58 protein-coding genes and 4 pseudogenes are annotated in these 49,975 nt (G+C 37.2%); 40 read left to right on the top strand and 22 right to left on the bottom strand.

Going from position 1 to position 49,975, the window contains the following annotated elements; translation table 11 throughout:
* A partial coding sequence (locus G468_RS22835) for an ATP-binding protein (protein WP_026821584.1) occupies positions 1-235 on the top strand: 235 nt, incomplete at its 5' end.
* On the opposite strand, the gene G468_RS19860 is transcribed toward G468_RS22835, so the two are convergent.
* The 3 genes from G468_RS19860 to G468_RS0105850 form a co-directional block, all read right to left on the bottom strand.
* Complete coding sequence (locus G468_RS19860) at positions 135-980, bottom strand: hypothetical protein (protein WP_026822334.1); 846 nt, start codon at positions 978-980, stop codon at positions 135-137. The genes G468_RS22835 and G468_RS19860 overlap by 101 nt on opposite strands.
* Positions 980-1,585: a 4Fe-4S dicluster domain-containing protein gene (locus G468_RS0105855; protein ID WP_026822333.1), complete on the bottom strand. Its 606-nt coding sequence runs from the start codon at positions 1,583-1,585 to the stop codon at positions 980-982. Before G468_RS0105855 ends, G468_RS19860 begins: the two co-directional genes overlap by 1 nt.
* 116 nt (positions 1,586-1,701) lie before the next feature.
* Positions 1,702-2,004, bottom strand: a complete 303-nt coding sequence (locus G468_RS0105850; RefSeq protein ID WP_026822332.1) for a hypothetical protein — start codon at positions 2,002-2,004, stop codon at positions 1,702-1,704.
* Between the two features lie 328 nt (positions 2,005-2,332).
* Here G468_RS0105850 and hypA point away from each other — a divergent pair, with 328 nt between their 5' ends.
* The 7 genes and pseudogenes from hypA (at position 2,333) to G468_RS0105810 (ending at position 8,903) form a co-directional block, all read left to right on the top strand.
* Positions 2,333-2,677, top strand: a complete 345-nt coding sequence (gene hypA, locus G468_RS0105845) for a hydrogenase maturation nickel metallochaperone HypA (RefSeq protein WP_026822331.1) — start codon at positions 2,333-2,335, stop codon at positions 2,675-2,677.
* A 9-nt stretch (positions 2,678-2,686) separates the two neighbouring features.
* A pseudogene (gene hypB / locus G468_RS19855) lies at positions 2,687-3,548 on the top strand (hydrogenase nickel incorporation protein HypB).
* On the top strand, positions 3,539-3,817 hold the full coding sequence (locus G468_RS0105835; protein WP_026822330.1) for a HypC/HybG/HupF family hydrogenase formation chaperone: 279 nt from the start codon (positions 3,539-3,541) through the stop codon (positions 3,815-3,817). Before hypB ends, G468_RS0105835 begins: the two are co-directional and overlap by 10 nt.
* On the top strand, positions 3,817-4,938 hold the full coding sequence (gene hypD, locus G468_RS0105830; RefSeq protein ID WP_026822329.1) for a hydrogenase formation protein HypD: 1,122 nt from the start codon (positions 3,817-3,819) through the stop codon (positions 4,936-4,938). Before G468_RS0105835 ends, hypD begins: the two co-directional genes overlap by 1 nt.
* Complete coding sequence (gene hypE, locus G468_RS0105825; protein ID WP_026822328.1) at positions 4,935-5,945, top strand: hydrogenase expression/formation protein HypE; 1,011 nt, start codon at positions 4,935-4,937, stop codon at positions 5,943-5,945. Before hypD ends, hypE begins: the two co-directional genes overlap by 4 nt.
* A 44-nt stretch (positions 5,946-5,989) precedes the next feature.
* A complete protein-coding gene (gene flhA, locus G468_RS0105820; RefSeq protein WP_026822327.1) occupies positions 5,990-8,077 on the top strand; it encodes a formate hydrogenlyase transcriptional activator FlhA in 2,088 nt (695 codons plus the stop codon).
* A gap of 610 nt (positions 8,078-8,687) precedes the next feature.
* A complete protein-coding gene (locus G468_RS0105810) occupies positions 8,688-8,903 on the top strand; it encodes a hypothetical protein (protein WP_026822325.1) in 216 nt (71 codons plus the stop codon).
* Between the two features lie 291 nt (positions 8,904-9,194).
* Here the strand turns inward: G468_RS0105810 and G468_RS19850 are convergent, their stop codons facing one another.
* The 3 genes from G468_RS19850 to G468_RS0105795 form a co-directional block, all read right to left on the bottom strand.
* The gene (locus tag G468_RS19850) at positions 9,195-10,379 is read right to left on the bottom strand and encodes an AMP-binding protein (RefSeq protein WP_051296966.1); all 1,185 of its coding nucleotides are present in this window, start codon (positions 10,377-10,379) and stop codon (positions 9,195-9,197) included.
* A gap of 767 nt (positions 10,380-11,146) precedes the next feature.
* Entirely contained in the window at positions 11,147-12,166 is a 1,020-nt protein-coding gene (galE, locus tag G468_RS0105800; protein WP_026822324.1) for a UDP-glucose 4-epimerase GalE, read from the bottom strand.
* Between the two features lie 274 nt (positions 12,167-12,440).
* On the bottom strand, positions 12,441-13,367 hold the full coding sequence (locus G468_RS0105795; RefSeq protein WP_026822323.1) for a cation diffusion facilitator family transporter: 927 nt from the start codon (positions 13,365-13,367) through the stop codon (positions 12,441-12,443).
* A 416-nt stretch (positions 13,368-13,783) separates the two neighbouring features.
* On the opposite strand from G468_RS0105795, the gene G468_RS0105790 reads away from it, so the two are divergent.
* Positions 13,784-14,230, top strand: a complete 447-nt coding sequence (locus G468_RS0105790; protein ID WP_026822322.1) for a universal stress protein — start codon at positions 13,784-13,786, stop codon at positions 14,228-14,230.
* 61 nt (positions 14,231-14,291) lie between these two features.
* Here the strand turns inward: G468_RS0105790 and eco are convergent, their stop codons facing one another.
* Positions 14,292-14,771, bottom strand: coding sequence for a serine protease inhibitor ecotin (gene eco / locus G468_RS0105785; RefSeq protein WP_026822321.1), 480 nt, complete (start codon positions 14,769-14,771; stop codon positions 14,292-14,294).
* Between the two features lie 280 nt (positions 14,772-15,051).
* On the opposite strand from eco, the gene G468_RS0105780 reads away from it, so the two are divergent.
* Positions 15,052-15,273: a DUF465 domain-containing protein gene (locus G468_RS0105780; RefSeq protein ID WP_026822320.1), complete on the top strand. Its 222-nt coding sequence runs from the start codon at positions 15,052-15,054 to the stop codon at positions 15,271-15,273.
* A 56-nt stretch (positions 15,274-15,329) separates the two neighbouring features.
* Here G468_RS0105780 and G468_RS0105775 read toward each other — a convergent pair whose 3' ends face one another.
* Complete coding sequence (locus G468_RS0105775) at positions 15,330-15,893, bottom strand: GNAT family N-acetyltransferase (protein ID WP_034249383.1); 564 nt, start codon at positions 15,891-15,893, stop codon at positions 15,330-15,332.
* A gap of 73 nt (positions 15,894-15,966) precedes the next feature.
* A complete protein-coding gene (locus G468_RS19845) occupies positions 15,967-16,419 on the bottom strand; it encodes a bactofilin family protein (protein WP_034249382.1) in 453 nt (150 codons plus the stop codon).
* Between the two features lie 597 nt (positions 16,420-17,016).
* On the opposite strand from G468_RS19845, the gene G468_RS0105765 reads away from it, so the two are divergent.
* Both G468_RS0105765 and G468_RS19840 read left to right on the top strand, forming a co-directional pair.
* A complete protein-coding gene (locus G468_RS0105765) occupies positions 17,017-17,598 on the top strand; it encodes a 4Fe-4S binding protein (protein WP_026822317.1) in 582 nt (193 codons plus the stop codon).
* Positions 17,599-17,663: 65 nt separating this feature from the next.
* On the top strand, positions 17,664-18,143 hold the full coding sequence (locus tag G468_RS19840) for an acetyltransferase (protein ID WP_051296965.1): 480 nt from the start codon (positions 17,664-17,666) through the stop codon (positions 18,141-18,143).
* Here the strand turns inward: G468_RS19840 and G468_RS22310 are convergent.
* The 11 genes from G468_RS22310 to sctX all read right to left on the bottom strand — a co-directional run bounded on the left by G468_RS22310 (position 18,100) and on the right by sctX (position 26,223).
* Positions 18,100-18,495 carry a YscW family type III secretion system pilotin gene (locus tag G468_RS22310; RefSeq protein ID WP_051296964.1) on the bottom strand — a complete coding sequence of 132 codons (396 nt, stop codon included), beginning with the start codon at positions 18,493-18,495 and terminating at the stop codon, positions 18,100-18,102. The two genes, G468_RS19840 and G468_RS22310, sit on opposite strands and share 44 nt — an antisense overlap.
* The gene (locus G468_RS0105750) at positions 18,492-18,719 is read right to left on the bottom strand and encodes a hypothetical protein (protein ID WP_026822316.1); all 228 of its coding nucleotides are present in this window, start codon (positions 18,717-18,719) and stop codon (positions 18,492-18,494) included. Before G468_RS0105750 ends, G468_RS22310 begins: the two co-directional genes overlap by 4 nt.
* Before the next feature lie 5 nt (positions 18,720-18,724).
* Complete coding sequence (locus G468_RS0105745; protein WP_026822315.1) at positions 18,725-19,168, bottom strand: type III secretion system chaperone; 444 nt, start codon at positions 19,166-19,168, stop codon at positions 18,725-18,727.
* 129 nt (positions 19,169-19,297) lie between these two features.
* On the bottom strand, positions 19,298-20,101 hold the full coding sequence (sctB, locus tag G468_RS0105740; protein ID WP_246067442.1) for a type III secretion system translocon subunit SctB: 804 nt from the start codon (positions 20,099-20,101) through the stop codon (positions 19,298-19,300).
* Between the two features lie 157 nt (positions 20,102-20,258).
* The gene (gene sctE / locus G468_RS19830; protein WP_051296963.1) at positions 20,259-21,407 is read right to left on the bottom strand and encodes a type III secretion system translocon subunit SseC family protein; all 1,149 of its coding nucleotides are present in this window, start codon (positions 21,405-21,407) and stop codon (positions 20,259-20,261) included.
* Entirely contained in the window at positions 21,388-21,894 is a 507-nt protein-coding gene (locus G468_RS0105725; protein ID WP_071846853.1) for a SycD/LcrH family type III secretion system chaperone, read from the bottom strand. The genes sctE and G468_RS0105725 overlap by 20 nt, the downstream gene beginning before the upstream one ends.
* Positions 21,895-21,903: 9 nt before the next feature.
* On the bottom strand, positions 21,904-22,863 hold the full coding sequence (locus tag G468_RS22305; protein ID WP_051296962.1) for a virulence-associated V antigen: 960 nt from the start codon (positions 22,861-22,863) through the stop codon (positions 21,904-21,906).
* Positions 22,864-22,977: 114 nt separating this feature from the next.
* The gene (locus tag G468_RS0105715) at positions 22,978-23,412 is read right to left on the bottom strand and encodes an LcrR family type III secretion system chaperone (RefSeq protein WP_026822312.1); all 435 of its coding nucleotides are present in this window, start codon (positions 23,410-23,412) and stop codon (positions 22,978-22,980) included.
* Positions 23,409-25,520 carry a type III secretion system export apparatus subunit SctV gene (sctV, locus tag G468_RS0105710; RefSeq protein WP_026822311.1) on the bottom strand — a complete coding sequence of 704 codons (2,112 nt, stop codon included), beginning with the start codon at positions 25,518-25,520 and terminating at the stop codon, positions 23,409-23,411. Before sctV ends, G468_RS0105715 begins: the two co-directional genes overlap by 4 nt.
* Positions 25,520-25,846, bottom strand: a complete 327-nt coding sequence (gene sctY / locus G468_RS0105705; protein ID WP_034249380.1) for a type III secretion apparatus assembly chaperone SctY — start codon at positions 25,844-25,846, stop codon at positions 25,520-25,522. Before sctY ends, sctV begins: the two co-directional genes overlap by 1 nt.
* Positions 25,847-25,848: 2 nt before the next feature.
* Positions 25,849-26,223 (bottom strand): type III secretion apparatus assembly protein SctX, encoded by a 375-nt coding sequence (gene sctX, locus G468_RS0105700; protein WP_026822309.1) that lies wholly within the window; start codon positions 26,221-26,223, stop codon positions 25,849-25,851.
* Positions 26,224-26,389: 166 nt separating this feature from the next.
* On the opposite strand from sctX, the gene sctN reads away from it, so the two are divergent.
* The 22 genes and pseudogenes from sctN to G468_RS0105590 all read left to right on the top strand — a co-directional run bounded on the left by sctN (position 26,390) and on the right by G468_RS0105590 (position 43,106).
* A complete protein-coding gene (gene sctN, locus G468_RS0105695; RefSeq protein ID WP_026822308.1) occupies positions 26,390-27,718 on the top strand; it encodes a type III secretion system ATPase SctN in 1,329 nt (442 codons plus the stop codon).
* Entirely contained in the window at positions 27,715-28,182 is a 468-nt protein-coding gene (gene sctO / locus G468_RS22300) for a type III secretion system stalk subunit SctO (protein ID WP_051296961.1), read from the top strand. Before sctN ends, sctO begins: the two co-directional genes overlap by 4 nt.
* A 1-nt stretch (position 28,183) precedes the next feature.
* Entirely contained in the window at positions 28,184-28,738 is a 555-nt protein-coding gene (locus G468_RS0105685; protein WP_026822307.1) for a hypothetical protein, read from the top strand.
* 53 nt (positions 28,739-28,791) lie between these two features.
* A complete protein-coding gene (locus G468_RS0105680) occupies positions 28,792-29,385 on the top strand; it encodes a hypothetical protein (protein ID WP_026822306.1) in 594 nt (197 codons plus the stop codon).
* Positions 29,385-30,377, top strand: a complete 993-nt coding sequence (locus G468_RS0105675; protein ID WP_026822305.1) for a FliM/FliN family flagellar motor switch protein — start codon at positions 29,385-29,387, stop codon at positions 30,375-30,377. Before G468_RS0105680 ends, G468_RS0105675 begins: the two co-directional genes overlap by 1 nt.
* Complete coding sequence (gene sctR, locus G468_RS0105670) at positions 30,374-31,027, top strand: type III secretion system export apparatus subunit SctR (protein WP_026822304.1); 654 nt, start codon at positions 30,374-30,376, stop codon at positions 31,025-31,027. Before G468_RS0105675 ends, sctR begins: the two co-directional genes overlap by 4 nt.
* A gap of 7 nt (positions 31,028-31,034) precedes the next feature.
* Positions 31,035-31,298, top strand: a complete 264-nt coding sequence (sctS, locus tag G468_RS0105665) for a type III secretion system export apparatus subunit SctS (RefSeq protein WP_026822303.1) — start codon at positions 31,035-31,037, stop codon at positions 31,296-31,298.
* Positions 31,298-32,080, top strand: a complete 783-nt coding sequence (sctT, locus tag G468_RS19815; protein ID WP_051296960.1) for a type III secretion system export apparatus subunit SctT — start codon at positions 31,298-31,300, stop codon at positions 32,078-32,080. The genes sctS and sctT overlap by 1 nt, the downstream gene beginning before the upstream one ends.
* 3 nt (positions 32,081-32,083) lie before the next feature.
* A complete protein-coding gene (sctU, locus tag G468_RS0105655; protein ID WP_026822302.1) occupies positions 32,084-33,133 on the top strand; it encodes a type III secretion system export apparatus subunit SctU in 1,050 nt (349 codons plus the stop codon).
* 690 nt (positions 33,134-33,823) lie between these two features.
* Positions 33,824-34,658: pseudogene (locus G468_RS25205) on the top strand (helix-turn-helix transcriptional regulator).
* Between the two features lie 101 nt (positions 34,659-34,759).
* A complete protein-coding gene (locus G468_RS0105645; RefSeq protein ID WP_026822301.1) occupies positions 34,760-35,590 on the top strand; it encodes a T3SS regulon anti-activator ExsD domain-containing protein in 831 nt (276 codons plus the stop codon).
* Positions 35,591-35,617: 27 nt separating this feature from the next.
* The gene (sctC, locus tag G468_RS0105640; protein ID WP_034249377.1) at positions 35,618-37,414 is read left to right on the top strand and encodes a type III secretion system outer membrane ring subunit SctC; all 1,797 of its coding nucleotides are present in this window, start codon (positions 35,618-35,620) and stop codon (positions 37,412-37,414) included.
* Positions 37,411-38,676, top strand: coding sequence for a type III secretion system inner membrane ring subunit SctD (sctD, locus tag G468_RS0105635; protein ID WP_026822299.1), 1,266 nt, complete (start codon positions 37,411-37,413; stop codon positions 38,674-38,676). The genes sctC and sctD overlap by 4 nt, the downstream gene beginning before the upstream one ends.
* 3 nt (positions 38,677-38,679) lie before the next feature.
* Positions 38,680-38,877 (top strand): EscE/YscE/SsaE family type III secretion system needle protein co-chaperone, encoded by a 198-nt coding sequence (locus G468_RS0105630; RefSeq protein WP_026822298.1) that lies wholly within the window; start codon positions 38,680-38,682, stop codon positions 38,875-38,877.
* A gap of 1 nt (position 38,878) precedes the next feature.
* The gene (gene sctF, locus G468_RS0105625; RefSeq protein ID WP_034249376.1) at positions 38,879-39,130 is read left to right on the top strand and encodes a type III secretion system needle filament subunit SctF; all 252 of its coding nucleotides are present in this window, start codon (positions 38,879-38,881) and stop codon (positions 39,128-39,130) included.
* An 8-nt stretch (positions 39,131-39,138) separates the two neighbouring features.
* Complete coding sequence (locus G468_RS0105620; protein WP_211229657.1) at positions 39,139-39,495, top strand: YscG family type III secretion protein; 357 nt, start codon at positions 39,139-39,141, stop codon at positions 39,493-39,495.
* Positions 39,496-39,672: 177 nt separating this feature from the next.
* Complete coding sequence (gene sctI, locus G468_RS0105610) at positions 39,673-40,008, top strand: type III secretion system inner rod subunit SctI (protein ID WP_026822295.1); 336 nt, start codon at positions 39,673-39,675, stop codon at positions 40,006-40,008.
* A gap of 4 nt (positions 40,009-40,012) precedes the next feature.
* On the top strand, positions 40,013-40,387 hold the full coding sequence (locus tag G468_RS25070; RefSeq protein WP_276324660.1) for a hypothetical protein: 375 nt from the start codon (positions 40,013-40,015) through the stop codon (positions 40,385-40,387).
* Positions 40,388-40,403: 16 nt separating this feature from the next.
* Positions 40,404-40,736 (top strand): hypothetical protein, encoded by a 333-nt coding sequence (locus G468_RS25065; protein WP_276324659.1) that lies wholly within the window; start codon positions 40,404-40,406, stop codon positions 40,734-40,736.
* Between the two features lie 6 nt (positions 40,737-40,742).
* Positions 40,743-41,360, top strand: coding sequence for a SctK family type III secretion system sorting platform protein (locus G468_RS22295; protein ID WP_026822294.1), 618 nt, complete (start codon positions 40,743-40,745; stop codon positions 41,358-41,360).
* Positions 41,339-41,944 (top strand): HrpE/YscL family type III secretion apparatus protein, encoded by a 606-nt coding sequence (locus G468_RS0105595; protein ID WP_026822293.1) that lies wholly within the window; start codon positions 41,339-41,341, stop codon positions 41,942-41,944. The genes G468_RS22295 and G468_RS0105595 overlap by 22 nt, the downstream gene beginning before the upstream one ends.
* A gap of 409 nt (positions 41,945-42,353) precedes the next feature.
* On the top strand, positions 42,354-43,106 hold the full coding sequence (locus tag G468_RS0105590) for a DUF481 domain-containing protein (RefSeq protein WP_026822292.1): 753 nt from the start codon (positions 42,354-42,356) through the stop codon (positions 43,104-43,106).
* 96 nt (positions 43,107-43,202) lie between these two features.
* On the opposite strand, the gene G468_RS0105585 is transcribed toward G468_RS0105590, so the two are convergent.
* On the bottom strand, positions 43,203-43,943 hold the full coding sequence (locus tag G468_RS0105585; protein WP_026822291.1) for an SDR family oxidoreductase: 741 nt from the start codon (positions 43,941-43,943) through the stop codon (positions 43,203-43,205).
* A 1,060-nt stretch (positions 43,944-45,003) separates the two neighbouring features.
* On the opposite strand from G468_RS0105585, the gene agaR reads away from it, so the two are divergent.
* From agaR to G468_RS23695, 6 genes and pseudogenes are all read left to right on the top strand, one after another.
* Positions 45,004-45,777 (top strand): transcriptional repressor AgaR, encoded by a 774-nt coding sequence (agaR, locus tag G468_RS0105575; RefSeq protein ID WP_026822290.1) that lies wholly within the window; start codon positions 45,004-45,006, stop codon positions 45,775-45,777.
* Between the two features lie 55 nt (positions 45,778-45,832).
* Positions 45,833-47,134 carry a D-tagatose-bisphosphate aldolase, class II, non-catalytic subunit gene (locus G468_RS0105570; RefSeq protein ID WP_026822289.1) on the top strand — a complete coding sequence of 434 codons (1,302 nt, stop codon included), beginning with the start codon at positions 45,833-45,835 and terminating at the stop codon, positions 47,132-47,134.
* Positions 47,131-48,287, top strand: a pseudogene (locus tag G468_RS19795) (SIS domain-containing protein). Before G468_RS0105570 ends, G468_RS19795 begins: the two are co-directional and overlap by 4 nt.
* Positions 48,288-48,299: 12 nt before the next feature.
* On the top strand, positions 48,300-48,782 hold the full coding sequence (gene agaV, locus G468_RS0105550; RefSeq protein ID WP_026822285.1) for a PTS N-acetylgalactosamine transporter subunit IIB: 483 nt from the start codon (positions 48,300-48,302) through the stop codon (positions 48,780-48,782).
* Positions 48,782-49,582 carry a PTS N-acetylgalactosamine transporter subunit IIC gene (gene agaW, locus G468_RS0105545; RefSeq protein ID WP_406934084.1) on the top strand — a complete coding sequence of 267 codons (801 nt, stop codon included), beginning with the start codon at positions 48,782-48,784 and terminating at the stop codon, positions 49,580-49,582. Before agaV ends, agaW begins: the two co-directional genes overlap by 1 nt.
* Positions 49,572-49,682, top strand: a pseudogene (locus tag G468_RS23695) (PTS N-acetylgalactosamine transporter subunit IID); the annotation flags it as partial. The gene agaW and the pseudogene G468_RS23695, both read left to right, overlap by 11 nt.
* Positions 49,683-49,710: 28 nt before the next feature.
* Here G468_RS23695 and G468_RS22830 read toward each other — a convergent pair.
* The coding region (locus G468_RS22830) for an integrase core domain-containing protein (protein ID WP_155846975.1) at positions 49,711-49,975 on the bottom strand (265 nt) is incomplete at its 5' end.

Genomic DNA, 49,975 nt, shown 5'->3' with positions numbered 1-49,975 from the left:
TGGGCGAGAAGAAGCAAACCTGTTTTTCAATGTGATTGCCAAGCGTTATGAGCATGGCAGTGTCATATTGACGAGTAACCTATCATTTGGGCAATGGCCAAGTGCTTTTGCTGATGACGCAACATTAACTGCCGCTATGCTTGATCGTTTACTTCATCATTCGCATGTACTGCAATTAAGCGGTGAAAGCTACCGATTGAAAGATAAGCGGCGCTCAGGAGCAATAACTGAGTAAAACAGTGGATCAATTTTGATTGATCGGATTTAGATAAAAAGTGGATCAGTTTTCGGTGATCGTTGACAGCATTAGCATGAGCTGGCACCACCCAGCCATGCAGAGGAATAATACCGGCTAATAAGCCAAACCCAATTAGCCCCAATATCCAAGTTACACTACTCATTGGTAGCGTTACCATTAACAGACGCAGCTCAGCAATATTTAAGGTGCCATAAGTTCGCCAGATCATGACGCACATCATAACCAATAGCAGCGTACCCAACCGTCCTAACACAAACCACACTTTACTCGCCTGCTGGCAACCGGTCAGAAATAGCGCACATAGCATCATAATTTCTGCCATCATCACCAACATAGCAAGATGCCCAGCCACCACCGCCAATGTTGCCGCTGCCAATAACAGATTTATTAACCACCCATTAGGCTGCGTTGCATGATGTCGATGCCAACTGATATTAAACAAGCTGACAAAAATTCCTGGCAAACCAAAAACCACTAACCATAATCCATTAAGTGCCGTGATATGCAGTGACCAGTTACCGACAGCTAACATAAAATCGCTGGCATTGGCGATGCCCAACAGCACTTGTCCGCCGGCCAATAGCATAGCAAGATTAGCTAAAACACCACCAAGCCCTGCGATTAACCCACTTAACGACTTGTTGAACATCAGTAATGCGGCTAACAACCCGCTGATGACAAAGGTAAAAATTGCTGCGTTAATTAACATCTCGACACTCATTACAACTCTCCATTTTGACCGTTAATTAACGACAAATCGCCTAACGCCATTTGGATAGTCCGCTCACGCTTACGTTTATTGGCGTTGGCAATATCATGGTTATCAATCAGACGTAGCGCTTTGGTCGGGCAGGTGCGTACACACGCTGGCCCTCGTTGATCGAAATAGCACAGATCACATTTAACAGCGATGGCGCGAACACCAGCTATCCAGTCTAAAAAGGGACTAACACGTGCCGGTTCCGGTGGTGCCGGCGGGGCCATCGGCGTATTACTATCAGCAGGAATACCCTGTGGGCGACTGCCACAAAATTCGATAGTACCAAACGGGCATGCGAGACCACACAATTTACAACTGACACACAAACTTTCGTTTAATTGAATAGCATTATTGATACGGTTAATGGCATTAACCGGACAAACCTGCGCACAAGGCGCATCTTCACATTGGTGACAAAGTTGAGGGGCTGATTGTTTTTCATTTCGCATCACTTTCAGACGCGCTTGCATTTGTAGCCCTTGTAAGCGGTGATTTTCCGAGCAAGAAGCTTCACAAGTACGACAGCCAATGCAAAGCGTAGAGTCAGCAATAACAAAACGATTCACCGGTGATCCTGTGGTGATAGTCATTTTTGATCCTTTAGTGATAGTCATTTTTGACTAAACCATGTCGAAATAGTCACTTCCGACATTATCCAATAACCTAGTTAGCTAGCTGTAAATTAACTCAACATGATCATTTGCCGTAACCTAGTTTGCCAGGCCTTGCCAGTTTCAATGGTATGCTGCAAAGTATGACGAATGGCAGTTAATGGCGAGATGATAAGAATCAAAATGCCAGTAAATAAACGGTAAATTAATCCATCCCAAAAACCACAAAAGCTAAGGCGCTGAGGCTCTACTTTTGCAAGCGCGATAAATTGGCGCATAATATAACCGTCATAGTTGTGATAGCGCGCCACCAGACGAGCAAGAAGGTGTTTAGCCATAACATCGGTTTTCTGGCTTAATGATGAAAAGATCATAGTGATTGACTCAATTTATAAAAAATAACCTCACTAAGCAGATCTCATGCCAAAATATAATTATTTTATTTTCATATAATTAAATAATAAAACAGCCAAAAAGCTGGCCCATTTAAGTTGTTATTTAGATATCAGAGACATGAAATGCCAGCGGCTGCTAATGGCCCTTTAGCTGTTCATTTTGTTTTGAGCAATAAACTAAGCATAGCGGCTACACAATCGTTGGATAGCACTTTTGAATCCCCATTTATGTCAATAAAAAGCCTATGATTGCTAAGCAATGGCATCCATATTGCATTAATCAATATAAACAGATGCTGGAGGCTTTATGCACGAAATCACCCTCTGCCAGCAGGCATTGGAACTTATTGAGCAACAAGTAGCACAAAGCAATGCAAAACGCGTCACCCAGGTGTGGTTTAAAATTGGCGCATTTGCCTGCGTAGAAAGCAGTGCGCTGCAATTTTGCTTTGAGTTAGTCTGCCGGGATACGGTCGCTGAAGGTTGCGAACTTCATTTAGAACAACAGCAGGCAGAATGCTGGTGCCGTCAATGTCAGCAATTTATAAAACTCTTAACCCATCGTGTAAGGCTCTGTCCAAAATGTAATAGCCATAATCTCCATATTGTTGCGGATGATGGGCTACAAATTATGCGGTTAGAAATAGAATAGGAGTAAACCATGTGCACCATCTGCGGTTGCGAACAAGGCAACCAATATATTGAAGGCGATGAACGCAATCCACATTCTGCTTTTCGCAGCGCCCCATTCTCTCTCGTGCCTCGTCAATCATTACAAATAAAAGCCATTCATAAAACTAGCCTCAGTGCTAGTGAGCCAAAGGCCACTAACCTGGATTATGGCCAAGGTGAAGCCGGTGCCCATGCGCCCGGTTTAAGTCAGCGCAAAATGTTGGAAATTGAAATCGATGTACTGGACAAAAACAACCGATTAGCGCAGCGTAATCATCGCCAACAAACAGCTAGCGCTAAATCTGGTTTCCAGTCCAGGATCAGGTAAAACAACGCTGTTGACAGAAACACTTACGCGGTTACAAAACGATATTCCTTGCGCAGTTATTGAAGGCGATCAACAAACCACTAACGACGCCGAAAGGATCCGCGCCACAGGAACCCCAGCTATTCAGGTAAATACCGGTAAAGGGTGTCATCTTGATGCACAGATGATCTTTGATGCCATGCAACGACTTCCCCTTGCCGCAGGCGGGATCATGTTTATCGAAAATGTTGGCAATTTGGTCTGTCCTGCCGGGTTTGATTTAGGCGAACAACACAAAATTGCCGTTTTATCGGTAACAGAAGGTGAAGACAAACCACTCAAATATCCACATATGTTTGCGGCCGCCTCGCTAATGTTGCTTAATAAGGTCGATTTACTGCCCTATGTTAATTTTGACCTAAAAAAATGTTTAGCTTACGCCCATCAAGTGAATCCGCAGATTGAAATTTTGCTGGTATCGGCCACTACGGGTAAAGGTATGGACAACTGGTTAGCCTGGTTGGAGAATCAGCGATGTGTATAGGTATTCCCGGAAAAATTAGTCAACTAACTGACACTATGTTAGCCAAAGTAGTGATCGGTGGGGTGAGCCGTGATGTGGATTTAACGCTTGTTGGTAAGCATGACGAAAGGGGTAATAGCCGCCTAGGCCAATGGGTGCTAATCCACGTTGGCTTTGCCATGAGCGTAATCGATGAACAGGAAGCGTTAGATACACTGGCTGCATTACAAAATATGCACGCCGTAGAGCCTGATGTGGGTGCTTTACTATATGGTGAGGAGAAGGGCTAATGCGTTTTATTGATGAATATCGTGATCAACAAAAAGTGATGTCGCTTATTGAAATCATTAACCAGCGCGCTAAGCATCTACCCTACAGTGAACAACGACCTTTTCGCATTATGGAAGTCTGCGGTGGGCACACCCATGCTATTTTTAAATTTGGTCTCGATCAACTATTACCGAAAAATGTTGAGTTTATCCATGGCCCAGGCTGTCCTGTTTGTGTACTGCCAATGGCCCGTATTGATAGCTGCCTGGAAATTGCTAACCAACCACAAGTCATATTCTGCACTTTTGGTGATGCCATGCGCGTACCGGGCAAAAATGGCTCATTGCTAACAGCCAGAGCTGGCGGAGCTGACGTACGGATTATCTACTCACCAATGGATGCACTAAAACTTGCCCAACAAAATCCGACCAAAAAAGTGGTTCTATTTGGTCTTGGATTTGAAACAACCATGCCAACCACCGCGCTCACCTTAATACAAGCAAAAGCAGCTAACATTGATAACTTTTATTTCTTTTGTCAGCACATAACCTTGATCCCGGTACTAAAAAATTTATTACAACAGCCTGATAATAGTATTGATGCATTTTTAGCGCCTGGACACGTCAGTATGATTATTGGTATTTACGCTTACAACTTTATCGCCACACAATATCAACGCCCGCTTGTTGTCGCCGGTTTTGAACCAGTTGATTTGCTGCAAGGGGTATTAATGTTAATTGAACAAAAAATAGCGGCTAATAGTCGGGTAGAAAATCAGTATCGCCGTGTGGTACCTGACGCCGGCAATAGTAAAGCGCAGACAGTAATGCAACAAGTATTCTCTATTAAAGGCACCAGCGAGTGGCGTGGCCTTGGTATGATAGAGCACTCTGGTGTTTACCTTAATAAAAAATATCAGCAATTTGATGCTGAGCAGCATTTTCACTTACGTCCACCAACCGGTTATGATGATCCGCAGACTTATTGTGGCCAAGTACTAACCGGGCGTTGTAAACCTGTTCAATGTCCACGCTTTGGTCGACAATGTAACCCCCAAAATGCATTAGGGGCGTTGATGGTTTCGTCCGAAGGTGCTTGCAGTGCTTGGTACCAGTATCGTTCTCAGGAGTATGAAGTATGAAAACTGTCACTCTCGCCCATGGTAGTGGTGGGCAAGCTATGCAGCAACTCATCAATCAGCTTTTTATTCAAGCCTTTGATAACCCGTTACTTAATGAGCAGGAAGATCAGGCGCGGATCCCATTGCATTTATTAACTCAGCAAGGGGATAGACTGGCTTTTTCCACTGACAGTTATGTTATTGATCCGTTATTTTTTCCTGGTGGAGACATTGGTAAACTGGCAGTTTGTGGCACTAGCAATGATGTGGCGGTGAGTGGTGCTTTTCCTCGTTGGCTTTCTTGTAGTTTTATCCTGGAAGAAGGATTAACCATCGCCACATTGGAACGCATTGTCGATAGTATGGCGGCAACGGCCAAGGCAGCAGGATTAAGCATCGTAACCGGTGATACCAAAGTAGTTCCTCGTGGGGCGGCCGATAAGGTATTTATTAATACGGCCGGCATCGGTATGATCCCCTGCCATTTGAACTGGGGTATGCGTCAGATCCAAGCTGGCGATCGGTTACTGATAACGGGTTCGCTAGGCGATCATGGTGCAACTATTCTCAACCTACGAGAGCAACTTGGGATGGAAGGCGATTTACAAAGCGATTGCGCCATGCTAACCCCGCTAATCAAAACATTGCATAATGAACCTGGGATCAAAGCAATGCGAGATGCGACTCGCGGCGGCGTAAATGCCGTGGTTCACGAATTTGCTGCCAGTTGCGGCTACGGGATTGAACTCAATGAAAGCACGCTACCGATAAAACCTGCTGTGCGCGGTATTTGTGAGCTATTAGGTCTGGATCCTCTCAATTTTGCTAATGAAGGAAAGCTGGTCATCGCAGTCGAACGCAATGCGGCAGAACGTATTTTGACGCACATACAACAACATCCTTTGGGCTTAGACGCGGCAATTATTGGCGAAGTCGTTAGCCAAAAAGGCGTGAAGCTAACCGGACTTTATGGTATCAAACGTACACTTGATCTACCCTACAGTGAACCATTACCCAGAATTTGCTAACCAATCACGCCACTCATTGGCCATTAACTTTCGGAATATGAGGTATGTCGTATACACCGACGAGTATAAGCAACGAACAAGGTTTATTTGATATTACTCGTACCTTACTGCAACAACCTGATCTCTGTGCGCTAACCCAAGCCGTCAAAACCCATGTCAGGCAACTGAAACTGGCCGATCACGTTAATATCCTGCTGTGGCAATTTGAACGCCGGAGAGTCTGCCTATTTAGTGTTGACGAACAGCAACATGATATTCGCTATGAAGATGAAACTTTGCTAGCCTGTGGCCCAATCCGCCATATGCTGTCACGTCCAGATGTACTCCATTGCCGCTACCAAGAATTTAATCAAACCTGGCCCCAACTTAATGAATTAAAACTCTATCCAGTCTTCAATTATTACAGTCTGATGCCGTTGACCGCTGAAGGCAAAATATTTGGTGGCTGCGAATTTCTGCGCACCACAAATGAACCCTGGACGGAACACGCCTTCTCGCGCCTACAAACACTTGCTCAAATCATCAGCCTGGCAGTGGAACAGATCCAATCGCGGTTGAACAATAATATTAATTATGGCCAACTATGTCGTGAACGTGACGATTATCGCTTGTTGGTGGCTATCACTAATGCCGTCTTATCCAAGCTAAATTTGGATGAACTGATCACCGAGGTTGCGCAAGAAATTCAGACTAATTTTGCTATCGATTCAATTAGCATCGTATTACGCAGTAACCATAAAGGGAAACTTAGCGTATATTCAATCCATTATGTCGATAAAAATATTCCGCTACATGATCAACGTGAGATAGATGAAAAAGGGACTTTATACCAAAAAGTCATGCAAAAGAAAGAGATGCTTTTGCTAAATCTTCACCACTACGACAAACACTCAGCATGCGTTCGCATGCTATTTGAATTATGGGATAAGCAGGAGCAAACCTTATGTTTGTTGCCACTAATTTTTAGCGATCGGGTACTGGGTGTATTAAAACTGGCACACGTTCAAGCGCCGGTTTTTACCTCCTCGACGCTGAAACTGCTGCGCCAAATCGCAGAACGCGTTGCGATTGCGGTAGATAACGCACTTGCTTATCAAGAAATCCGCCGTTTAAAGGAGCGACTGATTGATGAAAATTTAGCGCTGACAGAACAAATTAATAATGTCAGCACAGATTTTGGTGAAATCGTTGGTCAAAGTGACGCCATGATAACGGTCATGAAACAGGTTGAAATGGTAGCGCACAGCAATAGTACCGTACTGATTTTAGGCGAAACAGGCACCGGCAAAGAGCTGATTGCACGTGCCATTCATAAACTCAGTGGTCGTAATAATCGTCGGATGGTAAAACTTAATTGTGCCGCCATGCCAGCGGGCTTACTTGAAAGTGATCTGTTTGGTCATGAGCGTGGTGCATTTACTGGCGCTAATACCCAGCGTATTGGTCGGTTTGAATTAGCAGATAAAAGCACGCTATTTTTAGATGAAGTGGGTGATATGCCACTAGAACTTCAACCTAAGTTGTTAAGGGTATTGCAAGAACAAGAATTTGAACGCCTGGGTAGCAATAGGATCATTCGGACAGATGTACGTCTTATCGCTGCTACTAACCGTGACCTTAGACAAATGGTTGCAGATCGTGAATTTAGAGCTGATCTCTATTATCGACTAAATGTTTTTCCTATCTACCTGCCCCCACTACGCGAGCGGGCAAAAGACATTCCATTATTAGTGAAAGCGTTTACTTTTAAAATTGCCAACCGTCTTGGACGCAAGATTGATAGTATTCCTGCACAAACTTTACAGCTATTAAGTAAAATGGATTGGCCGGGCAATATACGCGAACTAGAAAACGTCATTGAACGTGCTGTTTTATTGACACGAGGCAATGTACTTCAGCTTTCATTAGCTGAAATGTGCTTCAACACCAATGAAACAAAAATTCCGACAAAGTGTGAAAATCGTGATTTTCATCCGCTAGAAGATGAGTTTCAACGTATTGTCCGTGTACTAAAAGAGACGAATGGTGTTATTGCTGGCCCTAAAGGTGCAGCGCTACGGCTGGGGCTAAAACGCACGACATTACTATCACGCATGAAACGGCTTGGAATTGATAAAAACAGCCTTGTGTAACGCTTTTTATTTAACAGAAAAGTTGTTAATCAATCTCACTGCCATATTAGCAACACTGCGTGGCAAGTTTGTTTTGCCTTTTAACTTAATCACTATAAATCATAAAAACTTGCATACCCTCTCCGCTAACTATCAATGATACCTAACTCAATACGCTTATTCTTCAATCTATAAAATTTAATCAATTGAATGTTATTGAAATGTTAAATAATAAGCGTATTATTAATATCGATTTATGTCACTTCCTAATCGAGGTAATTTATGCCACTTTTTAAAGAAGCACTTATTGCTCTTTTTTTCTCAAATTTTAGTTGTTTTTCCCTTGCCAATGATCATCCCAATAAAGACTACATTCACTGCGTACCAGCAAAGGAGGGACATAATTGTATAGAAACGATAAATGGGAAAGCTAGGCAAAGTGTTTACGTTATTGGTTTAAAATTTTAATTTAATAGTCATAAAAGAGGGGTCATTAATAATTTAAGTAGAGTTATTTTCTATTTTGCCTACTTTTTTATGCCATGAGCCACTTGTTTTTCACAGATAAGCAAATTCAGATAATCATTCATAAAAATATTATCAATATTTAATTATGTTAGGAGAATAACTTATGAAATCACCCGTTCAAATCTTCATTATTATCATGCTGTTACTATTCTATTCTCTGCCTTCCTATGCGAACTTTGCTCAATGTTGTCACGGGTTTTCAACAGCCTATACAGTTAATAGATTATTAACTAGCAATAATAAAATAACGGCCGTTAATTGTAATGAAGAACCTGAATTATACACTATTCATGCGAATGATAATGATAGTACAAAATAAATTTGGCCTAGATTCACTTTTCATTAGCCATTTATTTTAAAATGACTTCGTTAAGTTAAGATAAATTATTATTAAAATTTCCGTTTGGTTAATCCTTTAACATATCGATAAAATGGAATTAAAGTTACATCAAACTATTACTTCACTTACGCTAACTAAGCTATTGATCTTTAGCAATGCTTTCTACTTCATATTGCTATGATTAATTTAATAAAATCCTTAATATAAGAAACCATCAAATGAAAATATGATGGTTCTTATATTAAAAATTTAGTGATGTTCATTTAATTTTTAATCTCTATTATCGACAATATAAAGAATTTTACCTCTAACAGAACGGATATATTGTATTGGGTCAACCTCTTTTACGACTAAATATCCTTGATTTAACTGTTTAGACTCATAAATATCTGGAATTTCTGTTAATTCTTTTTCTAACAATTTAATTTGCTGTGGAGAAAAAATACCTGTAGGAACCCACACCGTGATCACTTCCCTGGTATCTTTTGCAACCGATAAATGGATTTGGATACTAATATCCGCTGGATGAAATTTATGGACAACTGCAACAATCGTTTCATATTCAATAATATATCCCATAAAATTAAAACTAATATTATTTCTTTTAATATTTGTTAATCGAATAATATTACCTTTTAGACTAATATCTGCGCTATCGCCCAAATTATAACGTAATAATGGAATAACATTCATATTATCGAGGCTGGTTATTAATAATCGATCCTGATCACGCTCAATAAAAAATTGGTTTGTCAGTAATTCATAACTATTGTTATCCTCACCCAAACTAAAAGCGATTATCCCCGCTTCTGAACAAGCATAAGCACCAATAATATGCACATCATTACCAAAAGTATTTTTTATTATTTCCCTTTGATAAGCTTTCAGCGCCTCGCCGGCAAAAATAACTTTATTAATAGCAAGAAGTTTTTCTTTCTTTTGCATAACTTGAATAAATTGAATAATTTCACAAGGAATACCGATTAAAACATTCGTATTCACATCAATTAATGCATCAAAATGCTCACTTGCTAATACATTAAAATCACCGATCGAAATAATATTAGCACCACAAGCGCTCGCTACATTACTAAATAAGCAATGAGCGGAAAAAAGTAAGTTAATGGTAAAAAGATTAGCGCATGTATCGGTTGAGCAAAATATATTATATTCTTCACATCCTTTTACGTTATAAACATCACCACTCATTTTATAAAGACAACGTTTCAAGGTGCCACTGGTGCCACTAGTAAATCCAATAAGATAACTATTTTTACTATTAAGCAGATGGAGACTTTGATCATTTTTAGCCAAATAGCCTTTCTTTTCCATAACCGGGATAGATTGGCTAAATTGCTGATAAGTCCATTGACTTATTGCAGGTAACTGAAACAGAGTGGCTATTTTATCTTTTACGGTATTCCATACCATTTCTTCTTTATATATAGATAACATTTTTTCTCTCCATAAATGATTGTATTATTGTTTTTTATTTAAATTCGAAGATTAAATTCACTATGTTAATTTAAAATAATAAAAATAATTTATTACTAGGTAAAAATTAATTTTAAATATTTGATTATTATTTTATTATAAATTTAAATTTGTTAATAAAACTAACTTTTAGCCATATTAATGATATTTAAATATACCTGTTAATGTTGGTATATTAAATACTTTATTGTAGCACCCATTTATAATAGAAATCACTCCCAACAATGGTAATTTCATATAAAAAAAGATTAACTCATTATTAAATTTAATAAAGATGTTATTCAATCTAGACAAAATAATAAATTGTTATTAAAGTTATTAACTTTGCAGAATGACTTATTTAACCCATTTATTTATATTTCTGGCATACCTGATAAAAATTATATACTAAAGAATAAATAAATAATATTAATGTTGCTAGAGTTAGTGACATATTTTATATTAAAGGATCTGAGTGGTTACCTCTCAAAAATAAACAGCAACTAATAAAAAATAATAATAAAATAAATATGTTATAAAAATTTGTTTATTAGGCAAATTGATAAATCACTATAGTCGCCTAACATGATAATTTAATTAATCCTTATTAGTAAAAAAGAAGACAGATAACTTTGTAACTTACAATACAAATAATAAGGATCAATTTTGATAAATAATCCATACAAAAACCCAGCTAAAATGCTGGGCATTGATATTTACCATTACAAAATTAAACCACAATTTAGCTATTATTTTTTACCATACCCATGTGGATTCTGACATTGCCAACGCCATGCATCAGCAGCCATCTCTTGAATCGAGCGAGTGGCTTTCCATCCAAAATCACTCTCGGCTTTCAGTGGGCTTGACCAACATTCAGCAATATCACCTAGTCGGCGGGATTTAATTTCATAAGCGATTTTTTTACCACAAGCTTCTTCAAATGCTTTCAGCATCGCTAATACACTTGTGCCTTTACCAGTGCCTAAATTGTAGATATGTAAACCGGATTTTAAACCAACCGTTTTAAGCGCCGCAATATGCCCATCAGCGAGATCCATGACATGAATATAATCACGCACGCCTGTGCCATCTGGTGTAGGATAATCGTCACCAAAAATCATTAGTTTCTGCTGCCGGCCAATGGCTACCTGAGTAATATAGGGAGTTAAATTATTAGGTATACCTTGCGGATCTTCCCCCATGGTGCCGGACGGATGGGCTCCAACCGGATTAAAATAGCGAAGCAATGTAACCGACCAGCTATTATCAGCAAACTGTAGATCCGATAAACAACGCTCAACCATATATTTACTGCTACCATACGGATTGGTGGTATTGCCAATCGGAAATTCTTCGGTGATAGGAACCGTTGCTGGATCACCATAAACAGTGGCAGAAGAACTAAAAATAATATTTTTTATACCAGCTCGCTGCATACTACGCGCTAATACCAGTGTACCATTTACATTGTTATCATAATATTCAAGAGGTTTTGTGACAGATTCACCAACCGCTTTTAACCCAGCAAAATGGATAACGGCTTGAATAGAATGGTTGGAAAAAATGGTGTCTAACAATTTTTCATCACGCACATCCCCCTGATAAAAAACCGGACGACAACCGGTTAATGTTTCCATTCGCGTCAATACTTCACTGCTGGCATTACACAAATTATCTAAAATAACAGGCTGCATACCTGCTGCACACATCTGAACACAAGTATGACTACCAATATAACCCATACCGCCTGTTACTAATATTTCCACATTAACCTCTTTTTTCATTCATAATTAAATAAATTAGCCTACCGCTTGTTTGTCTCTATAACCGACAATAAGCATAATATTATACTCTTTGAGTCAATTATTTATCGATATAGCGGGCATTTTAGCGAATTAATCTGTCTCGCTATTCAGCAAGATAATCTCTTATACTTATAAATTAGCTATTATATTCATCAATCTTGTAACGGCCAGTATAAACTCAGTAGGCGACAATAATATTTATGGGATCACCATTGCTTATTAGTAAGGAAATGATTTATTGAATTTCAACCGGATCGATATGAATCATGACATTTAAGATAGTAGGATTTTCAAGTAATTTTTTTCTCGCGGCAACAGCAATTTGATGGCCTTGTTCTACCGTTAAAAGACCATTCACTTCAAGATGAACATCAACCAACAAATAATCACCAGATTTACGCGTCTTAAGATCATGAATATCAATCACCCCTTCCATTGCCAACAGCTGTTTACGGATAGCCGCAAGTGTCTGTTCATCAGCCCTCTTATCCATCAGATCGTTAAACGCTTGATAAGTAAATTTATACCCCATTTTAATAACCAGAGCACCAACAATTAAGGCCGCAATAGGGTCAAAGATCTTAATACCACATAAACTACCAACGATACCAATAGCAACCACTAAAGAAGAAGCTGCGTCTGAACGTGCATGCCAGGCATTAGCAACTAACATACTTGAATTAACCCTATTTGCCACACAAAGCATATAACGAAACAGACCTTCTTTAACAATAAGTGATAATAGCGCGACAACCAAAGCAATAATATGCACATCGGGAATTTCAGCTGGATTTAGTATTTTTTCAATCGCTTTCCATACCATGCCACCACCAACCACGAGCAAAATCGTTCCCAGTACTAAAGATGCCCCATTTTCATAGCGGAAATGGCCATAAGGATGATCGGCATCTGGTTGCTTATGGCTATGTTTATTAGCAATCAACACCACAAAATCTGCTAATAAATCTGATAATGAGTGAAGTCCATCAGCAATTAAACCTTGTGAGTGTGCCAAAAAGCCGATAATAATTTGCCATAAAGAGAGAAAAAAATTCACAACGATACTAATAATAGTGCTTTTTTTGGCAGCTTTAAATTTTATTTGTTGCTCATCGGAAACAAAAAGTGGATGTTTTTCTTTGCGGGGTTTAGTTTGTGTCATATTCAAATTCTAAAGTTAATTATTTTCAGTAAAATAAGGGAAAAATTAATAGTAAACCTTAAAAACAATATTGTTATTATTAATACTAATTTTATTCAAAAAAAATATTAATCTAGTTTTCTATAATATGACATAAAAAATGATATTTGTCTTGGTTTTTCATTTTAACATTCATGGAGTTCAATAAAGTATAATTGATAATTATTCGCTTATTTATTTCTACTACTATTTATAATTAAATAGAAATAATATTTATTTTCAATTAGGTTAATTTAGCCAATATAAATTACTTATTTTAAATATGCTTTGTTCATATTAAGTTAATTATGCAAAATAATAAGCAAATAAAAATATTACGACATCATTTTTTACTATTGCTACAATATAATTAAATAACAATATGATGCGAGGGTATCATGTATAATAAGATCTTAGTTCCTATCGATATTGTTGAGGATGAATTAAATCAGAAAGTGATTAAGCATGTTGAAACGCTGGTTTCGTTTAACCAATCCAACAAGCCAGAAGTCCACTTTCTAGCCGTGCTACCCAATTTAGAAATATTTTTTGGTATTGAAATTGCGGCCTTACCAGAGACTCAACAAGATTGCCAAGAACGCAGCCGAGTAGCACTCGAACTACTCAAACAGATCATCAAAAAAGTAAACATTCCGACTAAGCAAATTACCTACAAAATTGGCATTGGCCCGACAAAAGAGGAAATTCTAAGCTATGCGTCAGATATTGACGCCGATTTAATTCTTATTGCCTCTCATAGCCCCAATTCTTCTAGTTACCTACTAGGATCAACCGCAGCTAGCATTGTTCGTCATGCAAAAATAACGGTTTTAGTGGCTCGCTGAAACAAATCAACAATGACTGTAGCCATCTTAATTAAGATGGCTTATTGGTTAAATTAAAACGTTATTTGATCTCTGCACTATTTAATTTTTCCGGTGCTGACCATATGCGATATTTAACTTCCATATCCTTAGGCACATATACCACAATCGGTAATTTACTATTATAACGAACAATATTGCCATCACCGAGATGAGTGGTAATAAACTTCTTGGTTTGCTGTTTATCTGGGCAAGCCAGTAAGGTTGCTGCTGGACCGGATACTTTTTTTAATTCGTAATAGTCATAACCCCAACCTTTCAGCTCTTTTTTCTCAAAATCCCCACCAAACCAATGGTGATTACAATCTACCAGCATGGATTTACCAATAACCAGTTCCACCATAAAATTATTTTCATTTTCTTTTTTGGCGAGCTGAATAACATAACGGTGCATATCTTTCTCAGCGGTTGGATATGGTGCTATTTTGGTCAAATTATCATTTGCCATCGCATAGGGTGCTGCTAGGATAATTGCCAGTAATGGAAAGGTATATTTATTCATTGCCACATCCTACTTTATAAATAGTGATAAAAGAGATATTAACTATAACTGATAACAATAAGTTTTATGCTTAGCTAAATCAAAGTTCTATTTTAGTATAACTGTCGGGCCAGAAAGTAAAAAATCGTAAAGAGTAAATCAGTCCTTTATTTTGTAAATATTTTTAAAAATCAAATAATTATGTATAGCATTTAACAATGTAAATTATTGTGATTATGGTTATTAAATTTTAATTATTGTTATACTTAAATTGCCCCTCAATAATTTTGCCGGAGGTTATATGTTGTTGTCCGATCAAGAGTTGTTTTCCCACCTAAAACGCTTTCATCCACGCTTCCAATCACTATTTGAAAAACACCATCAACTGGATAAACAGATCACTGAATTAGAAGGCCCAAATGGCGCAGGCTATAATGATAAAGTCATCAAATTAAAAAAAGAAAAGCTTCATTTAAAAGATGAAATACAGCGTATTATTCACCAACAAATTAGACTTAAATAACGCCAATCCGCCTGCTGAAACAGCAGGCGTGTTAATCCTCACGACGTGTTTACCTATCAATTAGCGCGCTTTTTTAACCATTGCTGCTGATTGAGCCGATAAAGAATATGTTCCTGTAAGGGATGAGCCGATGGTAACGCCGGATGTAAAAAATTATGCGCATCTTTTTCCATGGCTAATTTTTTCATCAAACATTCAGAAGGGTGATTAATCTTAGCGGTAAAAGAGATAATTTCCTGCATTTGTCGCTGTCGAAAAGCAAAATCTAATACGTGATGGGCGGCTTCATAAGCCAAGCCTTGCCGCCAAAATGGCTTAGCAAGCCGCCAACCAATTTCAATGCAAGGCATAAAAGGAAGAGCATAAGCAGGAATATTGAGTCCAACAAAACCAATAAATTGTTTCTTTGCTCGTAACTCGACTGCCCACAATCCCCAACCTTGCTGTTGGATAAACTTTTGCCTAATACTGTCAATGAATGCATCACTTTGTATTTTTGAAAGTAAGTGTGGAAAATAACGCATAACATCAGGATCGCTATTAAGACGATGGAAAGGATGTCGATCCGCTTCTCGCCATTCCCTTAATATTAGACGAGGAGTGTTTAAGATAATAACCATGCACTAACTACCGATTGAAAAAGATTTTACCATCAATATGACATGGCATTTTATCGTGTTAGCAGAAAAATGCTCATTTACTTTTAGGTAGATCTTCAATGGTTTCTAATTTAATCACTTTTTCAGAGTGATGCTCAATTTTTTCAGACTGACCAATAAATATGCCACCACGCTTAATTGACATATGACTGACACGACTGATCCCGCGCAATTCGCCATGTTCCAGGATATCTAGATTAATTCCCAAGCAAGCGCCATCAACTAAACCATCAATAATCATATCAGGCGCTTCAATTTCACCTTCAATTTTACCACCCTGCATGATGTGAATTGTCCCTTCCGTTACTGTGACATTACCTTTAATATGTCCCCAGATATGAATATCACCTGAAATAGTAATGTTACCTTTAAAAAAGCTCTCTTCTGAAATAATTGTTACATCTTTTTGTTTAGGATCGCTTTTTTTATCACCTTTCATCACAAATATATTTGTATCTGAAGTATCTGACTTTTTATTTCTAAACATCGAGATCAACCTCACTCTTATAACGATAAATTGCAGGATGAGAACGAATGAAAAAACTAAAACAAAAAACCATGTCTTCGCAATCATATTTGTTATATACAAGACCACGACTAGTACCCATAGGAACCAGATAAAATAAAGACACAAATTTTCTCTATCGCTAAATGTTTTCATTCTTATCTAATAAACTCATTAATGATACCTAACCAGAAATTATGCAACTGAACTACTAGTATAGAATATCAACTGGCGCTGGTATTGATATAGTGATTAACACGACAGAAAGGCAATTTATATTGAAATTAATAGCAGACCAAGGCGTTATTGAAACTAACGGTAAACAAAGTAAAAATCCGCATTCCCTATTAGGATATACATAAATCCTTATGCCTTATTTAGCTCTGAATACCGTTAGGGCACTCACTATAAGATGATATTATGCAATGAAATATCAAGTTTACGGTAAAGATTTATTACATTCCGCTGGCTTTAGTCAAATTAGCTAAAAATTGATCTAACTAGTCCTGTTAGTTAATAAAAATAGTTAAAATAATACTAATCAAGGATAAATATTCACCTTCTTACTGAGTCAGCCGTATGGCAAAAGATAAACAAGATGAAAGCTACTATCGTGCATTCATGTCACATCGTTATGTGAGCCGTCGCGGATTGTTGCGAGGATTATTCAGCGCCAGTAAGACATTTATCCCTGACCTCACCAATAAGACTATCGCTCGCCAAGTTGGCCGCCCACCACAAGCGATTAGTGAAACTGATTTTCTGCAACAATGTATTGGCTGCGACAAATGCCTGCAAGCTTGTCCCTATGGCCTAATCTCAATTAATCATAATCTGGCCGAGATCAATATTGATTTTTGCTACTGCACGACAGACAACTGTTTAGCCTGTACGCCAGTTTGCCCTACCGGCGCGCTCAATCAGCAAATAAAACCCGATACCGCACTTTGGCCAGATATCGCTCAATTTTGCTTCGGTCGCCTTGATAATAGTTGCCGTTTATGTGTCCATAATTGTCCACAACAAGCGCTCTCGTTTTCAGTAGCAAATGAGCCGATAATTGATGAAGTAAAGTGTGATGGTTGCGGTCAATGTAAAATTGCTTGTATACATGGATTGCTGACCTTAAAACCCAGTCTACCACAATTAACGAAAATTTAACTTAAAAGAACATAAACTAAAATCATAGACTGTAATATAACTAACTTTATAGCAAGGTAAAACATATGCATATTAAACGAGCAACTACCAACGACTTTGCTCAATTAATCTTAATTTGGGAAAATTCGGTACGGGCTACCCATGATTTTCTGCTAGAAAAAATGATCGCCACATTACGACCGCTAATTTTAAATAATTATCTACCCAATTTGCAGGTTTATATGTCTGTGGATGAGCAAAACAGTATTACCGGTTTTATGGCTATTGAACAGAATCGGTTAGAAATGCTATTTATCGCGCCCACTTTACGCAGAAAAGGCATTGGCAAAGCACTGCTGCAATATGCGGTAACCCATTTCGCCGTCAATGAAGTCGATGTTAATGAACAAAATAAACAAGCGATAGATTTTTATCAACAGCAAGGTTTTAAGGTTTATGATCGCTCTGAATTAGATGGCGAAGGCAACCCTTTTCCATTATTACATCTGCGGCTGGGAGATTCTAATATTGGCAATCTGGAAAACAGGGTTTCGGCTGCAAATTGATAGTGAGCTTTTTTTTATTCTCAATAACTTGCTGATAAGTTGCCTGGATAAATTGACTATCCGACCAGGCTAAGGTTGCCTGTAGATAAATTTTTTGCTGCGCTTGGTAGATTTCAGATGCAGTAAAAGTAAAAGCGAGCGGTAGTAAATCTAAGCGGTATTGTAAATGATTAATGAGCAATAACCGCCCATTAGTTTGGGCGTAAAAGCGAATATTAACCTCTGCGGTTTTATATAATCGCACAGGCATTGTGACTTTACCCGTTACAACTTTTTGTAACGGATCATTTGGTTGATAATGAATACAACCATTTAAACAGCATAGAGCAACTAATATAGCGTAATGCTTCATAATACTTCTATGTGGCGTGTAGCCAGAGATGGGTGATCTCCTTGCTGTAAACGTGCCAAATGCTGTTGTTGCTGTATAGTTAGATCAAGCATCAGCGCAGATAATTGGCCTCTACTTTGATTTACCTGTCTATCTACCGATACACTTCTGCCATTGAAAGGCTGAGATGAAATAACCGACTCACTATAAGATGCATTCTTTAAAGTTACTGGCTTGATTAGCATAATTATTATACCTTCATTCCTTGAAATTGACCTTTATAAACTGCCTTTTTTACCGGTTCACACAATAATTCCTGCCAAAATTCGGCATGATCCAGTATTGACGTCAAACGATGTTCAAATTTATCTAATGTCAAATTGGCTATCGTTATTTGACTATATAATTGTATTTTTAAACTGGTTTCGTCGAAACCAAAATGCAGATTAAATTGATACCAGTAGCGATTAAAACTGGCTAACTGACGAAAAATTCCCTCACTAACTTCTGATAAATCAGCAATATCTATCTGCAACGCAAGCAATTCTTGTTCTTGCAGAAAGATACAACAAACCTGTAATTTTTCATCAAAGCGTAACGCCGCAATTCCTTCTTGATTAAGCATCAATAGTGGCAATTGATATTTCTGACTAAACTGGCCAAAAATTTGATCAATGCAATCTTTAACGTCCATATTTCTCTCCCGGCAATTTAGTCATAAGCTAACCTGTGAATTGTCATTTTTCTGTCAAATATTGCTACTTTTTTACTAAAAAAAGGCAGAATATATTGATATTCTGCCTTTAACTGATATTAATAAATATTAAGCAGCCGGAGTGGCAGCCCGTAATGCCTGAGATTGTCCTTGAGAAAGCTGAATCATCAATTGATTTAGTTTCGTGGTTAAACCGTTCAAATAATCGGTTTCATTACGACTTTTTTGCTGCACTTGCTGAGCACTATTTTCTTTAGCCTGTTCTTGCGTGACGGTCTGTTGAGTTTTTATCTCCTTTGCGCTACTAAATTTATCAACGAATGAGCTTCCTTGCTGAAGTGCCGAGTTAGCTAAATCAAACCACTTTTGACTCGCTGCGCTAGCATCATTCAACGTTTTCAATTGCAGGTTATCAGCTTTATTCAGATCCTTTAATTTAGCTATTTCAACTTTCAAATTATCTTTTTGCTTGACTGATAATGTTTTATCTTTCAGTTGGCTGGTTTTGGTCTTAACCAGTTCGGTACGTTCATTAATTGATTGCTGTAACGTATTTTTCTGCTGCTGGGTTTTATTGGCTTTAAAAGTTGATATCGCACTTAATGCGGTCATGCCAAAGTTTAATACCCCAGAAACAATCGATAAGGCTAACTGCCAATCTGAGTTTTTGTCCATCTCCTGCGCTTGTTTTTTCTGACTTTCTGCTGCCGCAGTGGCCTGATTACTGGCAACAGCATCATTTGATTGGCGAACCTGTTGCTGGGCTTTAACCAGCAAAGCAATACAATCCATCATTTGCGTGGCAGTACTTAACAATTGACTGGCATTAATTAGATCCAATTTAGGCGCCGCTAATTTGACACCGTCAGTTGATTGTTTTGCCGCTGGCTGAGTTTTTGGTAACGTCTGTATTTCGATTTTGTTTACAGCCTCACTTTTTTTGCCGCTGTACTTTTTACCACGGGTGCAGCATCGTGAGTATTAGCCAGTGGACGTTGGTGCACATTATTATTGATAGTAGCCATATTAATCTCCTTATTAACAGCTAATGACAGCCAATTAATTTCTATTAAATTGTTTTCGGGCGCACTGCTAACTCACGCAATACTTCACCTTTTTCATGGATCATCTGCGTCAGTGTTTCCATCACCTGCTGATAATCATCGGTCATTTTTGCTAACTCACTATTGAGTTTATCTAAAATACTTTGACTCATGGTCATCACACTTTCGAGCATTTTAGCATCGGCTATTTTGTCACTGGCAATACTATGCGTGATGGAACTGGCCAGTTGTGACGCAGTTTCTCCAACATCAGCGACTAAGTTACCGACCTCTAAACCTGTCTTAACATTATTGGCCACCGACTGAGTTGTCGCCGTTACACCGGAAGAGAGCATACCAGGCAATTTAGCGGTAACCTCAGCCGCTTTACCGCCAATTTTGGCGCCAACTTGGGCAATGGCGGTCGCAGCTGGCCCGCCAAAACTAACCGCAATGGAAGCAATACCCACGGCAATTTGTATTCCCATCAAGGTCGGCCCTAACCATTTCATCGTTTCAGGACTGATCAACCCAGCGGCAGCCGCTTCTTGGACAATTTGGTTAGCCGCACTGACCACCGCACCGGCAATCATTAATGCGCCAGCAACCGCACCGACACCCGTGGCGACCAAAATAGCACCGACAACGGCCGAAACAGCGGTACTGATCCAACCAAATATTTTGGCGGCCAAACCCGATTTTTGCGACTGCTTTACGGCATCTTCCGATTCTTGAATTTTAGTCTGATTTTCATCCATTTTTAACGCATTTTGCTGTTTAATACGTTGAATATCTTCTAATTTCAATTTTTGTTGGTTAGTCTGTAATTCACTGGTCACTTTACTTAATTCCACCTCGAACGAGGCGGGTGAAGTTAATGCCAGCGAAAGTAGTTTCAGTGATGATTTCACATCAATTGCCGGTACTACCTCCTGTTGCAAAACATTCAATTTTGCTAACAGTGTGTCACTATTAGTTGATTTTGCAGCTAAATTGGCATTCGGTTCTGGCAGTAATACACGATTAGGTTGCAATGATGGCTTTGTTGCTGATAAAGCTGGACTTTTTTCCAATGCAATATTAGCTGTGCTCTTTTTTGCTATTGGCGTAATAGGGCTACTATTAACCAGGCTTTGAACACTACTGGTATCCGGTTTAGTGGTGATTGCGCTCATTTTGCTGCTCCCTTTTTATATTAATCACTTCCAACATGGTTTCAACCTGTAAGATAATATCCTCATATTCCGGCTTATCGGTGGCTAATAAACGCGCAGATTCAAAACCACATTGCGCGCCATCGAAATCACTCAATTGCATTAAACATTCGGCGGCGTGAAACGGAAATCGGGGATCATTAACATCTAAAAAAGTGGCGAAGCTATAAGTTTCTAATGCCGCACTCCAATTTTCTGTTGCTTGGCGACAAGCGCCTAGACCTAAAAAGAAACGGCTATCATAATGATCTAACATACACAGCAGTTGAAAAACCGCCATTGCATCTTGTTGTTTACCGGATTGATAAAGATTATAAGCTAGGGTATAAAATTGCTCTAGCTCGTCAGCAGAAACCTCTTTCAACATCGCGAGGGTGCCACCGCTAGTTAGAAAAGACTCAATTTCCTGTTCCATATTGCCTGCTGTGGTTTCCATTTGCTGTTCCATATGCTTTCCTTAAATTGCTCTCAGAATATCCTGGATAACTGAGTCATATTTTTGAATAAAACGATTGAGTGCTTCGATGGCGGCGTTATAACGCCCACTGATATCACTCAATCGAGTGGTTTTTTCATTAATACTGTCAGACAATGGCCGAGAACGATCACTGACCATAGTAGAAAAATTAGCCAGACGATTATTATCCTTATCATATTTATAAGAATTCTCTACCCGACCCATCGCGCCACTCTTTTTATCGGCACTGAGTAAAAACTGTTTTATCGTCACTGTCGTTGAGGATGGCGCGATTTTTTGCAATAACTGGTATTCAGCTTTAGTTTTAAATTCTGCCATTGATGAATAGCCATAAAGCTGATAATTCATTAAATTGATACCATTCTGATCGGTATTAATTGTTTGTGAACTGGCTGCTGATAACGCGCTATTAATTTCCGACTGAATAACACTATAAATTTTCATCTCAGCGGAAATTTCTTCCAGTTCAATTTTTAATTCTTTACGTTTATCATCGTGATACACCATGTTTTTGGCAAACACAGCAATAATATCTTCATCCAAATTGGCATAAGAAAAGTAGCTTTCAATCACGGTTAACAACATATTTGCTGATACCAAGGAAGCACCTTGTCGTTGATTATCTAACTTGGCCATAAAATCTTGAATATCATTTTCGGCGTCAGTTAAATTTTTTATATTGCGTGGCAGCGCCAATTGAAAAATCTGACTAAATAATTGTTTTAATTTATCTCTGTCGGCAGCAATATTGGCATCTAAGGTTTGCTTACCACCAGCCACAGATTGATCTAATTCTACTTTTACGCCTGATTGAGCTAATTTATTGATAATTGCATTGGTTATTTTATTAATATCCGGCGTCGCGGTTGTCGGTGCAAAAAGATTATTGATATAATTTTGGTTTGTTACGTTATTAGAAGATCCATTTATGGTAGCCATAATTATTCCCTGTGATTAAATAATAAAATCATCCTCACATTAAATTTTATTAAAATAAGTAAGATTAAAATCTATTTATTATTTCAATCTAACGTAAATTTAATAACTATTCTGTCAGTTAGCGGATAATATTTTTTTAATTTTATTATCTTTTAAACTAATCACTTTACCCACTGCTAATTCAAACCAGCCGCTCTCAACTTCAATGGCGCCGGTCCAGCGTTGATAAAATTGTTGTAATCGCTGTTGCGTTAAAGGTGATCGGCTTAATACATTAACTTGACCATATAAAGTATAGTGTTCACCTAATACTGCTTTTACAATATCGGCCAAAATATATAATGGTTTAAATGCATTACCTAAGCCTAAATTTTTTTCTTTTCGTCTTAACATTAAAATCCATATTCGGCTGCCTTCACAACGCCAGGCAATTTCAATATTATTAATTACGGTAAAATAACCTATAGGCCAATGGCTTTTTTGCCAATAATAGGGAGCGATAAAATAGCCTTGTTGTTTAAAATAATTATTTAAGGGATCGCTATTCATAATAATATTTTCCCCAATGGCTGAATATTAATTTTATTAGTTAATTCTTGATAAGATAAAATCGGTAATTCATTAAATTCATTTTCTAATAATTTACGCACATAACGACGAATATCCATTGAAACAATTACCACCGGTTTATTAGCCAATTTTTGGATATTACCCACGGTATTGCGTACATTTTCAATCAGCTTTTCACTGACATTAGGTTCCAGTGCTAAATAACTGCCAGCATTGGTTTGCCTTATACTGTCGCGAATAATTTCTTCCAGTTGTTGATCAAAGAGATAAGCCGGTAAAAAATTATTACCACTGGCATATTTATAACAAATATACCTTTTCAAACTACTGCGAATATATTCCGTCAATTGCACAATATCTTTCTCTTTTTGTCCCCATTCAACGAGTGCCTCTAATATGGTGCGCATATTTCGAATAGAAATATTTTCACTGACTAAACGTTGTAATACTTCAGTGATCCGATAAAGCGGTAGTAGACGTTGTACCTCCTTGACCAATTCACTATAGTGAGACTCCATCTTCTCCAGTAAATAACGCGTTTCTTGGATGCCAATAAAATCAGCAGCATACTCTTTCAACACAAAAGATAAGTGCCAGGTTAATACCTGTGACATAGTGAGCACCGATAGATTTGAGCGTACTAATCGCTCTAAATATTGTTCTTCCACCCAAAGCGCTCTTTTGCCCGTTAACAGCATGTCGCCTTTTTCATAGGGAATAGCTAACAAATTGAGCTGTTTCTCATTCTCTTGTACCAACAATTTACCCGCTTTTAATATCCCTCGCGTCACAGGTACTTCCTGTAATTCAAAAATATACTCGCCCTCTGCCATGCCATCATTAAATCTTAAGTAAATACCGGGAAAGGGTACCCCCAGATCTAAATAAAGCGCCCTTCTTACTCGCATTAATTCTTCATTAAACGCCACGGCTTCTAACTGTTCTTTTAATTTAATATCCAAATCAATTAATAGCGGTACCGTTAAAGCAAATTCTTCCTGTCGTTCTAATTTATCGTTTTTTAACGGCGCACTATTTTTCTTTTTGATCGCCGGTGCGCCGGCACCTTGTTTGATCAAGGTATTAATATCACTCGGTGGTTTTTCCGCGCTTTGCTTATTTTGCCTAATTAACCAGTAACCACCCGCTGTCATCAATGCCGCTAAAATAAAAAAAGTGATGGTCGGAAAGCCGGGGATCAAGCCAAATAACACTAATAACACGCCGCCAATAAAAATCGCTTTTGGTTGCGCGATAATCTGTTCGCCAATATCTGAGCCCAAATCGGCGGAGTTTTCTGATGAGACGCGGGTAACGATAATGCCAGAAGTGATGGCGATCAATAACGCAGGTACCTGCGAAACCATACCATCCCCAACCGTCAAGATGGAATAAAGGCTTAGCGCATCTGAAGCACTCATACCACGCTGGCTGACCCCAATGGCAATACCGCCTAGAATATTGACTAAAATAATGACAAGACCGGCAATGGCATCACCCTTGACAAACTTCATGGCGCCATCCATTGAACCAAACATCTGACTCTCTTTCTCAACCTGACTGCGCCTTTCGCGAGCTTCGTCCATATCAATAACGCCTGCCCGCATATCACCATCAATACTCATTTGTTTACCCGGCATCGCATCAAGGGAAAAACGAGCACTCACTTCGGCAACACGCTCTGAACCTTTGGTAATGACTAAAAATTGCACAATAGTAATAATTAAAAAGATCACAATACCGACGATCAAATTACCGCCAACCACGAATTGACCAAAGGTATAAACAATTTGTCCTGCATCGGCTTGTAATAAAATCATTCGCGTCGTACTGACCGCTAAAGCTAAACGAAACAGGGTGGTGACTAATAATAAAACCGGAAAAACCGAAAACTGTAATGGCGAAGTGATATAAACCGAGACCATCAACAACACGACTGAGATAGTCATATTAATCGCGATTAGGACATCCAGGATCACCGTCGGCAATGGCAATACCATCATAAATACGACAGCAAGTAGTAAAATAGCTAACATAATATCTTTACGTTGGCCAAGCTGTTGCAACAGCTTTATTCCTTTATTCATCAGTTAGATTTCCATAACAGATAATTCTGATAGGCCTGTTGCGCCTTTTCCTGTTGTTCCATCATCAAATAGGCCTGTGATTCACATAACCATAGTTCAGCCTCATTGATGTTAGCGTTTTTTAGCTTTACACAATGCGTCAACACCTGTTCAGGCAGATCAAGTTTTAATAACTCTACAATAAGCATTTTTCTGGCTTGATAATCATCTGGTGCCATTTTTAACAATGCTTCAAGCAATATTTGACTACGAGTCAACTGGCCATATTGCAGTGCTAGCCATCCCTGGAGTAACAAGGCATTTTGGGTAATAGGATCTAAAATCAACTTTATCCTCGATGCAGTAAGCCGGTTGCCAGTTCCAATTGCCGTTCTAGACTGGCCAGTTCCATTAATAGGTCATAAGCGACCTCCACTTCTGGCAAATTAACAGCGGCTAATTGTTGTTTGAGACGTGCCATGGTTAATTTAAAAAAAATAGGTGTCATTAATAACGGCGTAATTAACTTAGGTGTTACATAATTTAATAATGTCGCCTCTACACAAAAAGTCGGATATAGATGGGAAAAATGTGCCTCTACCGCTTGACCATTCGGCAATAACAAAACTTGTTCTATTTCGTTATGCTCGACAATTTCGCTGGAAAAATGGTCGCTAATGGCCGTTATTGCTGATGGTGAATCTAACCTATTTATTTTTCTCATATGCATTGTTCATTATTTATTTTTTGGATATGAGTATAGAGTTAGATAATCTCGCTGGATGTCATTAGAAGTCGCTATTTTTAATAGCTGGCCGGAATAAAAAAAACGCGCCAAAAACTAAACATTTATTGCTGTTGTTCCGATATGTTTTGCATTGAGGTAAACAATGCAAAGCAAGCTTAATCTTTATTCTATTCCAGAAAAAATGCTAGCGGCACTGAGAACATGCCGGCCAGTACTGCTTAGAGGGCGTGTAACAGAAGTTACAGGTACCTTGATCACTGCTCAATTGCCTGGTGTTAAAGTGGGTGAGCTATGTAAATTATACAATAGTGATACCGGTGAATCGTTAGATGCAGAGATTATCGGTTTTAAACAACAACAAGCTATCCTTACTCCGTTTGGCGATACGCGCGGATTATCTATTTATACGGAAGTATGCCCAACAGGAACTAGTCACTTAGTTGGCGTTGGCCGCCATCTATTAGGCAAAGTACTTGATGGATTAGGTAATCCCTTTACGGCCGAAAATTATATTGAACCTGAACAATGGTATCCTATCTACCGTGATGCTCCCGCCCCCATGCAACGAAAATTAATCGAAAAACCACTTTCCCTGGGTATCAGGGCGATTGATGGTTTATTAACCTGCGCAGAAGGGCAAAGAATGGGCATTTTTGCCGCTGCCGGCGGTGGCAAAAGTACCCTGTTCGCCTCTCTCATTCGTAGTGCCGATGTGGATGTAATAGTCCTGGCATTGATTGGTGAGCGCGGGCGCGAAGTGCGCGAATTTATTGAGGAGGATTTGGGTGAAGAAGGATTAAAGCGCAGCGTTTTAATTGTAGCAACCTCTGATCGCCCAGCCATTGAACGCGCCAAAGCTGGTTTTGTCGCGACCAGTATCGCCGAATATTTTCGTGACCAAAATATGCGCGTATTGTTGTTGATGGATTCAGTGACTCGTTTTGCCAGAGCGCAACGAGAAATCGGACTCGCTGCCGGTGAACCTCCAACCCGACGAGGTTTTCCACCTTCCGTTTTTGCTGAACTACCACGCTTAATGGAGCGTGCCGGCCAGTCTGATAAAGGCTCGATCACGGCCCTTTATACGGTGTTGGTTGAAGGTGATGATATGACTGAACCGATTGCCGATGAAACCCGTTCAATTTTAGATGGGCATATTATTCTGTCACGAAAATTGGCCGCTGCCAGCCACTATCCTGCTATTGATGTTTTACGCTCAGTCAGTCGCGTGATGGATCGGGTTATTAGTCGAAAACATCAACAACAAGCACAACAGCTAAGAAAATGGTTAGCCAAATACGAAGAAATAGAATTATTGCTACAAATTGGTGAATATCAGCCAGGTAATGATCAATTGGCCGATGAAGCGATCAAACGTTATCCACAAATTCAAAGCTGGCTTTGTCAATCTACTGATGAAAAAAGTCGCTATGAACAAACCCTTAGCCAATTAGATGCAATCAATCAATGATATTTTCCCATTTATTAAAAATTAAACATTTAAGAAAGCAAAAAGCAGAAAAACAGGTTTTACAGGATAAAAAACAACTGACTGAACAACAACAACAATTAAAAATAACTAAGCAACAATTACATATGCTGTACCACAACCATAAAGAGCGGGAAGAAAAATTTTTTCAAGCGCATCAGCAAAAGGCTATTTCTGCCGCCCAATGGCATCACTGGCTGGCACAACTGCAATACTTTCAATGGCAAAAAGACAATTTAATTAAAGATATGGCAATACATACCGATAAAGTTAATCAATTAGAAAATCAACTTATAGAATCAAGAAAAAAGCTCAATTTTTGTATACAGCAAACAGAAAAATTTACTCAACTAACACAACAAGAAAAATGTGCGGTTGAGCAATTAAACGAACAACGAGAAGAACAAGAGCAGGAAGAGTTTGTTAGGTTATCTATAGGGAAATAATATGAAAAAACAGCAGGTCAGTCATATATTACATGATCGACAACCGCAGTCTTTGCCGCTACCATCAACGACCAAATTACCATTAGAAAGTGATCCTGTTTTAAAAAAGAGATTTGAATCAGCGCTCAAATTAGCCGGTTCAGCGACGCCTGTCTCCCCTTTAGAAGCGGATAAAAACCTCTCCGCAGTGAGTTATTTATTAGTTGAGCATTCCTCAGAGGACGCTCACCCGTTCAGCCAGGGAATTAAAAAAAAATCAACCGCAAAGGCAGAAGATAAAGCACGCCACAGATTATCTATCGCTACTGAGGAAATAGCGGACAATTGCGATCAAGCCTATGACAATCCACCCTACACCATTATTGCCCATACAACGGCAACTAAAATCGACAATAATGACAAATTACCGCCATCTTCTAGCAAACAGAAGCAGCCAATAACACATTTGGCTAATCCGCCAACGGATAAAGCGGGGCGAAATAAGCCGCTAAAAGCACCACTATCAGCGAATACGTTATCTGCCAATCCAATAACCAATCAACCAATCAACCAATAACATCGGCTGATTTAGCAAAACCTATCGTAAACTTGCCAACAGGTGAGCAAATAGTGCTGACTTATCCAGCCAACAAACAACAACCACTTAGCACAAAAAAAATATCATCGGTCGCTGATCCAAATAAAATCATTGATCCAATGGCGGCGCTTTTCCCGCCAGAAAAAAAACCGCATTCAGCTAATAAAGCGCAAGATAAAGGCAAACGGCAGGAAAATAGGATTGAACCACCCAGTTTACCCGCCGTCTTATCGGCGGCAACGACAACAGAAAAAATGTTGGCCACCGTCGATAATGAAAAAGCCCCAGCTTCGTTACTTAATACCCTCTTTAACAAACTCAATGCGGTAATCAATGTCGATGTCAACAAAAACTATCAGCCACCAATTATCCAATTAAACTTACCTCAGATTGGACATCTACAAATTAAAATTCAACAAGAACAACAAAATATTATGATCGAATTTGTCGCTCAGACAATGGGACAAAAGATATTACTTGACCATCGACAAGATCTCATTGACAAGTTACAACGCATTCATCCTGATCAACATATCCAACTCGTCATTTTAAATGATCAACAGTCAAAAGAGCGTTCAAAAGATCAGCCACAATCATCCGATGACATTGAAGAAGAGATGATTTAATGCAGACACCCACATTGCCTATTATCAATGAACAAGAGTTTCAGCTTAGAAAATGTTTTATGCAATATCGTCATCATTTTAAATTTGCTGAACAATTATTAACATTAACACTGGAACAAGCAGATGCTAACTATAATCTAAAGCTAACAATACTATTAAAAAATACCACGATTATCGCTTACTGCCATCAATCTAGCTTAGTTTACTGGTTATCTGAAGCATTAGACAGCGCCGATTTCAGTTACCTACCGCTCGAGTTACAACTGAGTTTATTAAAAGAACATGGAAAATTTTTTCCCTCCTTACAGTGGCTGAATATTGAGTCACTGCATATCACCGAAGCTAAATTAGGCATTAAAGGCCATTTCAATATGGCAGGTAAAGCGCTTTCACTCTGGTTTCCGCAAATCGAAGCTATTCAGCGCTTATTACCTAAACGGCGATGGGCAGAAAAATATCCGCTGGTAGTCAGTTTATCAATATGCATGGTTCCCATTTACCTAACGATAAATACCCTTAACACGTTGGAAATAGGCGATATCCTGTTACAACCTCATTACGTAAAAAAACATCAACAACTGGCTTATATTGAACATTTACCCTGGGCATGGGTTTCTTTGTCTTCTCACCAATTGGAACTTATTAATATGTATTCTGAAACCGATAATTTAGCTAATCAGTCACTAACTAACTTAGAAGAAATACAAATTCCTATTCGTTTTGAAGTGGGGAGACAATATATTGAATTACAAGCTCTCACTCATCTTAGCGAGGGATCATTGATTGATCTTGCAGTGCCCGTTAATGGCGACGTCAGAATCATCGCCAATCAACAACCGCTAGGCACAGGACAGTTGGTCGAAATTCAAGGAAGATTAGGTATCAAAGTCGTCGAATTATTTGCTAAAAAAACCGAACCCTTATTTACACAGAGCGAAGAGTTAAGCCCGTTAACAAATCTAAGCGATGAAAATGGGGAACTCTCCTCATGAACCAACTACCTGATGAATTATCGCTGATTATTGGTTTAATTTTATTAGCATTAATTCCGTTTATTGCTGTCATGGCCACTTCGTTTGTCAAAATGGCGATGGTTTTTTCATTGCTACGCAATGCACTAGGTGTGCAACAAATACCCCCTAATATGGCGATTTATGGTTTATCCATCATCCTTACACTTTATGTTATGGCACCTGTCGCACTCGCAACCAAAGATTTTCTTAACGAAAATCCGATCTCTTTATCGGCAAACGCTTCTCTCGAATATTTTTTTGAGGAAGGTACTAAACCTTATAAATCTTTCCTGACCAAACATATTAACCCCAGAGAAAAAGAATTTTTTAACGAAAATATTGCTAAATATTGGCCCGCCAAATATGCCAATAGCGTGTCATCAGATAGTTTATTTATCTTATTACCTGCTTTTACTATTAGTGAGCTGACTCGGGCCTTTGAAATTGGTTTTTTACTCTATCTACCCTTTATTGCTATCGATTTAATTGTGTCAAATATTCTATTAGCAATGGGAATGATGATGGTTTCACCGATGACAATTTCCTTACCCTTCAAATTACTTCTTTTCGTTATGTTTGATGGCTGGAGCCGTCTGAGTCACGGGTTAGTATTAAGTTATGCTGGGTAACATTAAGATGAATAGCCTAGATTTTATTTATTTATCAGAACAGTCATTATGGTTAGTTTTTATGCTCTCCATGCCGCCTATTGTGGTTGCTGCTATTGTCGGCACTTTAGTCTCATTAATTCAAGCTTTAACCCAGATCCAGGAACAAACATTAGGTTTTTTATTTAAACTAACCAGTGTCATTGTCACTTTGCTGATGATTGCCGATTGGTTGGGAAATGAAATTTATCGTTTTACTGAGCTGATCTTTCAACGGATTATAAACTTATAATGCTTTTTCAAGAGTTACAACACTACTTATTAACATATTCGCTGTTTATTCCTCGGTTATTGGGATGTTTCACCACATTACCTATTTTGAGTAAAAAATTATTAGGCGGAACCCTATTGAGAAATGGTATCCTATTTTCTTTATTATTTTTTTTAATACCTACCATTGATGCACAATTAATCCTCAATATCAGTGGCAATGAATATATTTTACTCATTATTAAAGAAATATTATTGGGCTTTTTTTTCGGCTTTATTGCCGCAATACCTTTTTGGATGATGCAATCTATCGGTTTTATGATCGATAATCAACGCGGTACCACAATGGCTTCTATTGTTAACCCTTTGTTTGATGAACAAACCTCACCAATGGGATTATTTTTTAGTCAAGCTTTTACCACGCTGTTCTTTATTAGTGGCAATTTTCTATTACTAATACAAACTCTCTATCACAGTTTTTCCATTTGGCCTATCTATCACTTTTTACCGGGTTTTAATCAGCAATTATGCGTATTTTTCGTTCAGCAATTTAAATTGATGTTAGATAACTTTCTGCTATTAGCAGCACCTTTAGTGATTGCGATGTTTATTGTTGAATGGGGATTAGCACTCATTAGCCGTTTTGCCCCTTCACTAAATGTTTTTATCTTATCCATGCCCTTGAAGGGGGCCATTTCGAGTTTATTGTTAGTCAGTTATTTTAGTGTATTAATTTTTAATGCAGAAAGAATACAAAATCAAATAAATAAAAGTTTTAAAACATTACTTCTAATTATGAGCTAACTAATGAGTGGCGAAAAAACCGAAACCCCAACAGCAAAAAAAATAAAAGATGCACGCAAAAAAGGACAAATACTTAAAAGTAAAGAAATTGTTTCCAGTTGTATCATTGTTATTTTGTTATCACTGCTATTAAGTTTATCCTCTTTCTTTATTGAACATTTTTTATCACTGTTTGCTTATCTACAAGACAGTAGTTTGCTGGATTTTCAAACGGCAAAAGCGAGGATTGTGCCCCATATCTGGCATATTACGATTAATATTTTATTACCAATTATCATCATAACAATACTTATTATCGTATTATCTCATCTTGCTCAGTTTGGTTTTTTACTTAGCCCATCATCGCTAAAACCTGATATTAAACATATTAATCCAATTGCCGGTGCAAAAAAAATATTTTCACTTAAAATTTTACTTGAATTTTTTAAATCATTATTAAAAGTTATTTTTATTGGTTTTATTGTCTGGTTTGTTATTAAAGGAAATATTAATTTTTTTTTCCACTTGCCAAAATGTGGATTAAAATGTATTCCAATATTTATTGGACAATTACTTACTCAACTGACTATTATTTGTATATTAGGATTAATTATCATTTCGATATTAGACTATTGTCTCGAATATCATTTTTATATTAAACAGTTAAAAATGAGTAAAGAAGAAATAAAAAAAGAATATAAAGAAATGGATGGCAATCCAGAAATTAAAGGGAGAAGAAAACAATTACATAAAGAACTACTTGTTAATAACATCCGCAAACAAGTTAAACAGTCTTCAGTCATTATTACTAATCCAACTCATATTGCAATTGGTATACGTTATATTAAACATGAAACCCCTTTACCTATCGTCACCTTAAAACAAACAGATGCCTTAGCACAATTAGTAAAAAGAATTGCTATCCAAGAAAATATTCCTATTATTCAACGAATTCCATTAGCCCGCAGCTTATATGCTGAAGGTATTATTGATCAATATATTCCAGAAAATACCATTGAGACCATGGCTGAAGTGCTACATTGGTTAATCCAAATCAATCAAACAAACAAATGATTATCGTTAATATCATCAAGTAGGTGATTATTTACCTGTTAGAAATTCTTATCGTTAATTTTTTTACTATTATGAAGCTAACACCTAATACGAGTAAAAATAAAATTTAAATCTTATTTTTTACCAAAAAAACATACTTTATTAACATAAATTTAACTTAACTTATTAATCAGCAACTGGATAAACCAGTCAAATTATAAAAAAAACTTATCAATTGATTAAATCATAAGCAAAAACAACTATTTATTGCCGTTAAAACCCTTTTTTAAAAATTTTTTAGCCTAAAAATGCAATTTTAGTCTAATTTTACATGTTAAAATCGATCAAATTTTTAATAAAAAAAGATCAATATTAACAAAAAATAAACAATAATAGTATTTTCATTAACCTGGCTCGTGTAATTATCGATCATTAAAAACGGAAAAAACGAATGATAACATAGCATCCAATCAATTAAGTGAATAAGGACATATTTTTTAATATTTGGAAATATATTCTGACAATTAGAAAAATAAAATATATAATTATTTATAACTCACAAACATAGTGAGATATTTAAATATTACTTAAACCCTATAAATAATTGACTAATTTAATATGGCATTATTCTTGTGTCTAGGACCACTATTATCGGTGGTACCTATACTAAGATATTTTACAGTAATATAAAAAATCGGAATATTATATGATATGAAAGACAATATCAGTTTTGATGAAGGCTTTGTGAGCACAATAGTGTGGAATATGCCTAATTATAATATTATAGAACACCGGAACAAGGGGCTTTATATTGTGTTAGATGGGAAAGTTAGCTGGCAAGATCCCTCCAACACTTATCAAGTATTGAGTAATGAAATTATCTTCATTAGACAAGGGAGTTATACAGTAAAAACCGAAGAAAAAGCCTGCACACTTCTTTGGATACCTTTGTATGACGATTTCTTAAGAAATTTTATGGGTCTATTTGGCACTTTATTAAGTGAAATAAAGCGGGATGAAAATAATACCGCTAGTTTAATTGCCTTTAGCCATTCATCCTTATTGGAAGAAAGTATTAAGGGATTAAAAACACTATTAAGTTATGATTGCCATAGCGCCTTAATTGATTTACGCCTTAATTGATTTACGCATTAAAGAATTACTATTATTGCTTGCTCATGGTCAACAAGGTGCAAGTCTGTTATCAGTATTTCGCCAACTCAGCAATCGACAAGCTGAGCGTTTACAATCTTTTATGGAAAATAATTACTTAAAAGAATGGAAACTTAATGAATTTGCCAAAGAATTTGGTATGGGATTAACGACTTTTAAAGAGTTATTCAGTACCATTTATAACACCTCTCCACGTGCATGGATCAGTGAAAGACGCATTATGTATGCCCACCAATTATTGATAAATACCGATCTGAGTATTGTAGATATCTCAATGGAAGCCGGTTTCTCCAGCCAGTCCTATTTTACCCAAAGTTATCGTAAAAGATTTGGCTTTACACCGAGTCGTGCCCGAGGTGATCATGACGAATAATTAAAAATTATTGGCTAGTATTACAATCTGAAAAAAAAATGTTTAATTAAGATAAAGCGATATTATGCAATATTAAATAACGGACAATAAGGTAAATAACGATGGGATCTATTAACAATCGCTTGCATTCTAACCCTGTATTGTCTAATAGAAAGATTACTATAATAAATCCAAATAACTTGAATCGTAATCATTTATTAGGAAATGAGGTCATTACTCATTATAAGCATGCTGAACCCATTCATGCACATCAAATTGAGCTACTAAGACGCTTACTACCGCGAGCCCTATTTGAATCGTTTTTTGCTTCAACATGGTTCAGACGTCGAGTGGAATGCAATATTCCGCTTAAACGTGAAGAATTAAAATTTATTATTCGAACTGCATCTCAACAATCCATTAATTGGGATCATCTTTTAGGCGATACCATTAATTTAACTGAACCCCATTTTTTACGTTACTGGCTATTAGAGCCAGTTTATCAATGGTGGTTAACTAGCTTAGCGCCCTCTTATCCGATGCTGAAAAATGAATTAATACAGCTACAAGTGCATATTAATCAACTGAAAGCCCAGTCTGAATTTTGGACAATAACCCACACTGAATTAGTCAATAAATCATCAATTCAACAAGAAATTGAGCAAAAAAAGCGTTTATCTTTAGATCAAGAGCGAGATTATCAGCATAAAATTCACCAAATAGAACAAACAGCAACGCAGATGTGGCCAAATTGGTTCGTTGGCATTGAACAAATGAGTCAACAGATCAATCTGACGACATTTATGGAAGTACCTGAAAATATCCGTGATCTATGGCTATTACTAACTCAACTGGCCAAAGGGAAAGATGTTTCAGCACTGATACATGATTGGTTGTATGTTCGTCATCTATGCTTGGAGAACGACAGTTTTTACTGGTGTTCAGATCAATAACAAAGGTAAATAGAGTAGACAATTTATGTGCCCCGATCATCGTTATCATGGAATGGGCGGACCATTTCTTTTTTTTTCCTTTTTTTCGCTATTAATAGCTATGCACAAGATCTAGATTGGCTACCTATCCCCTATAGTTATATTGCTAAAGATGAAAGTTTAACGGACATTCTGGTTAATTTCGGCGCTAATTATGATAGCGCCGTCATTGTTAGTCACAAAGTAAACGAACAAGTGAGTGGCCACTTTGCTCAAGAGACACCAAAAGCGTTCCTGCAACAACTGACTAATCTTTATAATCTTACTTGGTATTATGATGGTAGTGTACTTTATGTTTTTAAAAACAGTGAAGTGCAATCAAAGTTGATCAAATTAGAAAATACTACCGTTAAAACATTAAGAAAAACATTAATTGACTCTGGCATATGGGATAAAAAATTTAGTTGGAAGCCTGATCCGCATCATCAATTAGTTTATGTTTCTGGCCCACCTCGCTACATTGAATTAGTTATGCAAACTGTATCAGCGCTAGAACAACAAGCGACAATGCAACAAGAACAGGGTCTACCCTTAGCGATTCAAGTTTTCAGTTTAAAATATGCTTCTGCTGTTGATCGGATCATCAAATATCGTGACGAACAAATTCAAGTACCTGGCCTGGCTACCATCTTAGCGAATATGGTCAGTGCGGCGGAAATTAGCCAAATCAATGATGACAAAATAATATCACAAAAACCCAATGGTCATAAGGCTATGATCCAACCAGAGCCGTCTATTAATGCCATTATTGTGCGCGATCTGCCTGAAAGAATGCCAATGTATCAACGCCTGATCCATTCGCTCGACAAACCAACTGCCAGAATTGAAGTTGCGCTATCAATTATTGATGTGAATGCCGATAATCTCTCGGAATTAGGCATTGATTGGGGTGTCGGACTCAAGGCTGGACAACATCATCAAATAAATATTGCCTCCACTTTAACTCAAGCCGCCTCGCCGGTACTCGGTAGCCTGCTGGATAAACAAGGGTTAAATTATTTAGTGGCTAAAGTCAGTTTATTGCAAAGTCAGGGTATTGCTCAAGTTGTCTCTAAACCCACTTTACTTACCCAAGAAAATACTCAAGCCATCATCGATCACAATGAAACCTACTATATCAAAGTCAATGGAGAACGGGTTGCCGAATTAAAAGGCATTACTTATGGCACACTACTACAGATGACACCAAGGGTAATTCAAATCGGTGATAAACCTGAAATTCATCTGGTTTTACATATTGAAGATGGCAATCAAAAACCCAATAGCTCAGGGGTCGATGGCATTCCGACCATCAATAGAACCATTATCGATACGGTTGCTCGAGTTGAACAGGGTCAAAGCCTCGTTATTGGCGGTATATTCCGTGACGAAGTGATTAAAACTAGCAGAAAAGTGCCTTTACTCGGTGATATTCCGTTATTAGGCGCACTATTTCGTAGTCAAAGCAACCAAACCCGCCGAGTGGTCAGGATTTTCATTGTCGAGCCAAAAATAATTGATAAAGGTTTAGCCAAATACTTATCGGTCGGTAATCAAAGAATATTACCCAAGCGATTATTAAATATTGATGAAATTTCCAATCAGAACCTACCATTAAGCAAAATTTTAAGCGACGCCCAATGCCAATCCCTTGCTCAAGCTAAACGCATTCAAAGCATGTTTAAACAAGCTAATAAAGAGGCGATTATTGCCAGTTGCAATAAAGCTGATCAGCCAGGCTGGCGAGTTATTGATCTCTCTTGCAGTGAAGATCAAATAGAATGTATTTATAAGGCATACCAATGAATTGGAAAATACGCTTTTACAGTGGCTTAAATAAGGGCGTTGAGACAGAACTGGCTAATGGGCGCTTTATTATTGGCTCAGATCCTGTACAAGCCGATTTAATTCTGATTGATGCAGGTATTGAAGCCGTTCATTTAATACTGGAAATTGAAGAAGAAGGCATTCGAGTTATCGACTGGTCTTGTGAAGAAACACCACAACAAAATGGCCAGGCGATAAATCAGGGTGAAATGCTGCTTCCTTGTAACCGACAAGATGCAGGTATGCTAATTTGGAGCTATAGCACGGTCAAACAGCAACTGCCTGCTAATCCAGATGAGTTAACTGATAATCATATTAAGCTGATTAATAGTCAACAACAGCATACACACAAAAAAAGAGTTATTTTTATTGTTATTGCTATTTTTTCGATATTATTCGTCAGTTTGTATCTACTGTTTTTAGCCGGCCCGGCTGAGATTGATTATATTCAGGAACAACATAAACTACAAAATTACCTAAATAAAGAAGAATACAAATATATTACCATGCGCATTGAGCAAGATAAGCAACTCTTTATTGTCGGTGGTTATGTACAAAATAACCAGCAACGTTTGCTGATAAAGCGTTACCTGGATAATAACAACTTAAATCATCAATTGAATATTTATTCGATTGAAGAAATTAAGCAAAGCGTAAAATATATTCTACATACGATGGGTTATAATCACATTGAAGTGAACAACAGCGAAAAAGTCGGTTGGATCGATCTATTTGGTGAAGTACGTTTTATTAATAATAAATCCTGGAGTAACTTAGCAACGATTTTCAAACGGGATGTTGTCGGCTTAAAAGGAATTAACAATCATGTCAAAATAAACGACGATCACCTAAAAAAATTAGTCGAATTACTAGAGCAATACGAATTGATAAATGTTCTTATTTATAATGAAAAAGAGAATAATATTATTGAATTATATGGTTATTTAAATGAAAAACAGCGACAACAATTTATTGAATTACAGCAAACATTTAATATTGAATTTAAACAAAGGTATAAACTTAAATTAATCAAAGCCGATAATCATATTAAAAAAAAAGAGAGCAGATTGGATATTAAAGGTATTTCACTGGGACGTTCACCTTATCTTATTCTAAGAAATAATATGAAATATTCGATAAATTCAATCCTACCCACAGGAGAAACAATTACCGCAATCGAAGATAATAAAATTATCCTTAAAAAAAATAGTCAGGAAATTATCATTACGCTAAAGGAATAAACGATGTTGACAGAGCTGGAAAAAATAGTCAGCGATAACACTGAATATATTAAAATTCAACATTATCTTTATGACCAATTAAATAATTGTCGTAAAAAGCTTAATAAACCACTATTACCTAATGAGCATCAGCAAGTCGCCCAGCAGCAAACAGCCATTTGGGCAGGGATCACTGTTTTAGAAAAGATTAAACGGAGTTAATATGGCCGCTATTTTTGATCATAATAAAGGCATAAAACTAGATGATGTTGCAGATAAACTAAAAGGCGTTGCAGATACAACATCTGAAGATGTCAAAACCGCTATTGACGCGCTCAATACTTCCCCGGACAACCCAGCCTTAGTGGCTGAACTACAGCATAAAATTAATAAATGGTCAGCCATTTTTAATATGAATTCAACGATTACCCGCTCAATGCGCGATATGATCCAGAGTATTTTACAAAAAATCTAATGATGGCCATGCAAATAGAAAAACTATTAATTGAACTGGCAATTATCGCCGTAGAAAAAGCGTATTTAACAGAAGCTAATGATATTTATTGCTGGCTAAAACAATTAGATAAAAAATATCTGGAATCAGCATTACTGATAAAAATACTTATTTTTCTGCGCCAGGAGCAATATCAAACTATTTTAGAGCTGGCACAACACCATCAGCAACTAAATTTAATGCCTTTTTTTATTTTATCTGCCCATCAGTTAGGGTTAGCAAAACAAGAAAGTGATTTTTTTACTAAACTCACTATTAATAAAAATGAACATGCTGATTTAATTAATTTAACCACATCATTAATAGAAATTACACAGAATAATTAACATGAATATAAATAACGATTTTTATCATTACAATTTTGAAATAACACAGCAACCAACAGATAATAACCAGATTATGGCTACAACAGATAATATCGCGATTAAAAAACAAAAAATTTTATTTAATGGATTAATAAGAAATTTAAGTCAACACACACATCAAATTGACAAGGATGAATAATGGATATTAAACAGCTCAATAACAACATAAAATTTAATTTAGATGAAATTAATCAATCGATAGAAAATGGTAATCCAACCAATAATCAATTCGTAACCACATCGAGCTCAACAACGCATGGTGACAGTTTTATCGACCAAATAGAAACGGTACGCCGAAATATGAGTCAAGCAAAAAGCGAATTCCAGCAAAATATCAATAATGAAGAGTTATCACCGCAAAAATTAATGCAAGTACAATGGTCGCTGATGAGAATTACCCTACAGGAAGAATTGATTGCTAAAACAGCTGGTAAGGTCACGCAAAGTATGGAAACTTTATTAAAGGCACAATAGTAATATGAAGAAAACGCCGATTAACTTAACGTTGTTATTATTCCTGCTGCTAACTGGCTGTAAAACGGATCTCTATACTGGCCTAGCACAAAAAGAGGCTAATGAGATGTATGCATTACTCAGAAATGAGGGAATTGCTATTCATAAAGAAGCTGATAAAGATAATACGATCAAATTGTTGGTTGATGAATCAGACATCGCTCAGGCAACTGAAATCTTGAAGCAACATGGTTATCCGAGAGAAGTTTTTTCTTCGTTAAAAGACGTTTTTCCAAAAGAAAGTTTAATTTCTTCTCCCGTTGAAGAACAAGCTCGACTTAATTTTGTCAAAGAGCAGGCGCTGGCAAAAACAATATTCACAAATAGATGGTGTCCTTAATGCCAGGGTTCACGTGGTGTTGCCAGATAGCAATGACAAAAAAAGCCACTCTTCAGCTTCTGTATTTATAAAATATGCACCCAATGCTCAATTGGACAATTATACTCCACAAATAAAGCGATTAATTAATAACAGTATTGCTGGTTTAGATTATGATAGAATTAGCGTGGCACTGATACCCGGCAATGAGATATTACCCAGCAATACATTTAGTCAAGATAAACATTTTCTAGGTATTGAGGTTAATGAAAATTCTTATAATAAATTTATTATTCTTGTCAGTTTACTCATTTTTTTACTTATTAGCACTAATTTACTGCAATATTTGCTTAATAAAAGGAAATCGTAATAAAATATGCTGACACTTTTCCAATTACAATATTGCCCTGCACTTTACATTAATATTGAAAATTTCCCTAATCTTTGGCAAAAAACGCTGCAATATCTACCTCATTGGCGCCACTCAAAAAATATAAATAAAATTATTTTTAAACATTATAAATTAACTAACAATATTATAAAAATTGAGAAAAGTGAAAATATTGCCCTTTTCCCCGAATATGAATTTAATCAAATTTTAGCTTTATTAGGTATAATGTTACATATCAAATCGCTTTCTCATTGCATTAATAGTAAACAAATTGGTCTTATTATTAATGAGATCGGTAAAGAGAAATATCGCTTTTGTTTAGCCAATGCGAATTTTATTATTGGTAATTGGCCAGAAGGTTGGCAACAAAAATTACCCCTTGAGATGCATATAGACTATTTTCGTCAAGTTGGACTTAATTTTTGGTTAGAAACGATCAACCAAAATAATGTCGATTTAATTAAACGCCTAAAACTACGGTTACCCAAAAAAAAGATAGAGAAAAATATTACCCTATCCGATAAGTATAAACCCGTTGCAGAGATACTATGTCAAAAGATAACCAAAGAAGTCAATTTACAATGCTACCATTTACTCAAATAGATGGTCAGATTGAAATTAATGATGAAATAAAAATTTTAAAAAAAGCCGATTATCAATCCTACCTTAATGGCCAAGAATTTATTGATATTGCTAAACAACATGCTAGAAAAATTGAAAATGATGCGGATAGTATTTATGAAGTTCGTTATACCGCAGGCTGGCAAGAAGGCTTGGCACAATCAACCCAACAACAAGCAGAAATCATTCATCAAACTTTAATAAATTGCCAAATTTTTTATCAACAAGTAGAAAGCCAATTAGTTAACATTACGATAGAAGCGATGCGCAAAATTATTGCTAATTATGAACCTGATGCACTTTTATATAAAAATATCAGCCAAAATCTTGCGTTAGTACATCAACATAAAAAAGTTATCTTACGCATTTCACCTAAGCAAGTTAATTTTTTGCAAACTAAATTAAGCGAACTACATAAAATACAACCAGAAATTGAGTATATCGATATTGTTGAAGATCCGAGATTAGAAGAGAAAGATTGTATTTTAGAAACCGAAGTCGGTATGTTAAATGCCACTATTGAGAGTCAACTCAATGCAATAAAGCAAGCCTTACTAGGAAAATAAGTATTATATTAATTTATACCAATAGATAAAAAATTAAATAATATTATTCTGCTGTAAAAATTCATTTTTCACACCTGACAATGATAAAAAGCAATCAGGCTTATAGTAAATTTGTTATAAGAAAATTCCTATATTTTGTTTGTTTTTTAATAATTCAAAATAGACGATTACTAAATAGTGAATTAATTTTTTATTATAGATATTAATAGGTTAAATTATCATTTTCAGTTAAAATTAATCAAGTAAAATATTGATTGAAATATATTTCACTATCTAGTCAGTTAGTTTAAATAAATGGCAACAATTAAACATTGCTGGCATAAAAGCATAATTTTATCTATATTGGAAAATTATTAAACTACTTTGTTCGTTTAATTTAGATAACATGCAAGGCATAATAGGAGAACGCATGATCACCTTTGATAAAAAAGTTTTATGGATGACATTTTTTATTAGTCCGCTTGCGATAGGTAATGATAGCCTATTTACCGTTATGGATGATCCTGCAACGGCAAAAAAAGATATTGAAATGTCAATATCAGGTGGTTATCAAGTACAAACAGGAAACTCCAAGAACTCAAATCTAACAGCAAAAACGGCACTAACGCTTTATTCTTCAAACTTAGCTTATAGTTTTTGGGGAAATGCCACCAATAACTCCTCCAATGATAAAAGATCATCGGAAACCTATCAGTTAGGTGCCAGGGCACGATACAATTTAACTAAATTTGATTATCTATTCACTCAGGCTAGCTGGTTAACGGATAGATATAATGGCTTTGATTCTAAAGACGTATTTGCTGTCGGTTATGGTCGACAAATCTTCGATGACCCCATTCATTCACTGAAAGTTGAAGCTGGTCCAAGTGTTAGATATGAACATTTTACTAATGGTGGCCATGAAATAACAGGATTAGGTTACATTGGTGCAAGCTATGAGTGGAAAATTAGTGACAATACTAAATTTAAACAAGGTATATCATTTTTTACCCGACTCACTGATGACTCTTCCGCTATTTCAGAAACTGCTTTGCAAGTTGCCATGAGTGAACGCCTATCACTTAATTTGATTTACAATATTAACTGGAATGACAATCCTCCACTCTCGGCACCAAAGCGGATTAGTACCAAAACATCCATCCAACTCGGTTATGCTTTCTGATAAATAGATTAGTAATGCTAGTTTACTAACAAACTTATTTATTCGTAATTAATAAAATAAATAGACCTATCTAACTTAGGTCTATTGAAATTATTATTAAAATTCTTGCCGGGTTGGACGAAATAAAATTTCATTAATATCAACATTTTCTGGTTGTTTTATAGCAAAAATCACCGCTCTAGCATAGGAATCTGCCGGAATGGCATAATCGTTATAAAAAGATCGCATTCTGGCAGCAATATCAGGATCTATAATACTATCAAGTAATTCACTCGTGATTGCCCCGGGCGAAATCACGGTTGTTCTAATATGATACGGTATCATTTCTTGACGCAAACCTTCTGAGACCACCCGCACCGCCGCTTTGCTAGCGGAATAAACTGCACTGCCTGGCTTTACCTTATGTCCTGCGACTGACGAGGTATTAATAATATGGCCACTCATCTGTTTTTTCATATAGGGTAGCGCCGCTGCTATGCCATAAAGCACCCCTTTTAAATTAATATCAATCATCTCATTCCATTCATCTATATGACAATCTTCTAATAGTGATTGCGGCATAATACCGGCATTATTAACTATCGCATCAATTCGGTTATACAAAGCAATTGCTCTATCAACTAATGCCTGCACTTGTTCAGGTTTCGTCACATCAGTTGTGACAACAGCTTCTTTATCAAGATTTAATTCTTCGGCTAATGATTGCAAGCGATCTAGACGACGCGCCCCTAAAACCAGCTTGGCGCCCTCTTTAACTAAATGGCGAGCCAACTCTTCACCTATTCCACTACTTGCTCCGACCACGACAATAACTTTATTTGCAATTCCTCGTGTCATAATCTTTATCCTTTTTATAAACTCTTCATTAGGATGCTTGTCTCAGCAGTTGACCGTTTTTCAATTTAATCTATTGAAAAAATATCTTTATGAGCCATGTAGCGGCGCTATACCTTAAGGTTACTTATCCGACTGTGATAAATGATGCAGATAAAATGTTCAATGTCCTTAATGTACTCAGCAGCTTATTGTTCAACAGCCGTATTTCCCTCTACTCACCGTTAGGGAAATTTTGCCAGCGATTTGATCTTGCTCATTAGATAAAAATAGCCTGCAATGAACAATCGTTAATTCTAACTATAGTAAAAAATAGGCCACTAATGTTGATAAAAAAATAAAAGACCTTACATACTTATGGCAGCTATTTGATTTTTTTAAAACTAAAATAATATGCCATCAAACACATCAAATAAGATTAATATTTTATTTTTTCACAAAAATAAAAATCTTGTTATCTATTTAGTATTATTATCTGTAATTATATAAAAAAAATTAATTAAAAAAATTGATATTATTTTTACACCGATAACAGATAAACTTTAATATTAAGCCAACTTGTTTTTTAACAATTATAATAATCTACCAATCAATTTAATTTAATCGTTAATGCTATTAATTATGATCAATAAAATAACAAATATGGTATTTTGATAATATTTCAAATAATCCTTTTATTTTCTTTTCACTGAAAGTGTAAATATCTACTTTGTTCATAGACTAAGTATTTTTTATTTTGTGATCGCTATCACTAGCCCGACTGTATAAGCGATGATACTGTGATTAAATAAAATATCTTTCGTTTTAATTGTGCCTGGTTTTTTATCAAATGCCATATTATCTGGCTTAAATTTCATTAATAAAAAAATCATCACAATATTATTACTTTCGATATGTCATAAATCGAAAGTAATATAAGGCCAATATGCTATAAAAATGAACTTTAATCATGATCACAGTTTCGTTTACTTGCTTTTGTTGTAATTACTAATGCGTTGTTTGTGTAATTAACTTTAGTTGCTATTGTTTACCACCACGATTTAATAACGTAACAGGAGTTAAAATGAGTACTGATACAATAAAACGCCGAGAAACTATTATCGACATGTTATACCATGATGGTAGTGTAAAAGTGACAACTCTTAGCCAGCGTTTTAATGTCTCCCTGGTGACCATTCGTAATGATCTACGTTATTTAGAAAAAAAAGGCTGTGCCTTACGCTCGTATGGTGGTGCAATGGCAAATAATAAATTTGCTTTTGACAGACCTTTTCAAATAAAAGGTCAAATAGATAGAGCACTAAAAATATTAATCGCAGCAAAAGCGGCTGAGTTTGTGCAAGATGGCGATTCGCTAATTATCGACTCAGGCTCTACAACTGCTGAAATGGTGCCTTTTTTACGTAATCATCACGCCTTGGTGGTTATGACTAACGCACTTAACATCGCTTACCAATTAGCCAATTTTGAGCAAATTGATGTGATCGTTCTAGGCGGTAATACGCGTAAAAACTCCTATTCAATTTATGGTTCTGTGGCAGAACAACAACTTGCTCAATATCGTTTCAATACCTTGTTTCTTGGGGTTGATGGTTTTGATCTTGAAGCTGGCATCACAACGCCTCATCCTGGTGAGGCCCATCTTAATCGTATTATGTGTGATGTAGCACAGCAGATTATTGTAGTAACGGATGGCAGTAAATTTGGCCGTAAAAGCTTTTGTTTAATTTGTGAAACAAAGCAAATTCATCATCTTATTACTGATAGTCGGATCCCAAAACAGTATCGTGAAAAACTAGCTGAACTTGGGGTTAATGTCATTATTGTCGACGAATAACACCCTATTGATTTAATTCTAAATATAAATATACATCAGCTAGCAGGGAAATATTATGCAGTCGCTATTACAACTGATTCATCGTCACAAATCAGGTGATGCAGTCGGGATCTATTCGGTCTGTTCCGCCCACCCTTGGGTATTAGAAAGTGCTTTACAGGTTGCAAAAGAAAGAAAAACAGCGGTATTAATTGAAGCTACCTCCAATCAAGTCAATCAATTTGGCGGCTATACTGGCATGCAACCCAGCGATTTTCGCGATAAAATATTTAACATCGCGAATAAACTGGAGTTTCCCACCCAACAAATTTGGCTAGGGGGTGATCATCTAGGACCTAATGTCTGGCAGAAACTTAGTGCAGAACACGCCATGACATTTTCAGAAACACTGATTTATGACTATGTCAAAGCAGGATTTCGAAAAATCCATCTTGATTGTTCAATGGCTTGTGCCGATGATGCAACACCGTTAACCGACGACATTGTTGCGCAACGAGCAGCCCGTTTGTGCGCAGTGGCGGAACGCAGTTGGCGAGAAAATGGCGGTGAAGCACCGGTTTATGTTATTGGTACTGAAGTTCCTATCCCTGGTGGCGTTAAATCAGCGCTTGCTAAAATACAAATCACATCAGCTCAAGCCGCCGCTAAGACCCTTAATATTCATCAAAATACTTGGCACAATATAGGACTCACCGACGTTTGGCCTAGAGTCATCGCTTTAGTTGTTCAGCCAGGCGTTGAATTTGGCCATCACCAAGTAGAACACTATCAGCCAGAAAAAGCGAAAGTGCTTAGCCAATATATTGAAAGCCATCCTCATATCGTTTACGAAGCCCACTCAACAGATTATCAAACACCACAAACCTACCAAAATTTGGTACGCGATCATTTTGCTATTTTAAAAGTGGGGCCGGCATTAACCTTTGCCTTGCGCGAAGGTCTGTTTGCACTTGATAAATTAGATCGTGAATGGAATGGAGAGCTTGCAGCCGCGCATCTTAGTGAAACCCTTGAACAAGTGATGATGGAACAACCAAATTACTGGCGACCTTATTACCAAGGCAGTGCCCATCAGCAATATATTGCTCGCCAATACAGTTTAAGCGATCGCATTCGTTATTATTGGGCAAATCCCAAAGTCGAGGCGGCAGTTGAAAAGTTATTAACCAACTTACGTCAGCATCCAGTGCCCCTCTCCATGTTAAGCCAATATCTGCCAGAACAAATGGCAGCCATTAATGCAGGTCGCTTATCAGCGACGGATCCGAAAGCATGGGTAAAGGATAAAATTCGTTCGGTATTAATGCATTATGCCATCGCTTGTGAGACAAAAACAGAAGGAGCCGTTGTATTATGATCCCTTTTTTCTCATATGATCCCCTATGGCTTAAAAACCATAAGGCGCAATATACAGTACAAGAAATCCAGCAACAACCTCAGTTATGGCGTAACTTATATCAGACGCTAACAGATAATTCAGCAATGTGGCAAAACTTCCTTCAGCCATTACTAAAACAAACTAATTTACAGATTATTCTGTGTGGCGCCGGCTCTTCAGCCTTTGTTGGCAAATCAATCCACCTTGGTTACGTGAACATAGACATTTAAACGTTTATGCCTTTGCGTCAACGGATATTGTACCGACACCAGGGCAATATCTGGACAAAAGTAAACCCACTTTATTTGTCTCTTATGCCCGTTCAGGTAATAGTCTGGAGAGTGTTGCAGCCATAAAGCTCGCCGATCAATGCCTAACAGAGTGCCATCATTTAATATTAACCTGTAACCTCCAAAGCACACTGACAGACTATGCAAAAAACAGAGCAAATGTCTGTTTACTCACTATGCCTGAAGGATCAAACGATCGTGGCTTTGCAATGACATCCAGTTTTAGTTGTATGGCATTAGCAACCATATTGCTATTAGGCAATTCAAGTTTAAGTCATGCGCAACAAAATTTAACCACATTAACCACTTTGTGTGAAAAGCAAGCGGCCAACTGGCAAAGGATTATTCAACCTGTCATTCAACAAGGTTTCAAGCGCATGATAGTTTTGGGCTCCCACTGTTTTACCGGTATTAGCGAGGAAGCTGCGCTTAAAATGCTAGAGTTAACCGCAGGGTAAGTGGCCACCCGTTATGACTCAACGATGGGAGTACGCCATGGGCCAAAGTTTTTTATTGATAAAGAAACCTTAGTCATTATTCTCCTTTCTCAACAAGCCTATTGCCGACGTTATGATCTGGATCTGCTTAATGAATTAAAACAGGATGGACGGGCAAAAAATATCCTGGCTTTAAGTAGTCTACCTGATAGCAATGCCATTGAACTTAACACCAAGCTTGCTGATATTTGGCTTATTTTTCCCTACCTACTATTTTTGCAATTAATCGCAGTCGAAACTTCACTATTTTTAGGGCTATCACCTGATAATCCCTGTCCAACCGGTGAAGTAAATCGGGTAGTAAAAGGTGTCCATATTTATCCCTACATGCAAGTAGAACAATAATAAGGAGCATATATGTCCCCCCCAAACATTTTAATGACTCGAATTGACAATCGTCTGATCCATGGCCAAGTCGGTATCACTTGGACCAATTCACTGGGGGCCAACTTAGTTGTGGTTGCCAATGATGAAGCCGCCAATGATCCAGTTCAGCAATCACTAATGGACATGGTGGTATCCGATGGCGTCCAAACCCGCTATTTTACCTTACAAAAAACGATCGACATTATTCATAAGGCAGCACAGCGGCAGAAAATTTTCATTGTTTGCAAAACCCCGCAAGATGTTTTGACGCTAGTAAAAGGCGAGGTACCCATCAATTTTGTCAATATTGGTAATATGCATTTCTGCGAAGGAAAAAAACAGATCCATAAAACCGTTTCCGTTGATCACAGTGACATAGAGGCTTTTCGTCAGCTTAGTCAATTAGGCATCCCCTGTGAAATTCGCCGCGTGCCAGACGAAACGGGTGAAAATATTACCAATCTGCTGAATTAATGGAGGCAAATATGTTCACTGATGCATTATTGATCGCCTTATTAGCAGGCATTGCCGGCGTTGATCTATTTGATGGGCTCACTCATCTTCATCGTCCGATTGTTATAGGACCCATTGTCGGGTTAATTTTAGGTGATGTGCAGACCGGTCTATTAGTTGGCGGAACATTAGAACTTGTTTGGATGGGGATGGTGCCACTTGCTGGTGCGCAACCCCCTAATGTGGTTATCGGCGGTATTATTGGCACTGCTTTTGCGATTCTCACCCAGTCTGATCCTAAAGTTGCTATTGGCATTGCCATTCCTTTTTCGATTGCGGTGCAAGGTTGCATTACCCTATTATTTACGCTTTATTCACCCATGATGCATAAATGCGATCAAATGGTCAAAAATCTCAATTGGCGCGGCGTTGAGTGGGTAAACTATCTTGGCATTATTATTCTATTCTGTTTTTACTTTATCGTTGCCTTCTTACCGATTTATTACGGCGCTGCCGCCGCCAGTACTATGGTACAAAAAGCCCCACAATGGCTACTCGATGGGCTGGCAGTTGCTGGTGGTATGATGCCGGCAATCGGCTTCGCTTTGCTAATGAAAATCATGATGAAAAAAACTTATGTCGCTTATTTTATCTTAGGTTTTCTCGCAGTTACCTTCCTTAATCTACCGATTATCGCCATCGCTTTAGGCGCCTTTGCTATCGCTTTAATCGATTTCTTTAACCGCACTCGTAATAATGATGGCGAGACAGCAAACATGCCATCACAAACCAATCAGCAGGAGATGAATGATGGCATTTAATGGCTCTGATGAAGAAATGGCAAAAAAAAGCGAAAAACGCATGGCACAAGCTCTTGCTACCAGCCAGGTAGAAAGTGATGACTATATTGATACCACCCCTGTAATGGTCAACAAATTCTGTAGAAGATCTAAGCGGCATTTTTTAGTTCATGATATTTTTGATGTGGCGTTAAATAACCAATCGTTGAATGGCGTCGATAATAATTGTAAAACTGAATATAATTTTCAACTTTACAGACAACAGATTGATGATTCATAAACGATAAACGGTTAAGTCTTTCTGTCTTTAAACTCCTAAAAAATCTTTCCATCACGGCATTATCGAGGCAATTACCTCGCCGACTCATGCTTTGAGTTATTTTCCGTTCAAAGAGGTGCGCCCTAAACTCCTCC

Source organism: Arsenophonus nasoniae DSM 15247, from assembly GCF_000429565.1.
Lineage (GTDB): Bacteria > Pseudomonadota > Gammaproteobacteria > Enterobacterales > Enterobacteriaceae > Arsenophonus > Arsenophonus nasoniae.
This window is presented reverse-complemented; position numbering and strand designations above follow the sequence as displayed.

What these genes read in the sequence shown, in the direction of transcription:
- G468_RS19860 (WP_026822334.1), bottom strand. Translation starts at nt 980, where the DNA reads ATGAGTGTCGAGATGTTAATTAACGCAGCAATTTTTACCTTTGTCATC.
- G468_RS0105850 (WP_026822332.1), bottom strand. Translation starts at nt 2,004, where the DNA reads ATGATCTTTTCATCATTAAGCCAGAAAACCGATGTTATGGCTAAACAC.
- hypA (WP_026822331.1), top strand. Translation starts at nt 2,333, where the DNA reads ATGCACGAAATCACCCTCTGCCAGCAGGCATTGGAACTTATTGAGCAA.
- G468_RS0105835 (WP_026822330.1), top strand. Translation starts at nt 3,539, where the DNA reads ATGTGTATAGGTATTCCCGGAAAAATTAGTCAACTAACTGACACTATG.
- hypD (WP_026822329.1), top strand. Translation starts at nt 3,817, where the DNA reads ATGCGTTTTATTGATGAATATCGTGATCAACAAAAAGTGATGTCGCTT.
- hypE (WP_026822328.1), top strand. Translation starts at nt 4,935, where the DNA reads ATGAAAACTGTCACTCTCGCCCATGGTAGTGGTGGGCAAGCTATGCAG.
- flhA (WP_026822327.1), top strand. Translation starts at nt 5,990, where the DNA reads ATGTCGTATACACCGACGAGTATAAGCAACGAACAAGGTTTATTTGAT.
- G468_RS0105810 (WP_026822325.1), top strand. Translation starts at nt 8,688, where the DNA reads ATGAAATCACCCGTTCAAATCTTCATTATTATCATGCTGTTACTATTC.
- G468_RS19850 (WP_051296966.1), bottom strand. Translation starts at nt 10,379, where the DNA reads ATGTTATCTATATATAAAGAAGAAATGGTATGGAATACCGTAAAAGAT.
- G468_RS0105795 (WP_026822323.1), bottom strand. Translation starts at nt 13,367, where the DNA reads ATGACACAAACTAAACCCCGCAAAGAAAAACATCCACTTTTTGTTTCC.
- G468_RS0105790 (WP_026822322.1), top strand. Translation starts at nt 13,784, where the DNA reads ATGTATAATAAGATCTTAGTTCCTATCGATATTGTTGAGGATGAATTA.
- eco (WP_026822321.1), bottom strand. Translation starts at nt 14,771, where the DNA reads ATGAATAAATATACCTTTCCATTACTGGCAATTATCCTAGCAGCACCC.
- G468_RS0105780 (WP_026822320.1), top strand. Translation starts at nt 15,052, where the DNA reads ATGTTGTTGTCCGATCAAGAGTTGTTTTCCCACCTAAAACGCTTTCAT.
- G468_RS0105775 (WP_034249383.1), bottom strand. Translation starts at nt 15,893, where the DNA reads ATGGTTATTATCTTAAACACTCCTCGTCTAATATTAAGGGAATGGCGA.
- G468_RS19845 (WP_034249382.1), bottom strand. Translation starts at nt 16,419, where the DNA reads ATGTTTAGAAATAAAAAGTCAGATACTTCAGATACAAATATATTTGTG.
- G468_RS0105765 (WP_026822317.1), top strand. Translation starts at nt 17,017, where the DNA reads ATGGCAAAAGATAAACAAGATGAAAGCTACTATCGTGCATTCATGTCA.
- G468_RS19840 (WP_051296965.1), top strand. Translation starts at nt 17,664, where the DNA reads ATGCATATTAAACGAGCAACTACCAACGACTTTGCTCAATTAATCTTA.
- G468_RS22310 (WP_051296964.1), bottom strand. Translation starts at nt 18,495, where the DNA reads ATGAAGCATTACGCTATATTAGTTGCTCTATGCTGTTTAAATGGTTGT.
- G468_RS0105750 (WP_026822316.1), bottom strand. Translation starts at nt 18,719, where the DNA reads ATGCTAATCAAGCCAGTAACTTTAAAGAATGCATCTTATAGTGAGTCG.
- G468_RS0105745 (WP_026822315.1), bottom strand. Translation starts at nt 19,168, where the DNA reads ATGGACGTTAAAGATTGCATTGATCAAATTTTTGGCCAGTTTAGTCAG.
- sctE (WP_051296963.1), bottom strand. Translation starts at nt 21,407, where the DNA reads ATGAGCGCAATCACCACTAAACCGGATACCAGTAGTGTTCAAAGCCTG.
- G468_RS0105725 (WP_071846853.1), bottom strand. Translation starts at nt 21,894, where the DNA reads ATGGAACAGCAAATGGAAACCACAGCAGGCAATATGGAACAGGAAATT.
- G468_RS22305 (WP_051296962.1), bottom strand. Translation starts at nt 22,863, where the DNA reads ATGGCTACCATAAATGGATCTTCTAATAACGTAACAAACCAAAATTAT.
- G468_RS0105715 (WP_026822312.1), bottom strand. Translation starts at nt 23,412, where the DNA reads ATGAATAGCGATCCCTTAAATAATTATTTTAAACAACAAGGCTATTTT.
- sctV (WP_026822311.1), bottom strand. Translation starts at nt 25,520, where the DNA reads ATGAATAAAGGAATAAAGCTGTTGCAACAGCTTGGCCAACGTAAAGAT.
- sctX (WP_026822309.1), bottom strand. Translation starts at nt 26,223, where the DNA reads ATGAGAAAAATAAATAGGTTAGATTCACCATCAGCAATAACGGCCATT.
- sctN (WP_026822308.1), top strand. Translation starts at nt 26,390, where the DNA reads ATGCAAAGCAAGCTTAATCTTTATTCTATTCCAGAAAAAATGCTAGCG.
- sctO (WP_051296961.1), top strand. Translation starts at nt 27,715, where the DNA reads ATGATATTTTCCCATTTATTAAAAATTAAACATTTAAGAAAGCAAAAA.
- G468_RS0105685 (WP_026822307.1), top strand. Translation starts at nt 28,184, where the DNA reads ATGAAAAAACAGCAGGTCAGTCATATATTACATGATCGACAACCGCAG.
- G468_RS0105675 (WP_026822305.1), top strand. Translation starts at nt 29,385, where the DNA reads ATGCAGACACCCACATTGCCTATTATCAATGAACAAGAGTTTCAGCTT.
- sctR (WP_026822304.1), top strand. Translation starts at nt 30,374, where the DNA reads ATGAACCAACTACCTGATGAATTATCGCTGATTATTGGTTTAATTTTA.
- sctS (WP_026822303.1), top strand. Translation starts at nt 31,035, where the DNA reads ATGAATAGCCTAGATTTTATTTATTTATCAGAACAGTCATTATGGTTA.
- sctT (WP_051296960.1), top strand. Translation starts at nt 31,298, where the DNA reads ATGCTTTTTCAAGAGTTACAACACTACTTATTAACATATTCGCTGTTT.
- sctU (WP_026822302.1), top strand. Translation starts at nt 32,084, where the DNA reads ATGAGTGGCGAAAAAACCGAAACCCCAACAGCAAAAAAAATAAAAGAT.
- G468_RS0105645 (WP_026822301.1), top strand. Translation starts at nt 34,760, where the DNA reads ATGGGATCTATTAACAATCGCTTGCATTCTAACCCTGTATTGTCTAAT.
- sctD (WP_026822299.1), top strand. Translation starts at nt 37,411, where the DNA reads ATGAATTGGAAAATACGCTTTTACAGTGGCTTAAATAAGGGCGTTGAG.
- G468_RS0105630 (WP_026822298.1), top strand. Translation starts at nt 38,680, where the DNA reads ATGTTGACAGAGCTGGAAAAAATAGTCAGCGATAACACTGAATATATT.
- sctF (WP_034249376.1), top strand. Translation starts at nt 38,879, where the DNA reads ATGGCCGCTATTTTTGATCATAATAAAGGCATAAAACTAGATGATGTT.
- G468_RS0105620 (WP_211229657.1), top strand. Translation starts at nt 39,139, where the DNA reads ATGCAAATAGAAAAACTATTAATTGAACTGGCAATTATCGCCGTAGAA.
- sctI (WP_026822295.1), top strand. Translation starts at nt 39,673, where the DNA reads ATGGATATTAAACAGCTCAATAACAACATAAAATTTAATTTAGATGAA.
- G468_RS25070 (WP_276324660.1), top strand. Translation starts at nt 40,013, where the DNA reads ATGAAGAAAACGCCGATTAACTTAACGTTGTTATTATTCCTGCTGCTA.
- G468_RS22295 (WP_026822294.1), top strand. Translation starts at nt 40,743, where the DNA reads ATGCTGACACTTTTCCAATTACAATATTGCCCTGCACTTTACATTAAT.
- G468_RS0105595 (WP_026822293.1), top strand. Translation starts at nt 41,339, where the DNA reads ATGCTACCATTTACTCAAATAGATGGTCAGATTGAAATTAATGATGAA.
- G468_RS0105590 (WP_026822292.1), top strand. Translation starts at nt 42,354, where the DNA reads ATGATCACCTTTGATAAAAAAGTTTTATGGATGACATTTTTTATTAGT.
- G468_RS0105585 (WP_026822291.1), bottom strand. Translation starts at nt 43,943, where the DNA reads ATGACACGAGGAATTGCAAATAAAGTTATTGTCGTGGTCGGAGCAAGT.
- agaR (WP_026822290.1), top strand. Translation starts at nt 45,004, where the DNA reads ATGAGTACTGATACAATAAAACGCCGAGAAACTATTATCGACATGTTA.
- G468_RS0105570 (WP_026822289.1), top strand. Translation starts at nt 45,833, where the DNA reads ATGCAGTCGCTATTACAACTGATTCATCGTCACAAATCAGGTGATGCA.
- agaV (WP_026822285.1), top strand. Translation starts at nt 48,300, where the DNA reads ATGTCCCCCCCAAACATTTTAATGACTCGAATTGACAATCGTCTGATC.
- agaW (WP_406934084.1), top strand. Translation starts at nt 48,782, where the DNA reads ATGGAGGCAAATATGTTCACTGATGCATTATTGATCGCCTTATTAGCA.